This window comes from Enterobacter cloacae complex sp. P17RS (assembly GCF_014895885.1).
Taxonomy (GTDB): Bacteria; Pseudomonadota; Gammaproteobacteria; order Enterobacterales; family Enterobacteriaceae; genus Enterobacter; species Enterobacter bugandensis.
The window spans coordinates 1-43,168 of record NZ_JADBQK010000013.1; the positions used below are offsets into that span (position 1 = coordinate 1).

Below are 43,168 nucleotides of genomic sequence, written 5' to 3' on the forward strand. Positions count from 1 at the left end.
ACCGGTAGTAATGAACCGTGAGGCTTAACCTTACCTCGCCGAAGCTGTTTTGGCGGTGAGAGCGACGATGTTCAGACTGATACAGATTAACAGAATTTGCCTGGCGGCTTTAGCGCGGTGGTCCCACCTGACCCCATGCCGAACTCAGAAGTGAAACGCCGTAGCGCCGATGGTAGTGTGGGGTCTCCCCATGTGAGAGTAGGGAACTGCCAGGCATCAAATAAGTAAAGAGGCCATCCGAAAGGATGGCCTTTTTGCGTTTATGCGCCGGAAAAACGGTAGGCCGGGTAAGGCGAAGCCGCCACCCGGCAGAGCAAAGGACTAATGTATCACCTGCGATAAAAATGCTCGCGTACGTTCTGACTTCGGATGCGCAAAGAACTCATCCGGCGGTGCCTGCTCAACAATCTCGCCGCGGTCCATAAAGATCACCCTGTCAGCTACCGTTCTGGCAAAACCCATCTCATGCGTTACGCACAGCATCGTTATGCCGGATTGGGCCAGCCCAATCATGGTATCCAGTACTTCTTTCACCATTTCGGGATCCAGCGCAGATGTCGGTTCGTCAAACAGCATGATTTTGGGTTTCATGCACAGCGAACGGGCGATAGCCACGCGCTGCTGTTGCCCGCCCGAGATCTGACCTGGAAACTTATTGGCATGCTCCGCGATACGTACGCGTTCAAGGTAGTGCATCGCCAGCGCCTCCGCTTCCTGTTTCGGCATCTTTCGGACCCAAATCGGCGCAAGCGTACAGTTCTGCAGAACGGTCAGGTGTGGAAACAGATTAAAGTGCTGAAATACCATTCCCACTTCCTGCCGCACGCGTTCGATATTGCGGATATCTTCATTCAGTTCAATACCATCAACCACAATGCGCCCTTGTTGATGCTCTTCAAGATGGTTAATACAGCGAATGGTTGTGGATTTACCTGAACCGGAAGGGCCGCAAAGGACGATGCGTTCGCCCTGCTTTACCTTAAGATTGATGTCCTTCAGGACATGAAACTGTCCATACCATTTATTGACGTTTTCCAGCGTAATCATCGCGTTGGCGGTTGTCATAGTCATTTGGCTCATAATTTCCTCAGTGCGGTGTACGCCCGGTGTTAAAGCGCTTTTCCAGATGCTGGCTATAGCGCGACATGCTAAAACAAAAGATCCAGTAGATCAGAGCGGCAAAGACATATCCCTCGGTGGACATACCCAGCCAGACAGGGTCAACGGTTGCCTGCTGCACGCTGCTAAAGAGATCGAACAATCCGATGATGATCACCAGGCTGGTATCTTTAAAGAGAGCAATGATCGTATTGACCAGCCCAGGGATAACCAGCTTGAGCGCTTGCGGAAGGATCACCAGCCCCTGCGTTTTCCAGTAACCGAGCGCCAGCGATTCCGCCGCTTCGTACTGGCCTTTAGGCAATGCCTGCAGGCCACCGCGTACAACTTCAGCGACATAGGCGGACTGGAAGAGAATCACACCGACCAGGGCACGGATCAGCTTGTCGATCGTTGTACCTTCCGCCATAAACAGTGGCAGCATGACCGACGACATAAACAGTACGGTGATAAGCGGTACGCCGCGCCAGAACTCAATAAAGATAACGGAGAGCACGCGTACGACCGGCATTTTTGAACGGCGACCCAGGGCGAGTAAAATGCCCAACGGTAGCGCGCCGGCGATCCCTACTGAAGCGATAATCAATGTCAGCGTCAGGCCACCCCACTGGCGTGTTTCAACGCGTTCCAGCCCCAGAAAACCGCCATACAGCAGCACCCAGACAATAATCGGATAAACCACCGCCCAGACGGCAATATAGCGTCCACGGTGAGGCTGCTTTTTCCAGAACATGACTGCAACAGAGAGCAGGCCGATAACCAGCGCCAGATTAATCCGCCAACGCTGTTCGTGGGGATACAACCCATACATGAACTGGCCGAAGCGCTCATGAATAAATACCCAGCAAGCGCCGGCTTTTGTGCAATCTGCCCGGGTTGTACCGACCCAGTTGGCCTGTATAACCGCCCAGTTCAGCAGGGGAGGGAGCAATTCCCACATGAGCCAAAGGCAGACAATCGTCAGCAGGCTATTACTCCAGCTGGAGAAGAGATTCTTGCGTGCCCAGAGAATAAAACGTCCACCCGTCGAGCTGGCAGGGCGCGAGGAGTGCGACAGTATCGCTTTTTTCATCATAGATCCTTAGCGCTCGACCAGTGCTATACGACGGTTATAAAGGTTCATCAGCAACGAAATGGCCAGACTGATGATTAGATAGACGGACATGGTGATGGCAATGGTTTCTATGGCCTGTCCGGTCTGGTTAAGCACGGTTCCGGCGAAGAGAGACACCATATCCGGATAACCAATGGCAGCTGCCAGCGATGAGTTTTTGACAATGTTGAGATACTGGCTGGTCAGGGGCGGAATGATCACCCGTAAAGCCTGCGGAATAATGACCTGGCGAAGCGTCACGGTATTCGGCAAACCGAGTGAACGTGCCGCCTCGTGCTGCCCGTAAGGCACGGCCTGGATCCCGGAGCGGATGATTTCCGCAATAAACGCGGAGGTATAAATTGAAAGCGCCAGTGTGAGTGCTGCCAGTTCAGGAATTAACACCATACCACCCTGGAAGTTGAATCCGCGTAGGTGAGGAATATCCCAGTGCAAGGCTGCACCAAAAAGCCAGTGAGCAACTAACGGTAAGCCAACAATCAGCGCAGCGGCAACTGGCCATGTTTTACGAAGCTGTCCGGTTTTAATCTGATGCTTACGGTTATAGCGGAACAGGCCGACGGAAATCGCGAGCGCAACAATAATGGCGACGATAAAGGCGTAAATCCCTTCGGCCACCTGCGGAGAGGGAATGTATAACCCACGATTACTCAGGAAAAACAGCTCAAACGCATCGACGGCCTGGCGGGGACCGGGAAGATTACGCAGCACCGCGAAATACCAGAAGAAGATCTGCAGCAGCGGCGGGATGTTGCGAAACGTCTCAATATAGATGGTGGAAAGCTTTCGCAGCAGCCAGTTTTCAGAAAGACGCGCCAGCCCAATAAAGAAGCCCAGGATGGACGCGAAGACAATACAAAGTGCCGATACCAACAGCGTATTCAGTAAACCGACCACAAACACGCGTCCGTACGTGTCACCCTCCTGATAGTCGATAAGGTGCTGAACAATCCCAAAGCCCGCGCTGCGATCCAGAAACGCAAAACCGGAGGTGATACCGCGATTATTCAGGTTAGTGATGGTGTTATGGATGAGATACACGGCGATAAGAACAACCGCAACAATAGCAATAATCTGGAATAGCCAGGCGCGGACCGCGGGATGAGAAAAGGATAGCGATCCTTTTACGGCTGAGCGGCGATGGGACATAAAGAAACCTCAGTAACCATGACTCTGGAGTGGGCACTGCCCGAGCAGTGCCCGTTACAGCTATGACTTAACGTACTGGTGGCGCGTACTGAATACCGCCGTTATTCCAGAGATTGTTCTGGCCGCGTTTGATCTTCAGCGGGCTTTCCGATCCCACGTTACGCTCGAAGATCTCTGCGTAGTTACCCACCTGTTTGATGATGTTGTAAGCCCACTTGTTATCCAGCTTCAGATCCTTGCCAAAATCACCTTCTTTACCGAGCAGGTGCGCCATATCCGGGGTGGAAGGATTCGCCGCTTTCTCATCAACGTTTTTCGAGTTGATGCCCATCTCTTCTGCATTCAGCATGGCAAACAGCGTCCAGCGAACGATAGAGAACCAGTCTTCATCGCCACGACGCACAACCGGTCCGAGAGGTTCTTTGGAGATCACTTCAGGCAGGACAATCCATTCCGCCGGATTGCTCAGCTTAATGCGTAAGGCATACAGCTGTGACTGGTCAGAGGCCAGGGTGTCGCAGCGACCGGATTCCAGCGCTTTGGCTGATTCATCCGAGCGGTCGAAAGTCACTGGGGTGTATTTCATCTTATTTGCTTTGAAATAATCCGCGACGTTCAGCTCGGTATCGGTACCCGCCTGGATACACACGGTGGCGCCATCCAGTTCTTTGGCGCTTTTCAGGCCCGCTTTATTGTGGGTCAGGAAGCCGATGCCGTCATAGTAGGTCACGCCCGTAAATGACATCCCCATACCTGCATCGCGGGAGGAGGTCCAGGTGGTGTTACGCGAGAGCATGTCAACTTCGCCGGACTGCAGCGCCGTAAAGCGCTCTTTCGCCGTCAGCGGGGTGTACTTTACTTTGCTGTCATCACCAAAAACCGCTGCTGCGACGCCACGGCAGACATCCACATCAATACCGGTAAATTTGCCGTTCGCATCGGCATAAGAGAAGCCAGGCAGACCGTCGCTGATACCGCATTGAACAAAACCTTTCTTTTTAACGGCATCCAGCGTCGTTCCCGCATGGGCTTGACCGGCTATGGCAAACAACATGCCTGCAGCGGTCAGGCTGGCTATCATCGTCTTTTTCATAATGGATCCTGTGTGGCGAAATTTATTGTTATAGAAGCGTTTTTAAGCGCTTAACCTGTCTGTGGCATTGGCCAACGTTTATAAAGCAAACGTAATGCCAGTTTTGAGTTCAGCGAGATAAGAGAAAACTGAACGCTTAATGCAGAGTGTAGACAGGCTTAAATAAAATGAGCGCCCCGAAATAGTGCGAAATTACAACCTGTGCCACAAATTGGAGCAAAAGTTTTAAGCGGGATGAGATAAAAAGAAGAGATAGTTTCTGAGGTGAATATTGGCAGAGTATTCAATAGTATTAATGTATGAAAATCATCAGATATAAGAAAAAGGTGTTGATAGCGGTTGGTTGAAATGAAATATAAGAATAAATGCGGAACTTTTTTATTTATTAGAAAATGGTGCACTCATTAAAAGCAAAAGCGCGGCCGGAGCCGCGCTTTCTGAACAGATGTTACTTCGTCAGGGCAACAATACCTAACGTTAAACCCGCTAGTGCGGCAGCGCCGCCGGCGATGGCACCCGCTGTTTCCCAGTTGTCCTGGGTGGTGCCTTTCATACAGGTATTGGTATGAACCAGTCGGCCCTGATCATCGTAAACCGGTACACAAGGAGAGTCGTGCGCGCAACCAGCAAGCAGCGCAGCGAGAAGTGCAACGGAAATGAATCTTTTCATGATGTTACCTCAGTATTATTTCTTATTCGCTACAAAGCCAGGAGGGCTATTAACGAACTGGAGATTATTTTACCACCAGGGTAAGTTCCCGTTACACGTGGAATAATCTCAAATTATGTAGTTTGTAAAAATCATGGAGAAAAAGCGTTTTCTGGATAAATTCATGGAGAAATTATGGAGTCGCAAGAGGGCGCTTTTACTTAATGCAAACTCATGAATTTTTAATATGCGATTCAATAATGACTAATCCATTGTTTATATTAAAATAAAAAAGGCACCAAACGGTGCCTTCAGGGATACGTTAATCCTTATGGTTGGTAAACCGTCTCCGGACAACCACAAAGAAAACGGGCACAAAGAAAATAGCCAGAAGCGTTGCGGAAAGCATGCCTCCCATCACACCCGTACCGACGGCGTTTTGCGCTCCGCTCCCGGCTCCGGTGCTAATTACCAGCGGCATGACGCCAAGAATGAAGGCCAGGGAGGTCATCAGGATCGGGCGAAGGCGCATTCTTGAGGCTTCCAGCGTGGCCTCAATGATACCTTTACCTTCTTTATCCATCAGATCCTTAGCAAATTCGACGATCAGGATGGCGTTTTTCGCCGATAACCCAATCGTGGTCAGCAGGCCGACCTGGAAATAGACGTCATTGTTTAACCCGCGCAGCGACGCTGCGAAAAGAGCCCCGATGACGCCTAACGGCACAACCAGCATGACAGAGAAGGGTATGGACCAGCTTTCATACAGTGCAGCCAGGCACAGGAACACCACGATCAGTGAAATGGCGTACAGTGCAGGCGCCTGGTTACCGGAAAGGCGTTCCTGATAAGACATTCCCGTCCAGTCATAGCCGATGCCGGAAGGCAGTTTTGCCGCCAGGCTTTCTATCATCACCATGGCCTCACCGGTACTTTTCCCTGGGGCTGACTCACCGAGGATCTCCATGGACGGCATGCCGTTATAGCGTTCCAGACGAGGAGAACCGTAAACCCAGTGAGCGCTGCTAAAGGATGAGAACGGCACCATTTCCCCATTCGCGCTGCGCACGTAGAGATTGTTGATGTCCCCCGGCAACATTCGGAATTTCGCATCCGCCTGGACGTAAACTTTTTTCACGCGGCCATGATCGATAAAGTCATTCACATAGGTACCACCCAATGCCGTCGATATCGTCTGGTTGACGTCAGAAATGCTAATACCCAGCGCCTGCGCTTTCTCCTGATCGACATCCAGTTTGAACTGCGGTGTATCCTCCAGGCCGTTAGGACGCACGCGAACCAGCAGGTCAGGGTGCTCTTTCACCATGCCGAGCAGCTGATTACGCGCCTGCGTCAGCTGGGTATGCCCCAGGTTTGCCTGATCGATAAGTTCAAAGTCGAAGCCCGTTGCGGTTCCCAGTTCGATAATGGCAGGCAGGTTAAACGGAAATACAAGGCCGTCTTTAATCTGGCTGAACGCTTTTGTCGCTCGGCCCACGATGGCCTCAACGCTATTTTTCTCCCCAGAACGTTCTTCCCAGGGCTTCAGGCTTACGAAGGCGATACCGGAGTTCTGGCCCTGACCGCTAAAGCTAAAGCCGTTAACGGTAAAGACGGACTCAACGTTCGCTTTCTCTTGGGTCAGATAGTAGTCCTGAACCTGGTCGAGAACCTGCTGAGTACGCGTCTGGGTCGCACCCGCCGGGAGTTGAACCATCGTCATAAATACCCCCTGATCCTCTTCAGGCAGGAAGGAGGTAGGTAAGCGCAGGAACAGCACCGCCATCCCACCGACAATAAGGACGTACACCACCAGATAGCGGCCGGTCTTACGCAAAATACCGCTTACGCTGTTGCTGTAGTGCTCCACGCTCTTATCAAAGAGCGCATTGAACCAGCCAAAGAACCCCACTTTCTTCTCATGATGATCGCCAGAAACGGGCTTAAGCAGCGTTGCGCAGAGTGCGGGCGTCAGGATCAGCGCAACCAGCACGGAGAGCGCCATGGCGGAAACGATAGTCAGCGAGAACTGGCGATAGATGGCACCCGTCGAGCCACCAAAAAAGGCCATCGGGACAAAGACCGCCGAGAGAACCATCGCGATCCCCACCAGCGCGCCCTGGATCTGCTCCATCGACTTCTGCGTGGCCTCTTTCGGCGGCAGCTTGTCCTCTACCATCACGCGCTCAACGTTCTCGACCACCACGATGGCGTCATCAACGAGTAGCCCTATCGCCAGTACCATCCCGAACATCGTCAGGGTGTTGATGGAGAAACCGAACGCCGCAAGAACCGCGAAGGTACCCAGCAGAACCACCGGCACCGCGATAGTCGGAATGAGCGTCGCGCGCAGGTTTTGCAGGAACAGATACATGACCAGGAAGACCAGAACGATCGCTTCAAACAGGGTCTTCACCACTTCATGAATAGAAATTTTCACAAAAGGCGTGGTGTCATAGGGATAGACGACCTTCAACCCCTGCGGGAAGAACTGTTGCAGTTGCGCCAGTTTGCTCTTGATGGCTGCCGCGGTATCCAGCGCGTTTGCCCCGGTTGCCAGCTTAATCCCCAGGCCGGTGGCTGCCTGCCCGTTGATTTTGGTCACCATATTGTAGTTTTCGCCGCCGAGCTCAATGCGAGCGACATCCTTCAGGTGAACCATCGAGCCGTCCTGGTTCACCTTGAGCGTCACGCGGCCAAACTCTTCCGGTGATTTCAGGCGAGTTTGCGCGATGATGGAGGCATTCAACTGCTGTCCAGGAACCGATGGCGTACCGCCCAACTGACCTGCCGCTATCTGGTCGTTCTGCGTTTTCAGCTGGTTGATAATATCCAGCGGCGTCAGCTGGTATTTATTCATCGCGTTGCTGTCGAGCCAGATGCGCATCGCATACTGGGCGCCAAATAGCTGAACGTCGCCGACACCCGTCGTTCGGCTGATAGCATCTTTGACGTTCGAGGCGACATAGTCGGAGATATCATCCTGAGTGAGGTTTTTGTTGTCCGAAACAAAACCGGCGACCAGCAGGAAGCTGCTGCTGGATTTCTCAACGCCAATCCCTTGCTGCTGTACCTCTTGCGGCAGCAGCGGCATGGCGAGCTGCAGTTTGTTCTGCACCTGCACCTGGGCGATGTCCGGATCCGTTCCTGACTCGAAGGTCAGTGTGATGGTGACATTACCTGCTGAATCGCTGGTGGAAGACATGTACATCAGGTTGTCGATACCGTTCATGTTCTGTTCGATAACCTGGGTCACGGTATCCTGCACCGTCTGGGCATCAGCGCCGGGGTAGGTCGCAGAAATCGCCACGGCTGGCGGAGCAATCGTCGGATACTGGGCGACGGGCAGTTTGAGAATGGCCAGCCCGCCTGCAATCATCAAAATGATGGCAAGTACCCAGGCGAAAACCGGCCTTTGAATAAAGAAATTAGCCATGTCGTCGTTCCTTAACTGGCGGGAGTCGTGGTGGTATCTGGCGTGGCGACGACGGTAGCCCCTGGTCTGACTTTTTGTAATCCGCTGACAATCACGCGGTCACCGTTTTTCAGCCCTTCCGTCACCAGCCAGCGGTCGCCAATGGCCTGAGGCGCAACGACGGTACGTGATTCAACCTGGTTTTTATCATTAACCACCAGCACGGTTGCGTCGCCTCGCGGCGTTCGGGTCACGCCCTGCTGCGGAACCAGAATGGCATCTGGCTGTGTGCCTTCATCAATGCGGGCGCGAACGAACATCCCCGGTAACAGCAGGTGTTGAGGATTCGGGAAAATGGCGCGCAGCGTGATTGAGCCGGTGCTTTCATCCACCGTAACGTCGGAGAACTGCAGGGTGCCTTTCAGCGGATAGGGCTCACCGTTCTCCATCAGCAGCTCAACGCTGCTGGCCGTGTCGCCTTTTTGCAGACTCGTCTGCTTCAGGCGCATAAATTCATTGCTCGACTGGGTCACATCGACATAAATCGGATCAAGCTGCTGGACCGTGGCCAGCGCTGCGGCCTGCCCGTTCGTCACGAGCGCCCCTTCCGTCACGCTGGATTTGCCGATGCGGCCATCGACAGGGGACGTTACTTTGGTATACGCAAGGTTGATGCGTGCGCTTTCAACGCCCGCTTTTGCGGCGACAACGCTGGCATCTGCCTGCTGGGCCGTAGCCACGGCCTGGTCATACTCTTGTTTACTGACATACTGTGTTCCCACCAGTGGGAGATAACGTTTCACCGTCAGGTGTGCAATATTGGCCGCCGCCTGCGCCTTTGCCAGCTCGCCTTTCGCGCTGTCGTAAGCCGCCTGATAGGTCGCAGGATCAATTTGATAAAGTGAGTCCCCAGCTTTTACATCGCTACCTTCCGTGAAGTTGCGACGCAGAATGATACCGCTAACCTGTGGACGAACCTCCGCAACGCGGAACGCATCTGTTCTGCCCGGGAGTTCAGTTGTGACGGCCAGCGGCGCACTTTTCACGATATGGACGCTGACCTGAGGCGCCTGTGCATGTTGTTGTTGATTTTCCTGGCCATCGCATCCAGTGAGCAGTACAGCGCAGACAATGAAACCGGCTAAGGGTAAACGTCTGAAATGATTCGTCATTACTGTTCCTTTAAATACCCATTAACCGATGTTTGCCGTAGATCGGTAGTGGGGCAGAGGGAAAAAATAAAATGTAGCTGCGTATAATAATGAGGGTATTTAATGTTTTTTAATTTATAAGTGCGAATGACGAGGCCTGAGAGGAAAATCAGAATCAGTCCCGTAGAAAATACGGCTATACTTCTGCCCGCTAAATCAGGTTAATAGAGCTTAACCGGTAAATTTATTCATTCCGTGAATTTAATTCCGGGCATGTATTTAGATTGTTTATAGATTAAGTAAATTGACTTTTTTTGTGCAAAATTAAAACGGCTTTTAGTGAATACTTCCAGCCATCCGAACCTGATGTTATGTATATACCCTGCGAGTAAAGAGTAGCTGTCAATGGCGCGTAAAAAGAAAGAAGAGGCTCAACAAACCCGACAGCAGTTGATTGAGGCGGCTATCGGGCAGTTTGCGACGCGAGGCGTAGCCAGCACGACGCTGACGGATATCGCCGATGCCGCAAAGGTTACGCGTGGTGCTATCTACTGGCACTTTACCAGTAAAGCAGAGATATTTAATGCTATTTGGGAACAGCAATTACCGCTACGTGACATCATTCGCGACAGGCTTTCTCTCTCCGAAAATGATGATCCGTTGTTAATACTTCGTGAGCAATTCATTACTGCGCTTCAGTATATCGCACGCGAACCCCGTCAATGTGCGCTATTACAAATTTTGTATCATAAATGTGAATTTACTAGCGATATGATTTCAGAGGATGAAATTCGGAAACGTATTGGGTTCAATTATGATTCTTTGCGCGTTACGCTGGAAAAATGTATTTCTCGAAACATCATTTCGTCGCAGGTGAACGTTGAGCTGACCATGATCGTATTCCACGGTTTTTTTAGCGGCATCATTAAAAACTGGTTAATGAATACCGACAGTTTTAATCTTTATCAGCAGGCGCCAGCCCTGGTCGACAGTATTCTGGCGACACTCCCCCTCTTGCGCGTGTCGCCTCATAATGATTACGGCTCAGCGCCTGGCAACATTTCACCCCGTGCACAAAGCGCCTCGATGGTCTGCGCGCTGGCGGGTTTACCTAACAGATAACCCTGTAAGGTATTACAGCCCAGCTCCGTCAAAAAGGCTTGCTGCGCTTCGGTTTCCACACCTTCGGCCACGACTTTCAGGTTGAGCGTTTTCGCGAGGGCCACAATCGCAGAGACAATGGTGGCATCCTCGCTTTCACCGCTTAACTCTTTCACAAACGCTCTGTCTATCTTCAGTTCACAGGCCGGTAAACGCTTGAGATACAGCAGGCTCGAATATCCGGTCCCAAAATCATCAATCGAGGCTTTCACCCCAGCATCCGTCAGCTCTGTCAGCACCCGCACGCTCTCATCGGGGTTGCTCATCGCCGTAGTTTCCGTGACTTCCAGGATCAACATTTCCGGCGGGACGTGATGACGCTCCAGGCAGTCGAGCACTGTTTTAACCAGCGAGGGCTGTTCGAACTGCAGCGTCGACAGGTTTACTGCCATTGACCAGTTTCGATGCCCCTGTAGATGCCATTCTCTCAGCTGGCGACAGGCTTCATTGAGCACCCAGTTACCAATAGGGATGATAAGCCCGGTTTTTTCCGCCAGCGGCAGGAAAAGATCCGGCGTCAGTAAACCCTGCTTCGGATGCTGCCAGCGCAGCAGCGCTTCAAACCCGAGGAGAGGGCCCGCGGGCGCGTGAAACTTTGGCTGATAAAGCAGGCGCAGTTCATTACGATCGACGGCCATCCACAGATCGTTCATTAACTGAAGATGGGTCTGCGCCAGAGTGTTCATGGAGGGCTGGAAAAAGTGATAGCCGTTTCGGCCCATATGCTTGGTGTGATACATCGCCGCGTCGGCGTTAAACATCAGCTCACGTTCGGTTTTGCCGTCGTGAGGGTACAGGGCGATACCAATGCTAAGCGTTACCACCAGTTCGTAGGGGTCGAGAGTGAACGGGCTATCGATCGCCCGCACCAGCGAATTTGCCAGCGAGGCCGCATCGTCCGGACCTTCTCCCTCAGCCAGCAGAACAAACTCATCGCCGCCAATGCGTGCAAGGGTAAACTGGCCCTTCAGGAGATGCAGCAGACGCTGCGTAACGGCGACCAGCAGCCTGTCACCGACATCATGGCCGTAGGCGTCATTGATGGCTTTAAAACCGTCGAGATCCATGAACATCAGGGCGAAATGGGTACCTTCACGGTCAGCTTTGCTGATGGCCTGATCGAGCCGGTCCTCCAGCAGGATACGGTTGGGCAGACGCGTCAGCGTATCGTGCAGCGCCAGCTGCGCAAGTTCCCGGTTCGCTTCTGCCAGCGACGAGGCCAGAAGGGCGGTTCGTGCCTGCAGGCGGGCATCCAGCATCGACACCAGCAGGGTGATCCCAAGAATAGAGAGCGCGACGACGCTGACCAGCACGGCCAGCCAGCTGCCGTTAATACCCTGATGGTGAACCATGGTGGACATTGGAAACTGCGCGGCCTTCATCCCGGCGTAGTGCATACCGGCGATAGCAATTCCCATCGTGATGGCGGCACCCAGGCGCATCAGCACCACCTGAGCGGCTTCGTGGCGCAGGCGGAAGGTCAGCCACAATGCTGCAAGCGAAGCGACAAGCGCAATCACGACCGAAATAGCCACCCACAGCGTGTCCCAAACGATCCCCGGCCTCACCTCCAGCGCCGCCATACCGGTGTAATGCATGGCAACAATACCGATTCCCATTACCAGAGCGCCGGGGAGCAGGCGGCGCATGCGCAGCTGTTCACAGCTGACGAGCCATAGCGCAAACAGTGACGACCCCACGGCGATGACCATAGATAAAATCGTCAGGGTCGCGTTGTAGCTCATGCTCATGGAGAGATCCATCGCCAGCATGCCGATAAAGTGCATGGCCCATACGCCAATGCCCATCGCAACACCGCCTCCCGCCAGCCAGACGCGCGCTGCGACGCCCTGACTCCCGGCGACGCGTGCAGCCATATTCAGCGCGGTGTAAGCAGCAAGGATGGCAACAGCAAAGGAGAGGGCTACTAGGATAGGGTTATATTGGCTAACCAGCATGGTCGGTTCTACTCGAGTATGACGTTACGCAGGAGAGGTTGAGAAGGGCGAGACATTATCACCGTCAGGTAACGGCTCAAAGGGATTTAAATCCCCGTTTTTAGTGGGTAATACGGGGAGATTGGTGACGGCAGGGTGTTAATCGAGTTCTGAACAGTTCACTAATTTCAGCGGATTGACGGAGTTCATATTGCGGCACTTGTCGGTTTCGGTGCTCATCAGTTCAATCCACTGCATCAGGAGGGCATCGAATAGAAAAACGGAGATTGCAAAGACGACCAGCCACCAATATTTACGAATCATTGTGTCATTCCGCGAGAAGAGAGCCACTGAAATGGTGGAAATATACACGAAAAGAAGCGGTTTAAAAGCGGGATAAGCAAAGGTTTACAAAGCGTTGACGGTGAAAGAATAAGACAATAAAAAAGGCGCATCCCCATGCCAGGTAGCGCCTTTTTAAACAAGCATTTAACTGATTAGTATCAGTTCATGCCGTATTTTTTCAGTTTCTTACGCAGAGTACCACGGTTGATACCCATCATCAGCGCAGCGCGGGTCTGGTTACCGCGGGTGTATTGCATCACCATGTCCAACAGTGGCTGTTCAACTTCAGCCAGTACCAGCTCATACAGGTCATTAACATCCTGACCATTCAGTTGAGCAAAATAGTTCTTCAGTGCCTGTTTAACCGAGTCACGCAGGGGCTTTTGAGTTACCTGATCCTGAGAGTTAACGGTAGAAACGGTCAGTACGTCAGAATTTACGCGTTGTTCGAACATAGTTCTGTCAGCTCTTTATTTCATTACGCAAGATTTTCGAAGTATGCCTCCAACGCCTCCAGCTGTTCGCTGGCATCCTCAATGGCGTTGAATGTGCGCCGAAACTGGTCATCTGGAGCGTGCTCCTGGAGATACCAGGAGACGTGTTTACGCGCAATTCGGTACCCTTTTGCCTGACCGTAGTGGTCATGCAGTTCCCGAACATGCGAACAAAGCAAGCGCTTTACCTCTGCCAGAGGCAGTGGGGCAAGCAGCTCCCCAGTGTCCAGATAATGCTGGATTTCCCGGAAGATCCAGGGTCTTCCCTGAGCTGCACGTCCTATCATCAGAGCATCAGCTCCCGTATAGTCGAGTACAGCCCTGGCTTTAAGCGGGTCAGTTATGTCGCCATTCGCGATAATCGGAATGGAAACCTTCTGCTTAACTGTCCGAATGCTGTCGTATTCAGCTTCACCATTGAACAAACAGGCGCGAGTGCGTCCGTGGATGGTCAGGGCCTGAATACCACAATCTTCGGCCAGTTGGGCAATCTCTACACAGTTACGGTGTTCCGGCGACCAACCCGTGCGAATCTTCAACGTAACAGGAACGTCCACTGCGCTGACAACCGCCGTCAGGATAGCTTTCACCTGGTCGGGGTATTGCAGAAGGGCTGAACCTGCAAGCTTGCGATTCACCTTTTTGGCCGGGCAACCCATATTGATATCAATAATCTGGGCACCACTTTCCACGTTAATACGCGCGGCATCTGCCATCTCTTCAGGCACGCTTCCGGCAATTTGCACGGTGCGAATACCTGGTTCATCAATGTGCACCATCCGAAGGCGGGATTTATCGCTTTCCCAAACCTGCGGGTTAGACGACATCATCTCGGATACGGTTAAACCGGCTCCCATCTCATAGCACAGCGTCCTGAACGGCCGGTCGGTAATACCTGCCATTGGGGCTGCGATCAGGCGATTTCTAAGCTGGTGGTGTCCGATGCGCATGAGTTAAGAAATGACCATACTGTGACTGCAAGGCGGCGTATATTACGCATTTTTTGCACGAGATGAAAGGCCAAACTTTGAACAATCCACTGTTGTAGATCAAGGAATCGCCGCGCAATCTTTTCGTTTAAAATTATTCATTATTGAAATCATTGAGTTATGCGCTGATGGCTATTTTATGTGCGCTTACAATTTCCCGTAACTTCTCATCATTTCTGAATAAATGCGACAGATGAGCGGGATAATCTGCTGTTTTTAACAGCAGATTTCCCCACTTCTTTGCGATCTGCGTCGCATTTTAGAACATGATCTCAGGGCAAAAAATAGACGTTATTCGAGGATAACACGACCATGGAGGGACTGTACCGGCCGGTTATTATCGTGATGCATTGTGTGGGTGAATTTCTCGAGCTGCCCGGCGGAGACCGTCAGAGGATGCTTAAGCACGATCCAGGTGACGCCTTCTGAACACGGTGGCGTTGTCAGCGAGCCGCTAAAGCGCCAGTACGTTTTATCTTCCGGCAGCAGCTTATTCAGGTTGAGCTCCTGCTTGATGGAGACGTTCAGCTCAGCCTGCTGAGGCATAACGTCCCACAGTTTATCAAGTTCACGGTTCTCTGCCCCTTTGTCGAACATGACCGCGACCACCGCCAGTTCCCCCTTCGCATTTTTATGCACAAGGTGCATTTCCATCGCGTAATGCTTGCCGTGTACGGTGTTTTCGCTCGGCGCGTGGAAGTGGAACTGCTGTAATGTCCAGGTTTGCTTATCCAGCGTGATAGTGTCGCGAGTGTCGGCCTGCTCGCTTGCCTGAATGGTATGGCCATTGTTTGTCAGCGTCACAGGGCCGTCAACGTAGTGCGTTTGCAGCGGGGAGAGATGGGCGTTAGCGGTTGAATCAATATCAATGGGAGACTGGTTCATTCCACTGTTACAGGTCTTGTACGCTTCATCCAGTTCACCCCAGTGCTCCGGTGAACTTTCTCCTTTGTAGCTCCAGTGTGATGCGCATGCTGAAGCCGAGATCATGCTCAGCGCTAACAGCGCTGCCTTGCTATAAACGTGTTTCATAATATTCTTCCCGTGAATTTTTATTATCCAAATCAAAAGTTATCAATATGATTTGTGGGGTTATTTTACCGGAGGCAGGTCAGGGGCGGGAGGAATATTGAGGAGAAAAGGCGTGGTCAGAGGACCACGCCAAATGCTTATTTTTTACGACCGGTAATGCGGCACCACTCTTCTTTCTCGACGACCGGGTCGAGCGCAAAGAGATCGGCGTAGGCTTCGCAAACGCTCTCCGCCTGGCTTGCCAGGATGCCGGACAGACCCAGCAGACCGCCCTCAACCGGCAGCACGCTGATTAATGGCGCCAGTTCACGCAGTGGGCCCGCGAGAATGTTTGCGACCACCACATCGGCTTTCATGGCTTCTGGCTGCGCTTCCGGCAGGTAGAGCTCCAGACGATCGGACACGCCGTTACGCTCAGCATTATCGCGGCTGGCCTGAATGGCCTGCGGATCGATATCGATCCCAATGGCTTTCGCCGCGCCCAGTTTCAGAGCGGCAATCGCGAGGATCCCGGAACCGCAGCCGAAGTCGATCACCGTCTTACCTTCCAGATCCAGACCATCCAGCCACTGCAGGCACAGAGACGTGGTTGGATGGGTGCCGGTGCCAAACGCCAGGCCTGGGTCAAGCATCACGTTCACCGCGTTTTCATCGGGAACCTCGCGCCAGCTTGGGCAGATCCACAGACGTTTGCCGAACTGCATCGGATGGAAGTTGTCCATCCACTCGCGTTCCCAGTCTTTGTCTTCCAGCTGTTCGATTTTATGCGCGAAGCCTGCGCCCAGCAGCGGATGGTTTTCCAGAATCGCCACCACCTCTTTCATGTCGGTTTCGGCATCGAACAGGCCGATCACGTCGGTATCACCCCACAGGCGCGTTTCGCCCGGCAGCGGTTCAAAGACCGGCGTGTCGTGCGTGTCCTGAAAGGTGATGGAGACAGAGCCGGCTTCCATCAGCGCATCGCTTAGCTCTTCGGCGTTCGCGCCGGTTGTGTTCAGTTTTAGTTGGATCCACGGCATGGCAAAACTCTTTATTTATCAGTAGAAATCATAGCGGGTTGTGGGGCGGGCTGACCGAAACGGTTCCCCACCACAAACGCCAGTAAACTTAGCAGTAACGAAGGCACAATCGGATGGAAGCCCAGATACTGAATCTTAAATGTCGCAAGGATGGCATACAGCACACCGCCAACAATCATCGCGCTCAGCGCGCCTGCAGCGTTCGCGCGTTCCCAGTAAAGACCTAATACCAGCGGCCACAGGAAAACGGCTTCAAGCCCACCAAAGGCCAGCAGGTTCAGCCAGATGATCATCTCCGGCGGACGCCATGCAGCTAACATCAGCAAAGCTCCTAACACCAGCGTAATGACGGCAGACATCCGCTTCAGGCGACGTTCATTTTCAACCTGCTCAGGGCGCAGGTTCAGATAGAGATCTTTAATGATCGTAGCGGAACTTTGCAGTAACTGGGCGTTAATGGTCGACATAATGGCGGCCATTGGCGCTGCGAGGAAAATTCCGGCGGCGAAGGGCGGCAGCACTTTAACCATCAGCGTCGGGATCACCAGATCCGGCACGGTAAGGTCGGGGATCACCGCGCGCCCTAATGCACCTGCCAGATGCATACCAAACATCAGGACCGCGACCACAATCGTCCCGATGATGATGCCCTTGTGAACGGCTTTGCTGTCTTTATAGGAGATACAACGCACGGCGGTATGCGGCAGACCAATCACCCCGAAGCAGACTAACACCCAGAACGAGGTCATAAAGGTCGGCGAGAGGATATCATCCGCGCCCTGCGGTGAAATCAGTTTCGGGTCAATCGCTTCCAGGGTTTCCACCGCATGAGTGAGTCCACCCGCCGCATGAACAATCCCCACCAGCAGAACAATCGTGCCGATGAGCATGACCATTCCCTGCAGCGTATCGTTCAGCACGCTGGCGCGGAACCCGCCAAACGCGGTATAGAGCGCGATGCTTACCCCGAAGATAAGCAGGCCTGTCTCGTAAGGGATCCCGGCCGCCGTTTCCAGCAGGCGTGCCCCGCCGATAAACTGTACGGTCATCGCGCCAATAAAGGCCACCAGCAGGCTTAAGCTCGCCAGCCACACCAGTAAGCGGCTCTGGTAACGGGCAAACAGCATGTCGTTGAGCGTGACGGCATTATAGCGGCGCGCCAGAATGGCAAATTTCTTACCAAGAATACCGAGGGAGAGCCAGACGGCAGGCAGCTGGATCATAGCCAGCAGTACCCAGCCTAACCCGTACTTGTAGGCCGCACCGGGGCCGCCAATAAACGAGCTGGCGCTGATATAGGTCGCGGTCAGCGTCATTGCCAGCACAACGCCGCCCATCGAACGGCTGCCGAGGAAATACTCGTTCAGAAAAGCACCGGTCGTTCTTTTGCGCATGGCGTAAATGGATAAACCAAACACGACCAGCAGGTATGCGACAAGCGGCAGAATGACTTCAAGCTGCATCATCGTCCTCCAGCGGAATATCGCGATAGATGAATTTCACCATTGCCCAGCACAGCAGAATAAACACCAGCGGTACCAGCAGGCAGGCCATTTCGAACCAGTGCGGCAGGCCGGTGATGCCAATAGCGGAGTCAGGTAAGTAAGCAGTTACTAACCATGCAGCAAGATAGAGAAGGGTCAGCCACAGCGCCCAGCGCGCTTCTTTATGGGCCTGAACAAAACGTTTGTCCATTTTTTGTCCCTTGTGGATGCAGAAAGCGGGGATTGTACATGATGGGGCTTTGCGATCCCCAGAAATAAAAAAAGGCCGGATAATCCGGCCTTTTAGCAACACAGCTCTCTTACTTCTCGTTCAGGCCGAGTTTTTTCTCCAGGTAGTGGATATTCGTCCCACCATTCTGGAAATGCTCGTCGCTCATGATACGCATCTGCAGATCAACGTTGGTTTTAATACCGTCGATGATCAGCTCCTGCAGGGCGTTCTTCATGCGGGCAATCGCCACGTCACGGTTTTCGCCGTAGCAGATGAGCTTACCGATCATTGAGTCATAGTACGGCGGTACGGTGTAACCGGCGTAGATATGAGACTCCCAGCGCACGCCAAAACCACCCGGCGCGTGGAAACGCGTGATTTTACCCGGGCTTGGCAGGAAGGTGTTCGGGTCTTCGGCGTTGATACGGCACTCTACCGCATGGCCTTTCACCACTACTTCTTCCTGCTTGATGGACAGAGGCTGACCGGCTGCGATACGCAGCTGCTCTTTGATCAGATCAACGCCGGTGATCATTTCGGTAACCGGGTGTTCAACCTGAATACGGGTGTTCATCTCAATGAAGTAGAACTCGCCGTTTTCGAACAGGAACTCAAAGGTACCCGCCCCGCGATAGCCGATATCAACGCACGCTTTGGCGCAACGCTCGCCGATGTAGCGACGCAGTTCCGGGGTAATGCCCGGCGCTGGCGCTTCTTCGACCACTTTCTGGTGACGACGCTGCATGGAGCAGTCACGTTCTGCCAGATAGATCGCGTTACCCTGACCGTCAGCCAGCACCTGAATTTCGATGTGGCGTGGGTTTTCCAGGTATTTTTCCATGTACACCATGTCATTGCTGAAAGCCGCTTTCGCTTCCGCTTTGGTCATGGAGATGGACTGCGCCAGTTCAGCATCGCTGCGCACAACGCGCATACCGCGACCGCCGCCGCCGCCGGACGCCTTGATAATAACCGGGTAGCCAATGCGTTTAGCATGAGCACGGTTAGCATCCATGTCGTCGGTCAGAGGGCCGTCAGAGCCTGGCACGGTTGGAACACCGGCTTTTTTCATTGCGGTGATTGCAGACACTTTGTCGCCCATCAGGCGAATGGTGTCGGCTTTCGGACCGATGAAGATAAAGCCAGAGCGTTCAACCTGCTCAGCAAAGTTGGCGTTCTCAGAGAGGAAGCCATAACCCGGATGAATTGCCACCGCGCCGGTGATTTCAGCGGCGCTGATGATAGCCGGGATGTTCAGATAGCTTTTTACGGACGGAGCCGGGCCAATACAGACCGTCTCATCCGCCAGCAATACGTGTTTTAAATCGCGATCCGCGCTTGAGTGCACGGCCACGGTCTTGATGCCCAGTTCTTTACAGGCACGAAGAATACGCAGTGCAATCTCGCCACGGTTGGCGATAACAATTTTATCCAGCATGTTCGCCTCGTTACTCGATGACGACCAGCGGCTCGTCAAATTCAACCGGCTGACCACTTTCGACCAGAATCGCTTTCACAGTACCTGACTTGTCAGCTTCGATCTGGTTCATCATTTTCATCGCTTCAACGATGCACAGGGTATCGCCTACGTTGACTTTCTGACCCACTTCGATGAACGCCTTCGCGTCCGGGCTCGGGGTGCGGTAGAAAGTACCAACCATTGGGGAACGTACGATGTGACCACTGATTTCTGCTGCAGCGGCAGGTGCGGCTTCAGCTGCTGCTGGCGCAACGGCTGCGGAAAGCGCAGGCTGCTGCACTGGCGCAGCGTAAGCTTGCTGCATTACCGGGAAGCTAGCGGCTGGGGCTGCACGGCTGATGCGTACAGACTCTTCGCCTTCAGAAATTTCCAGTTCGGAGATGCCTGATTCTTCAACCAGCTCGATCAGTTTTTTAATCTTACGAATATCCATGAGTGGGTTCCGTACTCTTGTTTAGTGTGATTGTGACAAGCGTTTTACCGCTGTCTGTAAAGCGTATGAATAGCCGTCTGCGCCCAGTCCGCAGATAACGCCAGCAGCGATATCCGACAGATACGAATGGTGGCGGAACGGCTCTCGGGCGTGCACGTTACTCAGGTGGATCTCGATAAACGGGATACTCACCGCGAGCAGTGCGTCGCGGATAGCAACACTGGTGTGCGTAAACGCGGCCGGATTGATCAGGATATAGTCCACAGTGTCTTTAGCCTGATGAATACGGTCGATGATTGCGTACTCCGCGTTTGACTGAAAATGATCCAAATCCACATTCAGCGAGGCTGCTTCCGTGCTCAGACGGTTAACAATTTCGCTCAATGTCAGCGTGCCGTACTTCTCTGGCTCACGGGTGCCGAGCATGTTCAGGTTCGGTCCGTTTAAAACTAAGATGTGGAACTTATCAGTCATTATGCCGCTATCTCCTGCGATTTTCGGGTAAAAAACAAAATATACCGTCGAAGCGCAAATGTCACCTTTTCAGAGGCCTAAAACCGCTGTCAGGCGAACCAAGGTCGCACATTATAACGATTTCGTAGCATTTGGCAGCTAAATACTGGTCTTATCAGGGAAGATTATCAACCGCAATCCAAAAAAGATTTGCGGTTGAGAGGTAATCTGCGGGAAAACGCACAGTTTCGCGAACTATCGCAACCACTGGCGGAACTTCTTGTAACGCCATGCTAAAAGCGCCACGGCTGCCAGCGCGTAAAGGACCGGCTGCGGAGAGAGGATCTTCACCGACCACAGATAATGAATGGGGGCGAGGATCGCGACAAGATAGACGAAGTTGTGCAGCAACTGCCAGAGACGGCCCAGCTTTCGCTGCGCATACTGCGTGGATGTCAGCGCTAACGCCAGCAGGATCAGCCAGCTAACAATGCCCAGCATCAGGTAAGGGCGTGTTACCAGCTCGCGGCCAAGCAGTGTCAGATTGTTAATTCCCAGTTCCAGCAGGGCGTAACTGATGAGGTGCAGGGTCGCCCAGGCAAAACACCATAGCCCCAAAAGCCGACGGGTGCGTATCAATAATGGCTGTTTAGCGTAGCGCGCCAGCGGCGAGACGAGCAAGGTGGCCAGCAAAAATTTCAGAGCCATCCGACCGGTAAAATGCTGGATATCCTTTGCCGGATCGGCGCTAAAGAGGCCCTGGCTGGCCGCCCAGAACAGCCAGATAAAAGGAAGTATCCCGGCTAAATGCAGCAGCACTTTCAGCCAGGTAATCTGCTTTGCCGTTAAACGCACTCAGAAGTTCTCCCGTAAATTGAGGCCACGGTAAAGGGACGCCACTTCATCCGCATACCCGTTAAACAGCAGCGTGGGCTGGCGCTTCACGTCCAGCGCGCCGCCGGAGCCAATAAAGCGTTCCGTCGCCTGCGACCAGCGGGGATGATCCACATGCGGGTTCACGTTGGCGAAGAAGCCGTATTCACCCGGCGCCGCCAGGTTCCATGTCGTCGGCGGACGTTCGCGGGTCAACTTAATGCTGACGATCGATTTAATCCCTTTGAAACCGTATTTCCACGGCACGGTTAAACGGATGGGGGCACCGTTCTGCGGCGGAAGCGCCTTGCCGTAAACGCCGACGGTCAGGAGGGTAAGGGGATGCATGGCTTCGTCAAGACGTAACCCTTCAACGTAGGGATACTCCAGCCCGCCGCCGATGAACCGGTCTTTCTGGCCCGGCATCTCGTCCGGGGCGTAGCGCGTCTGGAAGGCGACGTATTTTGCGTTGCTGGTGGGTTCAACCATTGCCAGCAGCTTATGCAGCGGGAAGCCTACCCAGGGCACCACCATCGACCAGGCCTCTACGCAGCGCATGCGATAGATACGCTCCTCAAGCGGGAAGCGGGTGGTCAGATCGTGATGGTCCAGCGTCAGAGGTTTTGCCACTTCACCGTCGATTTTCAGCGTCCACGGATCGGTTTTCATGCTGCCGGCATTGGCGGCAGGATCGGCTTTATCCAGACCAAATTCGTAGAAGTTGTTGTAGCCGGTGACTTTATCTTCCGGCGTGAGCGCCAGCGTGTTTTGCCATTCTGCGGGTTTGGTAAAGGTAAGCGGGGCACCGGAAGGCGCCTTAGGGCGATCGTTGCCTTTAAACCAGTCGAGCAGGTCGGCGTGTGCCGCTGGAGAGAGCGTCAGTGCCGTGGCGCTGATGCCAAGCATTTTCAGGATCTGGCGGCGCTGTAACATAAAGACAGATTCAGACGTTACGTCGGCTTCCGTCAGTTTTCGGTTTTTCATGGCATCCTCCGTCATGCGTTTTTCTAAGCATGACGGAGGAGAAGCGTTAGCGCGAATATGTCACGAAAATTTGAAGATTAGGCGATTTTCACCAGCGCGCGGCCGTGGAACTGGTTATCCATGATCTTACTGGCATATTCAGGTGCCTGGCTGAGCGTAATTTCGGTAGCGCTCTGGGTATAGAACGATTCCGGCAAATCGCGCACCAGACGCTCCCATGCCTCTGCACGGCGAGCCGCAGGCGTCATCACGGAATCCACGCCCTGCAGGCGGACGTTACGCAGAATAAATGGCATGACGGTCGTTGGCAGGGCAAATCCCCCGGCCAGGCCGCAGGCTGCCACGCAGCCGCCGTAGTTCATCTGCGCCAGGACTTTTGCCAGCACCTTATCACCGACGGTATCCACTGCACCTGCCCAGACCTGTTTTTCCAGCGGGCGGGTCTCGGCAAACTCATCGCGGCCAAGAATGCGGCTGGCGCCGAGCTGGCGCAGATAATCATGCGTGCTTTCACGGCCGGAAACCGCCGCAACCTGATAACCCAGCTTGTGCAGCAGCGTGACCGCCGTGCTGCCCACGCCACCGCTGGCCCCGGTCACAACAATTTCACCCGACTCGGGGCGAACACCCGCCTCTTCCAGCGCCATCACGCACAGCATGGCGGTAAAGCCTGCGGTACCAACGATCATCGCTTTGCGGCCATCTATGCCTTTCGGCATAGGCACCAGCCAGTCGCCCTTCACGCGCGCCTGCATTGCCAGCCCGCCCCAGTGATTTTCGCCCACGCCCCAGCCGGTGAGCAGCACCTGCTGGCCCGCATGAAAACGGGGATCTTCGCTGCTATGAACCCGGCCAGCAAAATCAATACCCGGCACCATAGGGAAATTTCGGATGATTTTACCCTTGCCGGTGATCGCCAGCGCATCTTTATAATTTAAACTGGACCAGTCGATGTCGACGGTGACGTCGCCTTCCGGCAGGCGAGTCTCTTCTACGTCCTGTACGGAGGCAAGCGTTTTGCCGTCCTGCTGTTCTAAGATTAAAGCCTGCATACGGGGTCCTCACGGCTCAGATGATTGGAAAAGAGTTCCTGAAGACTATACTCGCTCAGGGTAAAGCAATGCCGATTTAACGCAATAAATTGCCAGATACGCCAGGTTTGGTAGTATGCCGCATTTGAAATGCAAGTTAGCGCTTACTCGCTACCCCATCAACCCACGGAGTAATCTCAAGGATGCGATTAACGACGAAGTTCTCGGCTTTTATCACCCTGCTGACGGGGCTTACCATCTTTGTCACGCTTCTTGGTTGCTCTCTGAGCTTTTATAACGCCATTCAGGACAAACTGGTCAACCGGGTGCAGTCCGTTGCGTCGGTCATTGATACGCGTCTGCTGACCACTCCACTTCCTGAGCTATCCCGGGAGCTGGATGAGTTGATGGTGCCGGTTGATATTATTCAGGTCGACATCCAGCAGGGAAAGCATCCGGTTTTAAGCCATGAACGACAGGACAGCTATCGACCTGCGGGCGTGGTGAGCCAGTATCGGGAAGTAACGGTGCACTCCCTCAAAAATCCGGGGATGACCATACACATGGTCTACCTCGATCCGATGGCCAGCTATTTCCGTTCTATGATGACCACCGCGCCGCTCACTGTCGCCGTCGCCTTCATTATTTTGCTGATTTTTCTCGCGGTCCGCTGGCTGCGCCGCCAGCTTTCAGGCCAGGAACTGCTGGAGATCCGCTCCGTGCGTATCCTGAACGGTGAACGCGGCCCGCAGGTTCGCGGCTCGGTCCATGAATGGCCCTCACGCGCCAGCAGCGCGCTGGATACGCTGCTCTCAGAGATCCAGTTTGCCTGCGACCAGCGCAGCCGAATGGATACGCTGATCCGCTCTTATGCCGCGCAGGATAATAAAACCGGCCTGAACAACCGCCTTTTCTTTGACAATCAACTCGCCACGCTGCTCGACGACCCGGAAAAAGTGGGCACGCACGGGGTGGTGATGATGATTCGCCTGCCCGATTTCGATCTGCTGCGCGACACATGGGGGCAGCGGGCGGCGGAAGAAAATCTTTTTACGCTGATCAACCTGCTCTCCACCTTTATTATGCGCTATCCGGGGGCGCTGCTGGCCCGCTACCACCGCAGCGACTTTGCCGTATTGCTGCCGCATCGCACGTTGAAGGAATCAGAAAGCATTGCCAGCCAGCTACTTAAGGCCGTCGACGCGCTGCCGCAGAGCAAAATGCTCGACAGAGACGATATGGTCCATATGGGAATTTGCGCCTGGCGCGGCGGACAGTCGACAGAGCAGGTGATGGAGCATGCGGAAGCGGCCACCCGCAACGCGGTATTGCAAGGGGCGAACGGATGGGCGATCTATGATGATTCGCTGCCAGAAAAAGGGCGTGGAAACGTGCGCTGGCGTACTTTGATTGAGCAAATGCTGAGTCGCGGCGGGCCGCGTATTTATCAAAAACCGGCGGTCATGAAGAACGGTTTTGTCCACCACCGGGAATTGATGTGCCGTATTTTCGACGGGACGGAAGAGGTTATTTCTGCGGAATATCTGCCGATGGTTCTGCAATTTGGGCTCTCCGAAGAGTATGACCGCCAGCAAATTACACGCTTGATTCCATTTTTATCATTCTGGCCTGAAGAGAATCTGGCGTTACAGGTTACCGTTGAGTCATTAATACGCCCGCGTTTTCAGCGCTGGCTGCGTGATACATTAATGCAATGCGAAAAATCGCAACGCAAACGCATTATTTTTGAACTTGCTGAGGCGGATGTGGGTCAACACATCAGCCGGTTGCGTCCGGTGGTCCGTTTGATCAACGCGCTCGGTGCCCGTGTCGCGGTAACGCAGGCGGGTTTAACGCTGGTCAGTACCAACTGGATCAAGGAGCTGGATGTGGAGCTATTAAAGCTACATCCGGGGCTGGTAAGGAATATTGAGAAGCGCACGGAAAACCAGCTGCTGGTTCAGAGTCTGGTTGAAGCGTGTAAGGGAACGCGAACACAGGTATTTGCCACAGGCGTGCGCTCCAGAGGCGAATGGCAGATGTTAACAGAGCGCGGAGTGACGGGCGGTCAGGGCGATTTTTTTGCCGCCTCTCAGTCGCTTGACACCAACGTGAAAAAATATTTGCAAAGATACTCTGTTTGACCTGCCGTTTACGTTGTTTTCACGTAGAATATCGCGCCTGTAGCTTTGAGTATGTCGAGCAAAAAGCCAGTGAACGACCTTTAATGGGTTACAAATATCAGTGAGGAACACGACTGTTTACTCAGCCCTGAGGGAGTCAGGGGATGAATTTGTAACAACAGGAAACGTACTGCACAAATTTTCACCGTTGCAGATGATTTTTGCGCCTTGTCGCTGCTGCGTGTGGTTGGTAAAGTAAGCGGATTTTGTTTTCCGCCCCAGCTTTCAGGATTATCCCTTAGTATGTTGAAAAAATTTCGTGGCATGTTTTCCAATGACCTGTCCATTGACCTGGGTACCGCGAATACCCTTATTTATGTAAAAGGACAAGGCATCGTATTGAATGAGCCTTCTGTTGTGGCCATTCGTCAGGATCGTGCAGGCTCGCCGAAAAGCGTGGCCGCAGTGGGTCATGACGCGAAGCAGATGCTGGGTCGTACCCCTGGCAACATCGCCGCTATTCGCCCAATGAAAGACGGCGTTATCGCTGATTTCTTCGTGACTGAAAAAATGCTTCAGCACTTCATCAAGCAGGTTCACAGCAACAGCTTCATGCGCCCAAGCCCGCGTGTTCTGGTGTGTGTGCCGGTTGGCGCAACCCAGGTAGAACGTCGCGCAATCCGTGAATCTGCCCAGGGTGCAGGCGCACGTGAAGTGTTCCTGATTGAAGAGCCAATGGCTGCGGCAATCGGTGCGGGTCTGCCAGTTTCTGAAGCCACCGGTTCTATGGTGGTGGATATCGGTGGTGGTACCACTGAAGTGGCCGTTATCTCACTGAACGGCGTGGTGTACTCCTCCTCCGTACGTATCGGTGGTGACCGCTTCGATGAAGCCATCATCAATTACGTGCGCCGTAACTACGGCTCTCTGATCGGTGAAGCCACCGCAGAGCGTATCAAACACGAAATCGGTTCTGCATATCCGGGCGATGAAGTGCGAGAGATCGAAGTGCGTGGCCGTAACCTGGCGGAAGGTGTTCCACGCGGCTTTACCCTGAACTCCAACGAAATTCTGGAAGCACTGCAGGAACCACTGACGGGCATCGTGAGCGCGGTAATGGTTGCGCTGGAACAGTGCCCACCAGAACTGGCGTCCGACATCTCCGAGCGCGGTATGGTTCTGACCGGTGGTGGTGCGCTGCTGCGTAACCTCGACCGCCTGTTGATGGAAGAGACAGGTATTCCTGTCGTAGTTGCAGAAGATCCACTGACTTGCGTCGCCCGCGGTGGTGGCAAGGCGCTGGAAATGATCGACATGCACGGCGGCGACTTGTTCAGCGAAGAGTAGTCATGGTGAAAGGGTAGCGAATCGCTACCCTTTCTCTCTGACACGAGAATACGCATAGCCTATGAAGCCAATTTTTAGCCGTGGCCCATCGCTACAGTTTCGCCTCATTCTGGCGGTTCTGGTTGCGCTTGGCGTCATTATTGCCGATAGCCGCCTCGGTACGTTCAGCCAGATCCGAACGTACATGGATACCGCCGTCAGTCCTTTCTACTTTATATCAAATGGTCCCCGTGAACTGCTCGACTCCGTTTCTCAAACGCTGTCTTCACGAGACCAGCTCGAACTTGAAAACCGGGCATTACGCCAGGAACTGCTGCTGAAAAACAGCGAACTGCTGATGCTGGGGCAATACAAGCAGGAAAACGCGCGTCTGCGTGAACTGCTCGGCTCGCCGCTGCGTCAGGACGAGCAGAAGATGGTTACCCAGGTGATCTCCACCGTGAACGACCCTTACAGCGATCAGGTTGTGATCGACAAAGGGAGCGTGAACGGGGTGTATGAAGGTCAGCCCGTCATCAGTGATAAGGGCGTAGTAGGCCAGGTCGTTGCTGTCGCCAAACTGACCAGCCGCGTGCTGCTGATTTGCGACGCCACCCACGCACTGCCGATCCAGGTCCTGCGTAACGATATCCGCGTGATTGCGGCCGGTAACGGCTGCACGGACGATCTGCAGCTGGAACATCTGCCTGCTAACACGGACATCCGTGTCGGCGACGTGCTGGTGACGTCCGGTCTCGGTGGACGCTTCCCTGAAGGTTACCCGGTTGCGGTGGTTTCTTCGGTTAAGCTGGATACGCAGCGTGCATACACCGTGATTCAGGCCCGTCCAACCGCCGGTTTACAGCGTCTGCGCTATCTGCTGCTGCTCTGGGGTGCCGATCGTAACGGTGCTAACCCGATGACGCCTGAAGAGGTGCATCGCGTGGCGAACGAACGCCTGATGCAGATGATGCCGCAGGTTCTTCCGCCAGCGGACTCTATGGGGCCGCCTGCGCCCGTGCCTGCGCCGGCAACCGGGTTAACGCAGCCGCAGCCTGATGCGCCGCCACCGCCTAAACTCTCTTCGGGAGGGCAGTAGTGGCAAGCTATCGTAGCCAGGGACGCTGGGTCATCTGGCTCTCGTTCCTCATTGCACTGTTGCTGCAGATTATGCCCTGGCCGGATAACATTCTCGTTTTCCGGCCAAACTGGGTCTTGCTCATTTTACTTTACTGGATCCTTGCCCTGCCGCATCGCGTAAATGTCGGCACGGGTTTTGTGATGGGTGCCATACTGGATCTCATTAGTGGCTCTACGCTGGGCGTGCGCGCCCTGTCCATGAGCATTATTGCGTACCTCGTCGCACTGAAATTCCAGCTCTTCCGTAACCTCGCGCTCTGGCAACAGGCCCTGGTCGTGATGCTGTTGTCGCTTGCTGCGGATATCGTTGTTTTCTGGGCAGAGTTTTTAGTGATCAACGTCTCTTTCCGACCGGAAGTGTTCTGGAGTAGTGTAGTAAACGGTGTGCTCTGGCCGTGGCTATTCCTGCTGATGCGTAAGGTTCGCCAGCAGTTTGCTGTGCAATAAAAGGTTTCTATGACGTCTCTGTATCTTGCTTCCGGCTCCCCGCGCCGTCAGGAACTCCTGACGCAGTTAGGGGTCTCTTTTGAACGCATCGTGACCGGCATTGAAGAAAAACGTGCTGAGGGCGAAAGTGCCCAGCAGTACGTGTCTCGCCTGGCACGCGAGAAAGCGCAGGCGGGCGTGGCCTGTGTGCCGCGCGATCTGCCCGTGCTGGGAGCAGATACCATCGTTATCCTTAACGGTGAAGTCCTCGAGAAACCGCATGACGCCGGCCATGCGGCGCGCATGCTGCGCAAGATGTCCGGGCAAACGCACCAGGTGATGACGGCCGTCGCGCTGGCGGACAGCCAGCACGTACTGGATTGCCTGGTGGTTACGGATGTCACGTTCAGAGTGATTACCGACGACGAGATCGCCGCTTATATTGCCAGCGGTGAACCGATGGATAAAGCAGGTGCATACGGTATTCAAGGGTTGGGTGGCTGTTTTGTCAGGAAGATTAATGGCAGCTATCACGCCGTAGTCGGCTTACCGCTGGTGGAAACGTATGAGTTGCTGAGCAATTTTAACTCACTGCGTGAGGGAAGGGATAATTATGACGGCTGAATTGTTGGTAAACGTAACGCCATCGGAAACCCGTGTGGCCTATATTGACGGTGGCATTCTTCAGGAAATTCATATTGAGCGTGAAGCACGGCGCGGAATAGTAGGCAATATCTACAAAGGTCGTGTCAGTCGTGTACTGCCGGGTATGCAGGCGGCTTTTGTAGATATTGGACTGGATAAGGCGGCATTTTTACATGCCTCCGACATCATGCCGCACACCGAGTGCGTCGCGGGCGAAGAGCAAAAGCAGTTTGCCGTGCGCGACATTTCCGAGCTGGTGCGTCAGGGCCAGGACTTAATGGTGCAGGTGGTGAAAGATCCCCTTGGCACCAAAGGTGCCCGTCTGACCACCGACATTACCTTACCTTCCCGCTATCTGGTCTTTATGCCCGGCGCGTCGCACGTGGGCGTTTCGCAGCGTATTGAGAGCGAAAGCGAGCGCGAGCGGCTGAAGAAAGTGGTCAGCGCCTACTGCGATGAACAGGGCGGGTTTATTATCCGTACCGCTGCAGAAGGGATCAGCGAAGAAGACCTGGCGTCGGATGCGGCTTACCTGAAGCGCGTCTGGACCAAAGTGATGGAGCGTAAAAAACGCAACCAGACTCGCTACCAGCTATACGGTGAGCTGGCGCTTGCGCAGCGCGTGCTGCGTGATTTTGCCGACGCGCAGCTCGACCGCATCCGCGTGGACTCTCGCCTGACGTATGAAGCGCTGCTGGAGTTTACCGCTGAATACATCCCGGAAATGCCGGGCCTGCTGGAGCATTACACCGGGCGTCAGCCGATCTTCGATCTCTATGATGTCGAAAACGAGATCCAGCGAGCCCTGGAGCGTAAGGTCGAACTGAAGTCCGGCGGCTATCTGATCATCGATCAGACCGAAGCGATGACCACCGTCGATATCAACACCGGCGCGTTTGTCGGTCATCGCAATCTGGACGACACCATCTTCAACACCAACATCGAAGCCACGCAGGCGATTGCGCGTCAGCTTCGTCTGCGCAACCTCGGCGGCATTATCATCATCGACTTTATCGATATGAGTAATGAAGACCATCGTCGTCGCGTGCTGCACTCGCTGGAGCAGGCGCTGAGTAAAGATCGCGTGAAGACCAGCATCAATGGCTTCTCGCAGCTCGGCCTGGTGGAAATGACCCGGAAACGGACCCGCGAAAGCGTGGAACATGTCCTGTGTAATGAGTGTCCAACCTGCCATGGACGCGGAACGGTAAAGACGGTGGAGACGGTCTGCTACGAGATCATGCGTGAAATTGTCCGTGTCCATCATGCCTACGACTCAGACCGTTTTCTGGTCTATGCTTCCCCTGCGGTGGCTGAAGCCCTGAAAGGCGAAGAGTCGCACGCGCTGGCGGAAGTGGAAATCTTTGTCGGCAAACAGGTAAAAGTACAAATTGAACCGCTCTATAACCAGGAGCAGTTTGACGTCGTAATGATGTAAAACGCAGTACGCTGCGTGACGAAAGCTGACAAGGAGAGATGCGTGAGGCGATTGCCGGGGATTTTAGTGCTTACAGGGGCAACGCTGGTCGTGATTGTCGCGTTGCTCGTGAGCGGGCTACGCCTCGTTTTACCGCATCTGGACAGCTGGCGTCCGCAGCTGCTGGCGAAAATCGAATCCACCACCGGCGTGCCGGTCGACGTAAGCCAGGTTAGCGCCAGCTGGCAGAATTTTGGCCCGACGCTGGATGTCCGTGACATCAACGCCAGCCTGAAAGATGGCGGTCATCTCAAAATCAAACGCGTAACCCTGGCGCTGGACGTCTGGCAAAGCCTGTTGCATCTGCGCTGGCAGTTTCGCGATCTCACCTTTTATCAACTCCAGTTTCTGACCAATACGCCGCTGACGGGCGGTGATAACAATCAGGGCCTGGAAGCCAACCGCTTCAGCGATCTCTTCCTCCGCCAGTTCGATCATTTCGATCTGCGCGACAGCGAAGTGAGCTTTATTACCCTTTCTGGCCAGCGCGCCGAATTGGCGATCCCGCAGCTGACCTGGCTTAACGGCAAGGATCGACACCGCGCCGAGGGGCAGGTCAATCTTTCCAGCCTGAACGGCCAGCACGGCGTCATGCAGGTGCGTATGGACTTGCGTGACGATGACGGCCTGTTAAACAACGGCAAAGTCTGGCTGCAGGCCGACGATGTGGATGTAAAGCCCTGGCTCGGCGACTGGCTGCAGCAAAACATGCAGCTGGAAACCGCCCGTTTCAGCCTTGAGGGCTGGATGACCCTGACGAAAGGGAAATTTGCCAGCGGCGATATCTGGCTGAAGCAAGGGGGCGCGAGCTGGAAGGGTGAAAGACAGCAGCATCAGCTTTCCGTCGATAACCTCACCGCGCACGTGACGCAGGAAAAAGAGGGCTGGCAGTTCGCCATCCCGGATACGCGCATCACGATGGACGGCAAGCCGTGGCCGCGCGGTGCGCTGACGCTGGCCTGGATGCCGGAGCAGGACGTGGGCGGCGCGGCGAATAAACGCAGCGATGAGCTGCGCATCCGCGCCAGCAACCTGGATCTGGCGGCCATTGAAGGCCTGCGCTCCATGGCGGCAAAGCTCTCTCCGGACCTGGGCGAGATCTGGCTGGCAACGCAGCCGAGCGGAAAAATTGATTCTCTGGCGCTGGATATCCCGCTTCAGGCGACGGAAAAAACCCGTTTCCAGGCAACATGGAAAGATCTTGCCTGGAAGCAGTGGAAGATGCTGCCGGGCGCGGAGCATTTCAGCGGCAAGCTGGAAGGCAGCGTGGAGAACGGCAGGCTGACGGCCGATATGCACAACGCTAAAATGCCTTACGAGACGGTCTTCCGCGCGCCGCTGGAAATTGAGCAGGGCAGCGCGGTGCTTAATTGGCTCCGTAACGATAAGGGCTTCCAGCTTGATGGTCGCCATATCGACGTCAAAGCCAAAGCGGTACACGCGCGGGGTGACTTCCGCTATTTACAGCCGCAGGGTGACGAACCGTGGCTGGGCATTCTGGCCGGGATCAGTACCGATGACGGTTCTCAGGCCTGGCGCTATTTCCCGGAAAATCTGATGGGTAAAGCGCTGGTCGACTATCTGAGCGGCGCAATTCAGGGCGGTCAGGCGGAAAACGCCACGCTGGTCTACGGCGGTAACCCGCATCTTTTCCCGTACAAACATAATGAGGGGCAGTTCCAGGTGCTGGTGCCGCTGCACGACGCCACCTTCGCGTTCCAGCCGGGCTGGCCCGCGCTGAAAAACCTGGATATCGAGCTTAACTTCCTCAACGACGGATTATGGATGAAGGCGGACAGCGTTGCGCTGGGAGGCGTAACGGCCAGCAACCTGACGGCCAACATCCCGGACTACTCAAAAGAGAAGCTGCTGATTGATGCCGACATCAACGGCCCGGGGAAAGCGGTGGGGCCGTACTTTGAGGAGACGCCACTCAAAGAGTCGCTGGCGGCGACCCTTCAGCAGCTCCAGCTCGATGGCGATGTGAATGCTCGCTTACATCTTGATATCCCGCTGGACGGTGAAATGACCACCGCCAAAGGTGACGTCCGTCTGAAGAACAACAGCCTGTACATTAAACCGCTTGATAGCACCCTGAAAGACCTCAGCGGACAGTTCAGCTTTGTGAACGGTAATTTGAAAAGCGAGCCGCTGACCGCCAGCTGGTTTAATCAGCCGGTGAATATCGACTTCTCAACAGCCGAGGGGCAAAAGGCTTATCAGGTGGCCGTTAATCTGGACGGCAACTGGCAGCCGTCGCGTATGGACGTCCTGCCGAAGCCGATTGAGGCGTCAGTAGCGGGCGCGGTCGCCTGGCAGGGCAAAGTGGCAATCGACCTGCCTTATCACGCGGGTGCACACTATAAGGTCGACATTACGGGTGACCTGAAGAATCTTCAAAGCCAGCTGCCTGCGCCGCTGGATAAACAGGCGGGACAGCCGCTGCCGGTGAAGCTTAACGTGGATGGCAATCTGGACAGCTTCGCGCTGACCGGAAGCGCGGGCGGAACAAACCACTTTAACAGCCGCTGGCTGCTTAACCGCAAGCTTACCCTCGACAAAGCCATCTGGACGACGGACAGCAAAACCACGCCGCCGTTGCCTGAGCATGCGGGCGTTGAGCTGAATCTCCCGCCGATGGATGGCGCGGAGTGGCTGGCGCTGTTCCAGAAAGGCGTTGGGCAAAACGTTGATGAGGCCGCCCAGTTCCCGCAGACCATTACCGTACGCACGCCGTCGCTGATGCTGGGCGGACAGCAGTGGAACAATCTGAGCATTGTCTCCCAGCCAACCGCTAACGGCTCAAAAGTGGAGGCGCAGGGCCGGGAGATCAACGGCACGCTGACCATGCGCAATAACGCGCCGTGGCAGGCAGCGATCCGCTATCTCTACTACAACCCGGCTGCTGCGAGTAAAGATAAACCGGCGAATACATCGCCGCTGAGTAATACTACCCGCGTCGATTTTAGCGGCTGGCCCGATCTGCAGCTGCGCTGCGCGGAATGCTGGCTGTGGGGGCAAAAATATGGCCGTATCGACGGTGATTTTGCCATTCAGGGGAATACGCTCAAGCTCTCCGGCGGATTGATCGACACCGGCTTTGGCCGCATGACGGCGGGTGGAGAGTGGGTGAATAACCCGGGCGAGCAGCGCACGTCTCTGAAGGGGGACATTAAAGGCAACAAGCTGGATGCGGCAGCCAACTTCTTTGGCATCAGCACGCCGCTGCGCGGCTCCTCGTTTAACGTTAATTACGATCTTCACTGGCGTGCCGCGCCGTGGACACCGGACGAAGCGTCACTGAACGGTATTCTGAAAACACACTTTGGCAAAGGTGAGATCGCCGACGTGAGCACGGGGCGTGCCGGGCAGATCCTGCGTCTGCTGAGTTTTGATGCGCTGCTTCGCAAGCTGCGCTTCGATTTCAGCGACACCTTCAGCGAAGGTTTCTATTACGATTCCATCCGCAGTACGGCGTGGATCAAGGACGGCGTTCTGCACACGGACGACACGCTGGTGGATGGGCTGGAAGCGGACATCGCCATGAAAGGCTCAGTCAACCTCGTGCGTCGCGAACTGGATATGGAAGCCGTGGTGGCGCCGGAAATTTCCGCCAGCGTGGGCGTGGCGGCGGCCTTTGTGGTTAACCCGATTGTCGGTGCGGCGGTGTTTGCCGCCAGTAAAGTGCTGGGGCCGCTGTGGAGCAAGGTCTCCATTCTGCGCTACCGCATTACCGGTCCGGTGGATAAACCGCAGATTAACGAGGTGCTGCGCCAGCCGCGCAAAGATGCACAGCAATGATTTGACGTGGGCTGGTAATTGCCTCACTCTCAATAAATACGATCTTTATACCGCCACGGGCGGCAACGAACGAGTAGCAATACGATGAGTCTGAACCTGGTAAGTGAACATTTGCTCGCAGCGAACGGCCTGAGCCATCAGGACCTGTTCTCCATTCTTGGTCAACTGACCGAACGCCGTCTCGACTACGGCGATCTCTATTTCCAGTCGAGCTATCACGAATCCTGGGTTTTAGAAGACAGCATCATCAAAGATGGCTCATATAACATTGACCAGGGCGTCGGCGTGCGCGCCATCAGCGGCGAAAAAACCGGTTTTGCCTATGCCGACCAGATTAGCCTGGCCGCGCTTGAACAGAGCGCGCAGGCCGCGCGTACCATTGTGCGCGATGCCGGCGACGGTCGCGTAAAAACCCTGGGTGAAGTGCAGCATTCGGCACTTTATACAAGCATCGATCCGCTGCAGAGCATGAGCCGCGAAGAGAAGCTGGACATTCTGCGCCGCGTAGACAAAGTGGCGCGCGCTGCCGACAAACGTGTTCAGGAAGTCTCCGCCAGCCTGAGCGGTGTGTATGAACTGATTCTGGTGGCGGCAACGGACGGTACGCTGGCGGCCGATGTGCGTCCGTTGGTGCGTCTCTCCATCAGCGTGCAGGTCGATGACAACGGCAAACGCGAGCGCGGCTCAAGCGGCGGCGGCGGTCGTTTCGGCTATGACTGGTTCCTGGGTGATGTTGACGGCGAAGCGCGCGCTGACGCGTGGGCTAAAGAAGCCGTGCGCATGGCGCTGGTGAATCTTAATGCTGTTGCGGCGCCGGCCGGGACATTCCCGGTGGTGCTGGGCGCAGGCTGGCCGGGCGTGCTGCTGCACGAAGCGGTGGGCCACGGTCTGGAAGGCGATTTTAACCGTCGTGGGACGTCCGTGTTCAGCGGCCAGATCGGACAGCTCGTCTCCTCTGAGCTTTGCACCGTAGTGGATGATGGCACCATGCTTGACCGCCGCGGCTCGATTTCTATCGACGATGAAGGTACGCCAGGCCAGTACAACGTGCTGATCGAAAACGGCGTGCTGAAAGGCTACATGCAGGACAAACTCAACGCGCGCCTGATGGGCGTAGCGCCAACGGGTAACGGCCGCCGTGAATCTTACGCGCACCTGCCGATGCCGCGCATGACCAACACCTATATGCTGCCGGGCAAATCCACGCCGCAGGAGATTATCGAATCCGTGGATTACGGTATCTTTGCGCCAAACTTTGGCGGCGGCCAGGTGGATATCACCTCCGGTAAGTTTGTCTTCTCGACCTCAGAAGCGTATCTGATCGAGAAGGGCAAAGTGACCAAAGCGGTGAAAGGCGCGACGCTGATTGGCTCCGGCATTGAAGCCATGCAGCAGATTTCCATGGTTGGTAACGATCTGAAGCTGGATAACGGCGTGGGCGTCTGCGGTAAAGAAGGCCAGAGCCTGCCGGTTGGCGTGGGTCAGCCAACGCTGAAAGTGGATAATCTGACGGTGGGCGGCACGGCCTGACCTGAGCAAACATAAAAAATGGCGCTACAGATGTAGCGCCATTTTTTTAACGTAAGTTACCCAGCGGGATCTCCGGATCCGGCTCGTGAGTAATGCGGTTACGCAAGTCACGTCGAATGATTTCGATCGACCAGAACCAGACCAGATGACCCACGATCTCTGACACGTGTTCATACCAGGGCAGATCAAACAGCGGTGGCGTCAGCCCCATCAGCGGGAAGGAGAGCATGTGAACAAAAAGCTGTGCCAATGCACCCGCCAGCAAACCCTGCCAGAGTTTAATTTTCGGGAAGACTTCAGCAACGACACAATACCCAACCGCGAAGACGATTGAGAAAATAATATGCGTTACGCCGACCCAGTTAAATATATGTCCGGCAAAGGTATAAACTGCTGCGTTAGGATCAACTACGCCCAGCCAGTCGCGTAAAAAAACATAGGGTGGATTTAAAAAATTGCGGGAGCAATCTATCTGGCCTGCGGCTCTTATTAATTGCTCAGGGCCGCATGCGCCGGTAAATAAATCGGTGGGACTGCGTGGCGGGAGTGGTACCTCGGCTCCCCATTTGACAAACGCGGAGACAATTCCTGCAATTAAGCCAATGAACGCGGCGAGTCCGTAGCGCCTGCGTGACGGCGGTGTTTGTTCAAATAGATTCATTTCGTTTCCTTGTTTAACGTCATCCTGCGAAATACATTTTATTATTCAAATCAGCAACAAAATAATAACAGTCTGAATGCCAGACTGTTTATAAGGTAAAGGGCAGGCGGCGGCAGTGTCAATTCGCTATTCCTGATAGAAGCTAAAGAATATCCCTGGATGAAGGCCGGCTTCATCCTGAAATATTAATGGCGCGGATATTTCAGAAATTAATTACTTATTCCTTTCTTCTACCGCGCATTCCCTGAAACAGCTCTGCTACGTCGACAAAATAGTCGGTCAGATAGTTAATACACACCTGTACTTTGAGGGGCAGCTTGTCCTTCTCGGTATACAGGGCGTAGACCGGGCGTGGATCGGACTGATAGCGCGGGAAGAGGATCTCCAGCACGCCGCTGTTGATCTCATTGATCACCCACATCAGCGGCACGTAGGCGATCCCGGCGCCGGCCACCAGCCAGCGCGAAATGGTCATCGGATCGTTGGTGACGAACCGGCCTTCCGGCAGCAGCCTGGTGGAGATCCCTTCCGGAGCAATCAGCTCAAATTCATTATCGGGGCGGACGCTGTACTCCAGCCAGGAGTGGTTAGCGAGATCGGCAGGTTTCTCGGGCACACCGTACTGCGCCAGATAGCTCTTCGAGGCACAGACCACCATTGGCATGCTTCCGAGGCGACGTGAGAACAGGCTGGAGTCCTGCAACGCGCCAACGCGGATCACCACGTCTAATCCATCGGCGATCAGGTCTGGGGCAGGGATGCCCGTCACCAGATTGACGGTAAGCCCAGGGTACTCTTTCAGCATGTCCGCCGTCATGGCAGCGAGAACATTTTGTGCCATAGTTGAAGAACACCCTATACGCAGCGTGCCGATGGGCGTGTTGTTAAAGGCATAGAGTTGCTCGTGAACATCCTGCACTTCATGCAGCATGCGGCGACAGCCCTGATAGTAAATTTTACCGGCTTCCGTCAACCCGATGCTGCGGGTGCTGCGGTTGAGCAGCTTAACCTGAAGCTCATCTTCCAGTTTGGACACCGTCTGGCTGATGGATGAGACGCTCATCTGAAGCTGGCGCGCAGCGGCGGTAAATGAGCCGAGTTCAACCACTTTGGCGAAGACGGACATGCGTTTTAAACGTTCCATTGTTCACTCTGGCTTAAAAGTGATTTAGATCACATATGATAGATAACAGCATAACAGTTACGTTAATATATTATTAATTACATAACGGCTGCGCCATTCTCGCCCTGCGTTTCTAGCTCTCCTGCGATGGCGTGCGCTAAAAAATTCTGAAGCCTGCACTCTCTCTTATCAAGGTCAACATGAGTCTGTTTCCCGTTATCGTGGTGTTCGGTCTGTCGTTCCCACCGATATTTTTCGAGCTTCTTTTATCACTGGCGATCTTCTGGCTGGTGCGCAAGGTGCTGGTCCCGACTGGGATCTACGATTTCGTCTGGCACCCTGCATTGTTCAATACCGCGCTGTATTGCTGCCTGTTTTACCTGATATCGCGCATGTTTGTCTGAGGTTGATGTGAAAACGCTAACAAGAAAAATCTCCCGCACCGCCATTACCATGGCGCTGGTTATCCTCGCGTTCATCGCTATTTTTCGCGCCTGGGTTTATTACACCGAATCACCGTGGACGCGTGACGCGCGCTTTAGCGCCGATGTGGTGGCAATTGCCCCCGACGTGGCCGGCCTTATCACGGCGGTTAACGTTCACGATAACCAGCTGGTGAAGAAAGATCAGGTCCTGTTCACCATCGACCAGCCTCGTTACCAGAAGGCGCTGGAGGAAGCAGAAGCAGACGTGGCCTATTACCAGGCGCTGGCCGCAGAGAAACGCCGTGAGGCAGGCCGTCGTAACCAGCTTGGCGTTCAGGCCATGTCCCGCGAAGAGATTGACCAGTCCAACAACGTGCTGCAAACCGTGCTGCACCAGTTAGCGAAAGCGCAGGCAACGCGCGATCTGGCGAAGCTCGACCTGGAGCGTACCGTGATCCGCGCGCCGGCCGATGGCTGGGTGACCAACCTGAACGTCTATGCCGGGGAGTTTATCACCCGTGGCTCAACCGCCGTGGCGCTGGTTAAACAGAACTCCTTCTACGTGCTCGCCTATATGGAAGAGACCAAGCTGGAGGGCGTTCGTCCGGGTTATCGCGCAGAAGTCACGCCGCTTGGCAGCAACCGCGTCTTTAAAGGTACCGTCGATAGCGTCGCCGCAGGGGTAACCAACTCCAGCAGCTCTAACGATGCTAAAGGGATGGCGACGGTGGATTCTAACCTGGAGTGGGTGCGTCTGGCGCAGCGCGTGCCGGTACGTATTCATCTGGATGAGCAGCAGGGCAACCTGTGGCCAGCGGGTACCACGGCGACGGTGGTGATCACCGGAGAAAAAGATCGGGATGCCAGCCAGGACTCCCTCTTCCGTAAAATTGCCCATCGCCTGCGCGAGTTTGGTTAATCGCCATGGGTATCTTTTCCATCGCCAGCCAGCACATTCGCTTCGCCGTGAAGCTGGCGTGCGCCATCGTGCTGGCGCTGTTCGTTGGCTTCCACTTCCAGCTTGAAACCCCTCGCTGGGCGGTGCTGACCGCCGCGATTGTCGCGGCGGGCCCTGCCTTCGCCGCGGGTGGAGAACCCTACTCTGGTGCGATCCGCTATCGCGGGATGCTACGTATCATCGGGACGTTTATCGGCTGTTTCGCGGCGCTGACCATTATTATTCTGATGATCCGCACGCCGCTGCTGATGCTAATGGTGTGCTGCATCTGGGCGGGCTTCTGCACCTGGGTCTCGTCTCTGGTAAAAGTCGAGAACTCCTACGCCTGGGGGCTGGCGGGCTATACCGCGCTGATCATTGTCATCACCATCCAAAGCGAACCGCTGCTCGCGCCGCAGTTTGCCGTGGAGCGCTGCAGCGAGATTGTGATTGGTATTGTCTGCGCGATCGTGGCTGACCTGCTTTTCTCCCCGCGCTCGATCAAGCAAGAGGTGGATCGCGAGCTGGACGCGCTGATCGTTGCCCAGTACCAGCTGATGCAGTTGTGCATTAAACACGGCGACAGCGAAGAGGTGGATAAAGCCTGGAGCGGGCTGGTTCGTCGTACGCAGGCGCTGGAAGGGATGCGCAGCAACCTCAATATGGAGTCGTCTCGCTGGGCGCGGGCGAATCGTCGCCTTAAAGCCCTGAATACCGTCTCCTTAACGCTGATTACCCAGGCGTGCGAAACCTATCTTATCCAGAACACCCGCCCGGAAGCGGTCACCGACACGTTCCGTGAGCTGTTTGCCGAGCCGGTAGAGACCGTACAGGACGTGCATAAGCAGCTTAAGCGCATGCGCCGGGTGATTGCCTGGACCGGGGAGCGCGAGACGCCGGTGACGATCTACACCTGGGTTGGGGCCGCAACGCGCTATCTGCTGCTTAAGCGCGGCGTGATCGGTAACACCAAAATCAGCGCGGCGGAAGAAGAGGTGCTCCAGGGCGAAGTGGTGATCAAGGCGGAGTCTGCCGAGCGCCATCACGCGATGGTCAACTTCTGGCGTACCACGCTTGCCTGTATGCTCGGCACGCTGTTCTGGCTGTGGACGGGCTGGACGTCCGGCAGCGGCGCGATGGTGATGATTGCCGTCGTGACCGCACTGGCGATGCGTCTGCCTAACCCGCGCATGGTCGCCATTGATTTCCTCTACGGCACCATCGCCGCGCTGCCGATAGGCGCGCTCTATTTCCTGGTCATCATCCCGTCGACGCAGCAGAGCATGCTGCTGCTCTGTATTAGCCTGGCGGTGATGGCGTTCTTTATCGGCATTGAAGTGCAAAAGCGCCGCCTGGGATCGCTGGGGGCGCTGGCGAGTACGATTAACATCATCGTGCTGGATAACCCGATGACCTTCCACTTCAGCCAGTTCCTCGACAGCGCGCTGGGTCAGCTGGTGGGCTGCTTCCTGGCGATGATGGTGATTCTGCTGGTTCGGGATAACTCGCAGGCGCGGACGGGGCGCGTATTGCTGAACCAGTTTGTATCGGCTGCCGTGTCGTCGATGACTACCAATACCGCGCGTCGTAAAGAGAACCACCTGCCCGCGCTCTACCAGCAGCTGTTTTTACTGCTGAACAAGTTCCCGGGCGACATAGCGAAGTTCCGCCTGGCGTTAACCATGATCATCGCGCACCAGCGTCTGCGCAACGCGCCGGTGCCGATCAACGACGATCTCTCGGCATTCCACCGTCAGCTGCGTCGTACCGCCGACCATGTGCTTTCCGCCAGCAGTGACGACAAACGCCGTCGTTACTTTACCCAACTGCTTGAAGAACTGGATATTTATCAGGAAAAGCTCAAGCACTGGCAAGCGCCGCCACAGGTGACCGAGCCGGTAGGGCGGCTGGTGTTTATGCTGCATCGCTACCAGAATGCCCTCACGGATAACTGACTGAAGTAAAAAAACCGACGCCAAAAGCGCCGGTTTTTTTGTGGCTATACTTATTCCAGCACGTACTTACATTCAGGAAGGGAGGACACATGACGACTCAGGCGCTTCAGGACAACACCCTTTTTCAGACCGGCTATCTGGTCGACGGCATCTGGAAAACGCTGGACACAACGTTTGATGTGCTGAACCCCGCGACCGGTGAGGTCATCGCTAAAGTTGCGAAAGCGGGTAAAGCGCAAACCGAAGAAGCGATCGCAGCGGCCACCAAAGCCTTCCCGGCATGGCGTGCCAAAACCGCGAAAGAGCGTTCGGCGATTCTGTACCGCTGGTACGAACTGATTATTGAAAATAAAAGCTGGCTCGGGCGGCTAATGACCACCGAGCAGGGCAAGCCCCTGAAAGAGGCTGAAGGGGAAGTGGAGTATGCCGCCAGCTTTATCCAGTGGTTTGCCGAAGAGGCCAAGCGCGCGAACGGTGAGATTATTCCGCCAATCAAGCCCGGCTCGCGCATTCTGGCGACCCGTGAACCCATCGGCGTGGTCGCGGCCATCACGCCGTGGAACTTCCCGATGGCGATGCTCACCCGCAAGCTAGGCCCGGTGCTGGCAGCCGGGTGTACCGGTGTCATCAAACCGGCCAATAACACGCCGCTCAGCGCCTTTGCGCTGCTGACGCTGGCAAAACAGGCGGGCGTGCCCGACGGTGTGCTCAACGCGGTGGCCGGAAATACCCATGAAATCAGCGATGCGATCATGGCCAGCCACGACGTGCGTAAAATCTCCTTTACCGGTTCGACCTCCGTCGGCAAAACGCTGGTGCGCAACGCCGCAGAAACCATGAAAAAAGTCTCGATGGAGCTGGGGGGAAATGCTCCGTATATCGTCTTTGAGGATGCTGACATCGAGGCTGCGGTAAAAGGCGCGATCGCCAATAAATTCCGCAATGCCGGGCAGGTCTGCGTCAGCGTGAACCGCTTCTACATTCAGGAAACCGTCTACGACAAGTTTGTGAATAAGCTCGCAGATGCGGTTAATGCCCTTAAGGTGGGGAATGGCCTTGAGGACGGCGTCGTCGTCGGGCCGCTGATTGAATCCGCCGCGGTCGACAAGGTCCGTGAGCATGTTGAAGATGCTGTCACACGAGGGGCGACCGTGCTGGCAGGCGGCAAACCCCATCCGCTGGGCGGTAATTTCTGGATGCCAACCGTGCTGGGCGACTGTCACGAAGGCATGAAGCTGGCAGAAGAAGAGACGTTTGGTCCGGTTGCGGCGTGTTTCCGCTTCACCTCGGAAGATGAAGTCATCCAGCGTGCGAATAACACGCCTTACGGGCTGGCAGCTTACTTCTACACCCAGAACCTTTCCCGGGTTTTCCGCGTTTCACAGGCCATCGAGAGCGGGATGATTGGCATTAACGAGTGCACCGTTTCCACCGAGCTGGGGCCTTTCGGCGGCGTAAAAGAGTCCGGTCTTGGACGTGAGGGATCCGTGCTGGGGCTGGAAGAGTATCTGGAAGTTAAAACCCTGCATATCGGGGGATTATAATAGACTGGGCGGCATCTGCCGCCCGCCTGGACTGGGTGGCTGGCAATGAAAACCTATACTTTTGATTTTGACGAAATCGACAGTCAGGAAGACTTTTATCGGGAATTTATCCGGGCGTTTGATCTTGAACGGGAAAGCGTGACCAATCTGGATACGCTGTGGGACGTGGTCACCGGCAGCATGCTGCCGCTACCGCTGGAGATTGAGTTTATCCATCTGCCCGATAAGCTGCGCAGACGTTTCGGCGCGCTGATATTACTCTTCGATGAAGCGGAGGAAGAGCTTGAAGGACAGCTTCGCTTTAACGCGCGGCATTAAATGAAAAAAGCCCCTGACCACGAGGCCAGGGGCAAGTCGTATGATGAGATACGACGAGGGTTTATTTATACAGTTCAGCCGTGGCGTGCCAGTGGTCACC

The 43,168-nt window shown here is 54.9% G+C and carries 37 protein-coding genes and 1 rRNA gene; 15 read left to right on the plus strand and 23 right to left on the minus strand.

Annotated elements, in window-relative coordinates; all coding sequences use genetic code 11:
- Positions 1-99: 99 nt before the first annotated feature.
- Positions 100-215 (plus strand): 5S ribosomal RNA (gene rrf, locus IM265_RS12280).
- Between the two features lie 106 nt (positions 216-321).
- On the opposite strand, the gene IM265_RS12285 is transcribed toward rrf, so the two are convergent.
- From IM265_RS12285 to IM265_RS12315, 7 genes are all read right to left on the minus strand, one after another.
- Complete coding sequence (locus IM265_RS12285) at positions 322-1,080, minus strand: amino acid ABC transporter ATP-binding protein (RefSeq protein WP_193031319.1); 759 nt, start codon at positions 1,078-1,080, stop codon at positions 322-324.
- Positions 1,081-1,087: 7 nt separating this feature from the next.
- Positions 1,088-2,191, minus strand: a complete 1,104-nt coding sequence (locus IM265_RS12290; protein ID WP_193031321.1) for an amino acid ABC transporter permease — start codon at positions 2,189-2,191, stop codon at positions 1,088-1,090.
- A gap of 9 nt (positions 2,192-2,200) precedes the next feature.
- A complete protein-coding gene (locus IM265_RS12295) occupies positions 2,201-3,382 on the minus strand; it encodes an amino acid ABC transporter permease (protein WP_048959000.1) in 1,182 nt (393 codons plus the stop codon).
- 67 nt (positions 3,383-3,449) lie between these two features.
- Positions 3,450-4,475, minus strand: a complete 1,026-nt coding sequence (locus tag IM265_RS12300; protein ID WP_028014619.1) for an amino acid ABC transporter substrate-binding protein — start codon at positions 4,473-4,475, stop codon at positions 3,450-3,452.
- A 448-nt stretch (positions 4,476-4,923) separates the two neighbouring features.
- Positions 4,924-5,145, minus strand: coding sequence for a lipoprotein (locus tag IM265_RS12305; RefSeq protein WP_181621040.1), 222 nt, complete (start codon positions 5,143-5,145; stop codon positions 4,924-4,926).
- Positions 5,146-5,446: 301 nt separating this feature from the next.
- Positions 5,447-8,560: an efflux RND transporter permease subunit gene (locus IM265_RS12310; protein WP_193031323.1), complete on the minus strand. Its 3,114-nt coding sequence runs from the start codon at positions 8,558-8,560 to the stop codon at positions 5,447-5,449.
- Positions 8,561-8,571: 11 nt separating this feature from the next.
- On the minus strand, positions 8,572-9,711 hold the full coding sequence (locus IM265_RS12315; RefSeq protein WP_193031325.1) for an efflux RND transporter periplasmic adaptor subunit: 1,140 nt from the start codon (positions 9,709-9,711) through the stop codon (positions 8,572-8,574).
- Positions 9,712-10,095: 384 nt separating this feature from the next.
- Here IM265_RS12315 and envR point away from each other — a divergent pair, with 384 nt between their 5' ends.
- Positions 10,096-10,812: an acrEF/envCD operon transcriptional regulator gene (envR, locus tag IM265_RS12320; RefSeq protein WP_028014616.1), complete on the plus strand. Its 717-nt coding sequence runs from the start codon at positions 10,096-10,098 to the stop codon at positions 10,810-10,812.
- Here envR and IM265_RS12325 read toward each other — a convergent pair.
- The 14 genes from IM265_RS12325 to IM265_RS12390 form a co-directional block, all read right to left on the minus strand.
- Positions 10,728-12,809, minus strand: a complete 2,082-nt coding sequence (locus IM265_RS12325) for a bifunctional diguanylate cyclase/phosphodiesterase (protein ID WP_041907809.1) — start codon at positions 12,807-12,809, stop codon at positions 10,728-10,730. The genes envR and IM265_RS12325 overlap by 85 nt on opposite strands.
- A gap of 138 nt (positions 12,810-12,947) precedes the next feature.
- Entirely contained in the window at positions 12,948-13,112 is a 165-nt protein-coding gene (locus IM265_RS12330; RefSeq protein WP_014885446.1) for a DUF2556 family protein, read from the minus strand.
- A gap of 179 nt (positions 13,113-13,291) precedes the next feature.
- Positions 13,292-13,588, minus strand: a complete 297-nt coding sequence (fis, locus tag IM265_RS12335; RefSeq protein ID WP_000462905.1) for a DNA-binding transcriptional regulator Fis — start codon at positions 13,586-13,588, stop codon at positions 13,292-13,294.
- Between the two features lie 23 nt (positions 13,589-13,611).
- Positions 13,612-14,577, minus strand: a complete 966-nt coding sequence (dusB, locus tag IM265_RS12340; RefSeq protein ID WP_136343840.1) for a tRNA dihydrouridine synthase DusB — start codon at positions 14,575-14,577, stop codon at positions 13,612-13,614.
- Between the two features lie 330 nt (positions 14,578-14,907).
- Complete coding sequence (locus IM265_RS12345; protein ID WP_041907814.1) at positions 14,908-15,648, minus strand: carbonic anhydrase; 741 nt, start codon at positions 15,646-15,648, stop codon at positions 14,908-14,910.
- A 137-nt stretch (positions 15,649-15,785) separates the two neighbouring features.
- Positions 15,786-16,667 (minus strand): 50S ribosomal protein L11 methyltransferase, encoded by an 882-nt coding sequence (gene prmA, locus IM265_RS12350; RefSeq protein ID WP_028014613.1) that lies wholly within the window; start codon positions 16,665-16,667, stop codon positions 15,786-15,788.
- An 11-nt stretch (positions 16,668-16,678) separates the two neighbouring features.
- Positions 16,679-18,130 (minus strand): sodium/pantothenate symporter, encoded by a 1,452-nt coding sequence (panF, locus tag IM265_RS12355; protein ID WP_028014612.1) that lies wholly within the window; start codon positions 18,128-18,130, stop codon positions 16,679-16,681.
- Positions 18,120-18,362, minus strand: a complete 243-nt coding sequence (locus tag IM265_RS12360; protein WP_006178860.1) for a YhdT family protein — start codon at positions 18,360-18,362, stop codon at positions 18,120-18,122. Before IM265_RS12360 ends, panF begins: the two co-directional genes overlap by 11 nt.
- Positions 18,363-18,471: 109 nt before the next feature.
- The gene (gene accC, locus IM265_RS12365) at positions 18,472-19,821 is read right to left on the minus strand and encodes an acetyl-CoA carboxylase biotin carboxylase subunit (protein WP_003860388.1); all 1,350 of its coding nucleotides are present in this window, start codon (positions 19,819-19,821) and stop codon (positions 18,472-18,474) included.
- A 10-nt stretch (positions 19,822-19,831) separates the two neighbouring features.
- The gene (gene accB, locus IM265_RS12370) at positions 19,832-20,296 is read right to left on the minus strand and encodes an acetyl-CoA carboxylase biotin carboxyl carrier protein (protein ID WP_008502856.1); all 465 of its coding nucleotides are present in this window, start codon (positions 20,294-20,296) and stop codon (positions 19,832-19,834) included.
- Between the two features lie 21 nt (positions 20,297-20,317).
- Positions 20,318-20,770: a type II 3-dehydroquinate dehydratase gene (gene aroQ, locus IM265_RS12375; protein ID WP_028014610.1), complete on the minus strand. Its 453-nt coding sequence runs from the start codon at positions 20,768-20,770 to the stop codon at positions 20,318-20,320.
- Positions 20,771-21,004: 234 nt separating this feature from the next.
- A complete protein-coding gene (gene msrQ, locus IM265_RS12380; protein ID WP_193031327.1) occupies positions 21,005-21,604 on the minus strand; it encodes a protein-methionine-sulfoxide reductase heme-binding subunit MsrQ in 600 nt (199 codons plus the stop codon).
- Positions 21,605-22,606 carry a protein-methionine-sulfoxide reductase catalytic subunit MsrP gene (msrP, locus tag IM265_RS12385; protein ID WP_028014608.1) on the minus strand — a complete coding sequence of 334 codons (1,002 nt, stop codon included), beginning with the start codon at positions 22,604-22,606 and terminating at the stop codon, positions 21,605-21,607.
- 77 nt (positions 22,607-22,683) lie between these two features.
- Positions 22,684-23,658: an MDR family oxidoreductase gene (locus IM265_RS12390; RefSeq protein WP_193031329.1), complete on the minus strand. Its 975-nt coding sequence runs from the start codon at positions 23,656-23,658 to the stop codon at positions 22,684-22,686.
- 182 nt (positions 23,659-23,840) lie between these two features.
- On the opposite strand from IM265_RS12390, the gene csrD reads away from it, so the two are divergent.
- From csrD to tldD, 8 genes are all read left to right on the plus strand, one after another.
- A complete protein-coding gene (gene csrD / locus IM265_RS12395) occupies positions 23,841-25,781 on the plus strand; it encodes an RNase E specificity factor CsrD (RefSeq protein ID WP_193031331.1) in 1,941 nt (646 codons plus the stop codon).
- Between the two features lie 282 nt (positions 25,782-26,063).
- Positions 26,064-27,107, plus strand: a complete 1,044-nt coding sequence (mreB, locus tag IM265_RS12400; RefSeq protein ID WP_000913396.1) for a rod shape-determining protein MreB — start codon at positions 26,064-26,066, stop codon at positions 27,105-27,107.
- Positions 27,108-27,168: 61 nt separating this feature from the next.
- Complete coding sequence (mreC, locus tag IM265_RS12405) at positions 27,169-28,185, plus strand: rod shape-determining protein MreC (RefSeq protein ID WP_028014605.1); 1,017 nt, start codon at positions 27,169-27,171, stop codon at positions 28,183-28,185.
- Entirely contained in the window at positions 28,185-28,673 is a 489-nt protein-coding gene (gene mreD / locus IM265_RS12410) for a rod shape-determining protein MreD (RefSeq protein WP_008502849.1), read from the plus strand. The genes mreC and mreD overlap by 1 nt, the downstream gene beginning before the upstream one ends.
- A 9-nt stretch (positions 28,674-28,682) precedes the next feature.
- Entirely contained in the window at positions 28,683-29,276 is a 594-nt protein-coding gene (locus IM265_RS12415; RefSeq protein WP_041907832.1) for a nucleoside triphosphate pyrophosphatase, read from the plus strand.
- Positions 29,266-30,735, plus strand: a complete 1,470-nt coding sequence (gene rng / locus IM265_RS12420; RefSeq protein ID WP_008502847.1) for a ribonuclease G — start codon at positions 29,266-29,268, stop codon at positions 30,733-30,735. The genes IM265_RS12415 and rng overlap by 11 nt, the downstream gene beginning before the upstream one ends.
- 42 nt (positions 30,736-30,777) lie before the next feature.
- The gene (gene yhdP / locus IM265_RS12425; protein WP_193031333.1) at positions 30,778-34,575 is read left to right on the plus strand and encodes an AsmA2 domain-containing protein YhdP; all 3,798 of its coding nucleotides are present in this window, start codon (positions 30,778-30,780) and stop codon (positions 34,573-34,575) included.
- 84 nt (positions 34,576-34,659) lie between these two features.
- On the plus strand, positions 34,660-36,105 hold the full coding sequence (gene tldD, locus IM265_RS12430; RefSeq protein WP_028014602.1) for a metalloprotease TldD: 1,446 nt from the start codon (positions 34,660-34,662) through the stop codon (positions 36,103-36,105).
- 46 nt (positions 36,106-36,151) lie between these two features.
- Here the strand turns inward: tldD and IM265_RS12435 are convergent, their stop codons facing one another.
- Positions 36,152-36,766: a YagU family protein gene (locus IM265_RS12435; RefSeq protein WP_032644925.1), complete on the minus strand. Its 615-nt coding sequence runs from the start codon at positions 36,764-36,766 to the stop codon at positions 36,152-36,154.
- Between the two features lie 217 nt (positions 36,767-36,983).
- The gene (aaeR, locus tag IM265_RS12440) at positions 36,984-37,910 is read right to left on the minus strand and encodes an HTH-type transcriptional activator AaeR (protein WP_028014600.1); all 927 of its coding nucleotides are present in this window, start codon (positions 37,908-37,910) and stop codon (positions 36,984-36,986) included.
- Positions 37,911-38,089: 179 nt separating this feature from the next.
- Here aaeR and aaeX point away from each other — a divergent pair, with 179 nt between their 5' ends.
- From aaeX to IM265_RS12465, 5 genes are all read left to right on the plus strand, one after another.
- Complete coding sequence (aaeX, locus tag IM265_RS12445; RefSeq protein ID WP_003860416.1) at positions 38,090-38,293, plus strand: p-hydroxybenzoic acid efflux pump operon protein AaeX; 204 nt, start codon at positions 38,090-38,092, stop codon at positions 38,291-38,293.
- A 7-nt stretch (positions 38,294-38,300) separates the two neighbouring features.
- Entirely contained in the window at positions 38,301-39,233 is a 933-nt protein-coding gene (gene aaeA / locus IM265_RS12450; RefSeq protein WP_028014599.1) for a p-hydroxybenzoic acid efflux pump subunit AaeA, read from the plus strand.
- Positions 39,234-39,238: 5 nt separating this feature from the next.
- The gene (gene aaeB / locus IM265_RS12455) at positions 39,239-41,206 is read left to right on the plus strand and encodes a p-hydroxybenzoic acid efflux pump subunit AaeB (protein ID WP_047364742.1); all 1,968 of its coding nucleotides are present in this window, start codon (positions 39,239-39,241) and stop codon (positions 41,204-41,206) included.
- Between the two features lie 89 nt (positions 41,207-41,295).
- Complete coding sequence (locus tag IM265_RS12460; RefSeq protein WP_193031335.1) at positions 41,296-42,750, plus strand: NAD-dependent succinate-semialdehyde dehydrogenase; 1,455 nt, start codon at positions 41,296-41,298, stop codon at positions 42,748-42,750.
- A 45-nt stretch (positions 42,751-42,795) separates the two neighbouring features.
- Entirely contained in the window at positions 42,796-43,068 is a 273-nt protein-coding gene (locus IM265_RS12465) for a barstar family protein (protein WP_028014596.1), read from the plus strand.
- Positions 43,069-43,168 lie beyond the last annotated feature (100 nt).

Excerpts from the sequence above, each read along its gene's own strand:
- IM265_RS12285 (WP_193031319.1), bottom strand. The coding sequence starts at position 1,080 with ATGAGCCAAATGACTATGACAACCGCCAACGCGATGATTACGCTGGAA.
- IM265_RS12290 (WP_193031321.1), bottom strand. The coding sequence starts at position 2,191 with ATGAAAAAAGCGATACTGTCGCACTCCTCGCGCCCTGCCAGCTCGACG.
- IM265_RS12295 (WP_048959000.1), bottom strand. The coding sequence starts at position 3,382 with ATGTCCCATCGCCGCTCAGCCGTAAAAGGATCGCTATCCTTTTCTCAT.
- IM265_RS12300 (WP_028014619.1), bottom strand. The coding sequence starts at position 4,475 with ATGAAAAAGACGATGATAGCCAGCCTGACCGCTGCAGGCATGTTGTTT.
- IM265_RS12305 (WP_181621040.1), bottom strand. The coding sequence starts at position 5,145 with ATGAAAAGATTCATTTCCGTTGCACTTCTCGCTGCGCTGCTTGCTGGT.
- IM265_RS12310 (WP_193031323.1), bottom strand. The coding sequence starts at position 8,560 with ATGGCTAATTTCTTTATTCAAAGGCCGGTTTTCGCCTGGGTACTTGCC.
- IM265_RS12315 (WP_193031325.1), bottom strand. The coding sequence starts at position 9,711 with ATGACGAATCATTTCAGACGTTTACCCTTAGCCGGTTTCATTGTCTGC.
- envR (WP_028014616.1), top strand. The coding sequence starts at position 10,096 with ATGGCGCGTAAAAAGAAAGAAGAGGCTCAACAAACCCGACAGCAGTTG.
- IM265_RS12325 (WP_041907809.1), bottom strand. The coding sequence starts at position 12,809 with ATGCTGGTTAGCCAATATAACCCTATCCTAGTAGCCCTCTCCTTTGCT.
- IM265_RS12330 (WP_014885446.1), bottom strand. The coding sequence starts at position 13,112 with ATGATTCGTAAATATTGGTGGCTGGTCGTCTTTGCAATCTCCGTTTTT.
- fis (WP_000462905.1), bottom strand. The coding sequence starts at position 13,588 with ATGTTCGAACAACGCGTAAATTCTGACGTACTGACCGTTTCTACCGTT.
- dusB (WP_136343840.1), bottom strand. The coding sequence starts at position 14,577 with ATGCGCATCGGACACCACCAGCTTAGAAATCGCCTGATCGCAGCCCCA.
- IM265_RS12345 (WP_041907814.1), bottom strand. The coding sequence starts at position 15,648 with ATGAAACACGTTTATAGCAAGGCAGCGCTGTTAGCGCTGAGCATGATC.
- prmA (WP_028014613.1), bottom strand. The coding sequence starts at position 16,667 with ATGCCGTGGATCCAACTAAAACTGAACACAACCGGCGCGAACGCCGAA.
- panF (WP_028014612.1), bottom strand. The coding sequence starts at position 18,130 with ATGCAGCTTGAAGTCATTCTGCCGCTTGTCGCATACCTGCTGGTCGTG.
- IM265_RS12360 (WP_006178860.1), bottom strand. The coding sequence starts at position 18,362 with ATGGACAAACGTTTTGTTCAGGCCCATAAAGAAGCGCGCTGGGCGCTG.
- accC (WP_003860388.1), bottom strand. The coding sequence starts at position 19,821 with ATGCTGGATAAAATTGTTATCGCCAACCGTGGCGAGATTGCACTGCGT.
- accB (WP_008502856.1), bottom strand. The coding sequence starts at position 20,296 with ATGGATATTCGTAAGATTAAAAAACTGATCGAGCTGGTTGAAGAATCA.
- aroQ (WP_028014610.1), bottom strand. The coding sequence starts at position 20,770 with ATGACTGATAAGTTCCACATCTTAGTTTTAAACGGACCGAACCTGAAC.
- msrP (WP_028014608.1), bottom strand. The coding sequence starts at position 22,606 with ATGAAAAACCGAAAACTGACGGAAGCCGACGTAACGTCTGAATCTGTC.
- IM265_RS12390 (WP_193031329.1), bottom strand. The coding sequence starts at position 23,658 with ATGCAGGCTTTAATCTTAGAACAGCAGGACGGCAAAACGCTTGCCTCC.
- csrD (WP_193031331.1), top strand. The coding sequence starts at position 23,841 with ATGCGATTAACGACGAAGTTCTCGGCTTTTATCACCCTGCTGACGGGG.
- mreB (WP_000913396.1), top strand. The coding sequence starts at position 26,064 with ATGTTGAAAAAATTTCGTGGCATGTTTTCCAATGACCTGTCCATTGAC.
- mreC (WP_028014605.1), top strand. The coding sequence starts at position 27,169 with ATGAAGCCAATTTTTAGCCGTGGCCCATCGCTACAGTTTCGCCTCATT.
- IM265_RS12415 (WP_041907832.1), top strand. The coding sequence starts at position 28,683 with ATGACGTCTCTGTATCTTGCTTCCGGCTCCCCGCGCCGTCAGGAACTC.
- rng (WP_008502847.1), top strand. The coding sequence starts at position 29,266 with ATGACGGCTGAATTGTTGGTAAACGTAACGCCATCGGAAACCCGTGTG.
- tldD (WP_028014602.1), top strand. The coding sequence starts at position 34,660 with ATGAGTCTGAACCTGGTAAGTGAACATTTGCTCGCAGCGAACGGCCTG.
- IM265_RS12435 (WP_032644925.1), bottom strand. The coding sequence starts at position 36,766 with ATGAATCTATTTGAACAAACACCGCCGTCACGCAGGCGCTACGGACTC.
- aaeR (WP_028014600.1), bottom strand. The coding sequence starts at position 37,910 with ATGGAACGTTTAAAACGCATGTCCGTCTTCGCCAAAGTGGTTGAACTC.
- aaeX (WP_003860416.1), top strand. The coding sequence starts at position 38,090 with ATGAGTCTGTTTCCCGTTATCGTGGTGTTCGGTCTGTCGTTCCCACCG.
- aaeB (WP_047364742.1), top strand. The coding sequence starts at position 39,239 with ATGGGTATCTTTTCCATCGCCAGCCAGCACATTCGCTTCGCCGTGAAG.
- IM265_RS12460 (WP_193031335.1), top strand. The coding sequence starts at position 41,296 with ATGACGACTCAGGCGCTTCAGGACAACACCCTTTTTCAGACCGGCTAT.
- IM265_RS12465 (WP_028014596.1), top strand. The coding sequence starts at position 42,796 with ATGAAAACCTATACTTTTGATTTTGACGAAATCGACAGTCAGGAAGAC.